Source organism: Pseudomonas orientalis, from assembly GCF_002934065.1.
Taxonomy (GTDB): domain Bacteria; phylum Pseudomonadota; class Gammaproteobacteria; order Pseudomonadales; family Pseudomonadaceae; genus Aquipseudomonas; species Aquipseudomonas orientalis_A.
In genome coordinates this window covers 4757264-4814325 of the sequence record NZ_CP018049.1, presented here as the reverse complement: position 1 = coordinate 4814325, position 57062 = coordinate 4757264, and the positions used below count along the sequence as shown (strand labels likewise).

At 61.6% G+C, this 57062-nt stretch carries 49 protein-coding genes and 2 tRNA genes (2 of these 51 running past the window's edge); 23 read left to right on the top strand and 28 right to left on the bottom strand.

Annotated features, from left to right (window positions below):
- Window positions 1-289, bottom strand: partial view of a CaiB/BaiF CoA transferase family protein gene (locus BOP93_RS21690; protein WP_104504608.1) — the 5' end (the start) only. Its footprint begins 911 nt before the window's first position; only the first 289 of its 1200 coding nucleotides appear in the window; the start codon lies at window positions 287-289; its stop codon lies off the left edge, out of view.
- Between the two features lie 136 nt (window positions 290-425).
- Between BOP93_RS21690 and BOP93_RS21685 the strand changes: the two genes are divergently transcribed.
- Window positions 426-968 (top strand): YaeQ family protein, encoded by a 543-nt coding sequence (locus BOP93_RS21685; protein WP_057723910.1) that lies wholly within the window; start codon window positions 426-428, stop codon window positions 966-968.
- A gap of 161 nt (window positions 969-1129) precedes the next feature.
- Window positions 1130-2839: a single-stranded-DNA-specific exonuclease RecJ gene (recJ, locus tag BOP93_RS21680; RefSeq protein WP_104504607.1), complete on the top strand. Its 1710-nt coding sequence runs from the start codon at window positions 1130-1132 to the stop codon at window positions 2837-2839.
- 137 nt (window positions 2840-2976) lie between these two features.
- On the opposite strand, the gene BOP93_RS21675 is transcribed toward recJ, so the two are convergent.
- From BOP93_RS21675 to BOP93_RS21660, 4 genes are all read right to left on the bottom strand, one after another.
- Window positions 2977-4257 carry a virulence factor family protein gene (locus BOP93_RS21675; protein ID WP_104504606.1) on the bottom strand — a complete coding sequence of 427 codons (1281 nt, stop codon included), beginning with the start codon at window positions 4255-4257 and terminating at the stop codon, window positions 2977-2979.
- Complete coding sequence (gene mprF / locus BOP93_RS21670) at window positions 4257-6899, bottom strand: bifunctional lysylphosphatidylglycerol flippase/synthetase MprF (protein ID WP_104504605.1); 2643 nt, start codon at window positions 6897-6899, stop codon at window positions 4257-4259. The genes BOP93_RS21675 and mprF overlap by 1 nt, the downstream gene beginning before the upstream one ends.
- Window positions 6900-7178: 279 nt before the next feature.
- A tRNA-Met gene (locus BOP93_RS21665) sits at window positions 7179-7255 on the bottom strand.
- Window positions 7256-7510: 255 nt separating this feature from the next.
- Window positions 7511-7587, bottom strand: a tRNA-Met gene (locus BOP93_RS21660).
- Between the two features lie 277 nt (window positions 7588-7864).
- On the opposite strand from BOP93_RS21660, the gene dinB reads away from it, so the two are divergent.
- Entirely contained in the window at window positions 7865-8923 is a 1059-nt protein-coding gene (dinB, locus tag BOP93_RS21655) for a DNA polymerase IV (RefSeq protein WP_104504604.1), read from the top strand.
- A 147-nt stretch (window positions 8924-9070) separates the two neighbouring features.
- Here the strand turns inward: dinB and BOP93_RS21650 are convergent, their stop codons facing one another.
- The 4 genes from BOP93_RS21650 to BOP93_RS21635 all read right to left on the bottom strand — a co-directional run bounded on the left by BOP93_RS21650 (window position 9071) and on the right by BOP93_RS21635 (window position 13856).
- Window positions 9071-10024: a hypothetical protein gene (locus BOP93_RS21650; RefSeq protein ID WP_104504603.1), complete on the bottom strand. Its 954-nt coding sequence runs from the start codon at window positions 10022-10024 to the stop codon at window positions 9071-9073.
- 20 nt (window positions 10025-10044) lie between these two features.
- Entirely contained in the window at window positions 10045-11760 is a 1716-nt protein-coding gene (locus BOP93_RS21645; protein ID WP_104504602.1) for a proline--tRNA ligase, read from the bottom strand.
- A 205-nt stretch (window positions 11761-11965) separates the two neighbouring features.
- A complete protein-coding gene (locus BOP93_RS21640; RefSeq protein WP_104504601.1) occupies window positions 11966-13498 on the bottom strand; it encodes an AmpG family muropeptide MFS transporter in 1533 nt (510 codons plus the stop codon).
- Between the two features lie 43 nt (window positions 13499-13541).
- The gene (locus BOP93_RS21635) at window positions 13542-13856 is read right to left on the bottom strand and encodes an MGMT family protein (RefSeq protein ID WP_430758803.1); all 315 of its coding nucleotides are present in this window, start codon (window positions 13854-13856) and stop codon (window positions 13542-13544) included.
- A gap of 192 nt (window positions 13857-14048) precedes the next feature.
- On the opposite strand from BOP93_RS21635, the gene BOP93_RS21630 reads away from it, so the two are divergent.
- The 10 genes from BOP93_RS21630 (at window position 14049) to BOP93_RS21585 (ending at window position 22828) form a co-directional block, all read left to right on the top strand.
- Window positions 14049-15056 (top strand): DUF481 domain-containing protein, encoded by a 1008-nt coding sequence (locus BOP93_RS21630; RefSeq protein WP_104504599.1) that lies wholly within the window; start codon window positions 14049-14051, stop codon window positions 15054-15056.
- Window positions 15057-15151: 95 nt separating this feature from the next.
- Entirely contained in the window at window positions 15152-15883 is a 732-nt protein-coding gene (locus BOP93_RS21625) for a HugZ family protein (protein WP_104504598.1), read from the top strand.
- A 66-nt stretch (window positions 15884-15949) separates the two neighbouring features.
- Window positions 15950-16426: an FxsA family protein gene (locus tag BOP93_RS21620; RefSeq protein ID WP_104504597.1), complete on the top strand. Its 477-nt coding sequence runs from the start codon at window positions 15950-15952 to the stop codon at window positions 16424-16426.
- Window positions 16427-16674: 248 nt separating this feature from the next.
- Window positions 16675-16971, top strand: a complete 297-nt coding sequence (locus BOP93_RS21615; protein WP_017846112.1) for a co-chaperone GroES — start codon at window positions 16675-16677, stop codon at window positions 16969-16971.
- Window positions 16972-17021: 50 nt separating this feature from the next.
- A complete protein-coding gene (gene groL, locus BOP93_RS21610) occupies window positions 17022-18668 on the top strand; it encodes a chaperonin GroEL (RefSeq protein WP_065887544.1) in 1647 nt (548 codons plus the stop codon).
- A gap of 389 nt (window positions 18669-19057) precedes the next feature.
- Window positions 19058-19741: a two-component system response regulator ColR gene (gene colR, locus BOP93_RS21605; protein ID WP_003208587.1), complete on the top strand. Its 684-nt coding sequence runs from the start codon at window positions 19058-19060 to the stop codon at window positions 19739-19741.
- Window positions 19731-21011, top strand: coding sequence for a sensor histidine kinase (locus tag BOP93_RS21600; protein ID WP_104504596.1), 1281 nt, complete (start codon window positions 19731-19733; stop codon window positions 21009-21011). The genes colR and BOP93_RS21600 overlap by 11 nt, the downstream gene beginning before the upstream one ends.
- A gap of 188 nt (window positions 21012-21199) precedes the next feature.
- Window positions 21200-21880 carry a class I SAM-dependent methyltransferase gene (locus BOP93_RS21595; RefSeq protein ID WP_104504595.1) on the top strand — a complete coding sequence of 227 codons (681 nt, stop codon included), beginning with the start codon at window positions 21200-21202 and terminating at the stop codon, window positions 21878-21880.
- A gap of 4 nt (window positions 21881-21884) precedes the next feature.
- A complete protein-coding gene (locus BOP93_RS21590) occupies window positions 21885-22604 on the top strand; it encodes a lipopolysaccharide kinase InaA family protein (RefSeq protein ID WP_065887551.1) in 720 nt (239 codons plus the stop codon).
- The gene (locus BOP93_RS21585) at window positions 22601-22828 is read left to right on the top strand and encodes a hypothetical protein (RefSeq protein WP_065887552.1); all 228 of its coding nucleotides are present in this window, start codon (window positions 22601-22603) and stop codon (window positions 22826-22828) included. The genes BOP93_RS21590 and BOP93_RS21585 overlap by 4 nt, the downstream gene beginning before the upstream one ends.
- Window positions 22829-22887: 59 nt before the next feature.
- Here BOP93_RS21585 and BOP93_RS21580 read toward each other — a convergent pair whose 3' ends face one another.
- The 3 genes from BOP93_RS21580 to BOP93_RS21570 are packed head-to-tail and all read right to left on the bottom strand — an operon-like array spanning window position 22888 to window position 26511.
- Window positions 22888-23985, bottom strand: coding sequence for a DUF1513 domain-containing protein (locus BOP93_RS21580; protein WP_104504594.1), 1098 nt, complete (start codon window positions 23983-23985; stop codon window positions 22888-22890).
- A gap of 2 nt (window positions 23986-23987) precedes the next feature.
- Window positions 23988-25052 (bottom strand): imelysin family protein, encoded by a 1065-nt coding sequence (locus BOP93_RS21575; RefSeq protein WP_104504593.1) that lies wholly within the window; start codon window positions 25050-25052, stop codon window positions 23988-23990.
- Between the two features lie 31 nt (window positions 25053-25083).
- Window positions 25084-26511: a di-heme oxidoredictase family protein gene (locus BOP93_RS21570; protein WP_104504592.1), complete on the bottom strand. Its 1428-nt coding sequence runs from the start codon at window positions 26509-26511 to the stop codon at window positions 25084-25086.
- Between the two features lie 139 nt (window positions 26512-26650).
- On the opposite strand from BOP93_RS21570, the gene BOP93_RS21565 reads away from it, so the two are divergent.
- Window positions 26651-27214 (top strand): NAD(P)H nitroreductase, encoded by a 564-nt coding sequence (locus BOP93_RS21565; RefSeq protein WP_065887556.1) that lies wholly within the window; start codon window positions 26651-26653, stop codon window positions 27212-27214.
- A 123-nt stretch (window positions 27215-27337) separates the two neighbouring features.
- On the opposite strand, the gene BOP93_RS21560 is transcribed toward BOP93_RS21565, so the two are convergent.
- The 7 genes from BOP93_RS21560 to gap all read right to left on the bottom strand — a co-directional run bounded on the left by BOP93_RS21560 (window position 27338) and on the right by gap (window position 36302).
- On the bottom strand, window positions 27338-29476 hold the full coding sequence (locus BOP93_RS21560; RefSeq protein ID WP_104504591.1) for a methyl-accepting chemotaxis protein: 2139 nt from the start codon (window positions 29474-29476) through the stop codon (window positions 27338-27340).
- A gap of 138 nt (window positions 29477-29614) precedes the next feature.
- Window positions 29615-30016, bottom strand: coding sequence for a YbaN family protein (locus tag BOP93_RS21555; protein WP_104504590.1), 402 nt, complete (start codon window positions 30014-30016; stop codon window positions 29615-29617).
- Window positions 30017-30111: 95 nt separating this feature from the next.
- Window positions 30112-30720 (bottom strand): biliverdin-producing heme oxygenase, encoded by a 609-nt coding sequence (locus BOP93_RS21550; protein ID WP_104504589.1) that lies wholly within the window; start codon window positions 30718-30720, stop codon window positions 30112-30114.
- Between the two features lie 136 nt (window positions 30721-30856).
- A complete protein-coding gene (locus tag BOP93_RS21545) occupies window positions 30857-33421 on the bottom strand; it encodes a TonB-dependent receptor (protein WP_104504588.1) in 2565 nt (854 codons plus the stop codon).
- A gap of 117 nt (window positions 33422-33538) precedes the next feature.
- Complete coding sequence (locus tag BOP93_RS21540; RefSeq protein WP_104504587.1) at window positions 33539-34507, bottom strand: FecR family protein; 969 nt, start codon at window positions 34505-34507, stop codon at window positions 33539-33541.
- A gap of 75 nt (window positions 34508-34582) precedes the next feature.
- Window positions 34583-35101: an RNA polymerase sigma factor gene (locus BOP93_RS21535; protein WP_065895106.1), complete on the bottom strand. Its 519-nt coding sequence runs from the start codon at window positions 35099-35101 to the stop codon at window positions 34583-34585.
- Window positions 35102-35300: 199 nt separating this feature from the next.
- The gene (gap, locus tag BOP93_RS21530) at window positions 35301-36302 is read right to left on the bottom strand and encodes a type I glyceraldehyde-3-phosphate dehydrogenase (RefSeq protein ID WP_057704386.1); all 1002 of its coding nucleotides are present in this window, start codon (window positions 36300-36302) and stop codon (window positions 35301-35303) included.
- Between the two features lie 221 nt (window positions 36303-36523).
- Here gap and edd point away from each other — a divergent pair, with 221 nt between their 5' ends.
- The 4 genes from edd to BOP93_RS21510 all read left to right on the top strand — a co-directional run bounded on the left by edd (window position 36524) and on the right by BOP93_RS21510 (window position 41622).
- A complete protein-coding gene (edd, locus tag BOP93_RS21525) occupies window positions 36524-38350 on the top strand; it encodes a phosphogluconate dehydratase (RefSeq protein WP_104504586.1) in 1827 nt (608 codons plus the stop codon).
- A complete protein-coding gene (locus BOP93_RS21520) occupies window positions 38347-39303 on the top strand; it encodes a glucokinase (protein ID WP_104504585.1) in 957 nt (318 codons plus the stop codon). Before edd ends, BOP93_RS21520 begins: the two co-directional genes overlap by 4 nt.
- A 125-nt stretch (window positions 39304-39428) precedes the next feature.
- Window positions 39429-40163, top strand: a complete 735-nt coding sequence (locus BOP93_RS21515; RefSeq protein WP_065887566.1) for a response regulator — start codon at window positions 39429-39431, stop codon at window positions 40161-40163.
- Window positions 40153-41622 carry an ATP-binding protein gene (locus tag BOP93_RS21510; protein WP_104504584.1) on the top strand — a complete coding sequence of 490 codons (1470 nt, stop codon included), beginning with the start codon at window positions 40153-40155 and terminating at the stop codon, window positions 41620-41622. The genes BOP93_RS21515 and BOP93_RS21510 overlap by 11 nt, the downstream gene beginning before the upstream one ends.
- Window positions 41623-41741: 119 nt before the next feature.
- Here the strand turns inward: BOP93_RS21510 and BOP93_RS21505 are convergent, their stop codons facing one another.
- Window positions 41742-42671, bottom strand: a complete 930-nt coding sequence (locus BOP93_RS21505) for an AraC family transcriptional regulator (RefSeq protein ID WP_065895103.1) — start codon at window positions 42669-42671, stop codon at window positions 41742-41744.
- Between the two features lie 326 nt (window positions 42672-42997).
- Between BOP93_RS21505 and BOP93_RS21500 the strand changes: the two genes are divergently transcribed.
- Window positions 42998-43339: a putative quinol monooxygenase gene (locus BOP93_RS21500; RefSeq protein ID WP_065887569.1), complete on the top strand. Its 342-nt coding sequence runs from the start codon at window positions 42998-43000 to the stop codon at window positions 43337-43339.
- A gap of 41 nt (window positions 43340-43380) precedes the next feature.
- Complete coding sequence (locus BOP93_RS21495) at window positions 43381-43614, top strand: hypothetical protein (protein WP_104504583.1); 234 nt, start codon at window positions 43381-43383, stop codon at window positions 43612-43614.
- 106 nt (window positions 43615-43720) lie between these two features.
- Here BOP93_RS21495 and BOP93_RS21490 read toward each other — a convergent pair whose 3' ends face one another.
- The 5 genes from BOP93_RS21490 to BOP93_RS21470 form a co-directional block, all read right to left on the bottom strand.
- Window positions 43721-44353, bottom strand: a complete 633-nt coding sequence (locus BOP93_RS21490) for a flavin reductase family protein (RefSeq protein ID WP_104504582.1) — start codon at window positions 44351-44353, stop codon at window positions 43721-43723.
- A 133-nt stretch (window positions 44354-44486) separates the two neighbouring features.
- The gene (locus BOP93_RS21485) at window positions 44487-45806 is read right to left on the bottom strand and encodes an MFS transporter (protein ID WP_057723872.1); all 1320 of its coding nucleotides are present in this window, start codon (window positions 45804-45806) and stop codon (window positions 44487-44489) included.
- A 272-nt stretch (window positions 45807-46078) separates the two neighbouring features.
- Entirely contained in the window at window positions 46079-47404 is a 1326-nt protein-coding gene (locus BOP93_RS21480) for a sigma-54-dependent transcriptional regulator (RefSeq protein ID WP_104504581.1), read from the bottom strand.
- Window positions 47398-49164 (bottom strand): ATP-binding protein, encoded by a 1767-nt coding sequence (locus BOP93_RS21475; protein ID WP_104504580.1) that lies wholly within the window; start codon window positions 49162-49164, stop codon window positions 47398-47400. Before BOP93_RS21475 ends, BOP93_RS21480 begins: the two co-directional genes overlap by 7 nt.
- Window positions 49165-49339: 175 nt before the next feature.
- Window positions 49340-50863: a fumarate hydratase gene (locus BOP93_RS21470; RefSeq protein ID WP_104504579.1), complete on the bottom strand. Its 1524-nt coding sequence runs from the start codon at window positions 50861-50863 to the stop codon at window positions 49340-49342.
- A 214-nt stretch (window positions 50864-51077) separates the two neighbouring features.
- Here BOP93_RS21470 and BOP93_RS21465 point away from each other — a divergent pair, with 214 nt between their 5' ends.
- Window positions 51078-52010, top strand: a complete 933-nt coding sequence (locus BOP93_RS21465; RefSeq protein WP_104504578.1) for an iron-sulfur-binding ferredoxin reductase — start codon at window positions 51078-51080, stop codon at window positions 52008-52010.
- A 538-nt stretch (window positions 52011-52548) separates the two neighbouring features.
- On the opposite strand, the gene pyk is transcribed toward BOP93_RS21465, so the two are convergent.
- The gene (gene pyk / locus BOP93_RS21460; protein WP_104504577.1) at window positions 52549-54000 is read right to left on the bottom strand and encodes a pyruvate kinase; all 1452 of its coding nucleotides are present in this window, start codon (window positions 53998-54000) and stop codon (window positions 52549-52551) included.
- Between the two features lie 175 nt (window positions 54001-54175).
- Here pyk and BOP93_RS21455 point away from each other — a divergent pair, with 175 nt between their 5' ends.
- Window positions 54176-54550, top strand: coding sequence for a tetratricopeptide repeat protein (locus BOP93_RS21455; RefSeq protein ID WP_104504576.1), 375 nt, complete (start codon window positions 54176-54178; stop codon window positions 54548-54550).
- 203 nt (window positions 54551-54753) lie between these two features.
- Window positions 54754-55113: a PilZ domain-containing protein gene (locus tag BOP93_RS21450; protein WP_104504575.1), complete on the top strand. Its 360-nt coding sequence runs from the start codon at window positions 54754-54756 to the stop codon at window positions 55111-55113.
- Window positions 55114-55151: 38 nt separating this feature from the next.
- Here BOP93_RS21450 and BOP93_RS21445 read toward each other — a convergent pair whose 3' ends face one another.
- Together BOP93_RS21445 and BOP93_RS21440 are read right to left on the bottom strand one after the other, a co-directional pair.
- Window positions 55152-56483, bottom strand: a complete 1332-nt coding sequence (locus tag BOP93_RS21445) for a DUF58 domain-containing protein (protein WP_104504574.1) — start codon at window positions 56481-56483, stop codon at window positions 55152-55154.
- Between the two features lie 7 nt (window positions 56484-56490).
- On the bottom strand, window positions 56491-57062 hold the 3' portion of the coding sequence (locus BOP93_RS21440) for an AAA family ATPase (protein ID WP_104504573.1). It continues 427 nt past the right edge of the window; 572 of the gene's 999 nt are visible here — the last part of the coding sequence; its start codon lies beyond the right edge, outside the window — the gene reads right to left on this strand; the stop codon is at window positions 56491-56493.

Sequence of the window (57062 nt, the reverse complement as noted above, 5' to 3'; positions counted from 1 at the left end):
CGATCAGGATGTCGGCGTCGGCCAGCAATTGCTTGAGGATCGCCAGGCCATCCGGGTGCTTGAGGTTGAGGGTCAGCGACTGCTTGTTGCGCGCCTGCACGAACCACCACAGCGAGGTGCCTTCATACAGTTTGCGCCATTTGCGCAGGGGATCGCCGCCGTCCGGGGATTCGACCTTGATCACTTCGGCGCCGAACTCGGCGCAGATACGTGAGGCAAACGGGCCGGCAATCAGGGTACCGAGTTCGATGACTTTCAGGCCGGCAAGCGGTTTGGCATTAAGCGACATGGGGATCCTTGAGCGTGCGGGACGGTGACGTACTGCTTTTTAACATAGGCGGGCAGCCTGGATGCAGCGCAGTATTCGTTGATTGGCCTCGCCATCGGTTAGACTGGCCGTCTTTCCCTGTCTCCAGAGCCCGTTCATGGCCCAGCCGTCCACGACCTACAAATTCGAACTCAACCTCACCGACCTTGACCGTTCGGTGTACGAGAGCGTCAAACAGACCATCGCCCGCCACCCTTCGGAAACCGAAGAACGTATGACCGTGCGCCTGCTGGCCTACGCCCTCTGGTACAACGAGCAGTTGGCGTTCGGCCGTGGCTTGTCGGATGTCGACGAGCCGGCCCTGTGGGAAAAGAGCCTGGATGATCGGGTGTTGCACTGGATCGAAGTCGGCCAGCCGGATGCAGACCGCCTGACCTGGTGCTCGCGTCGCACCGAACGCACCAGCTTGCTGGCATACGGCAGCCTGCGGGTGTGGGAAGGCAAGGTGGTGCCGGTGGCGAATAACCTCAAGAACGTGCACATCGCTGCCGTGCCGCAGGAGATTCTGGAGGTGCTGGCCAAGGACATGCCGCGCGTGATCAAGTGGGATGTGATGATCAGCGAAGGCACGATCTTCGTCACCGATGACCGTGGCCAGCATGAAGTGCAGTTGCAATGGCTGGTGGGCGGGCGTGATTGAAAAAAATGTGGGAGGGGGCTTGCCCCCGATAGCGATCTATCAGCCAGCTTATCTGTAGCTGATCCACCGCTATCGGGGGCAAGCCCCCTCCCACATTTGATCTTTGTTGAATTTTGAACTGTTGTTATCCGTTGAATCAGTAGAGAAGTCATCACCCCCGTATGCGTATCGATCCCCGTCCCTTGCCCGCCGTCCTGCCATTCCTCGGTGAATTGCCACCGCTGCTGACCCGTCTCTACGCCGCGCGCGGGGTGCAATCGGAAGCCGAGCTGGACAAGAGCCTGGCGCGGTTGATTCCCTATCAGCAGCTCAAGGGCATCGATGCCGCCGTCGATCTGCTGGTGACGGCGCTGGAGCAGCGCCAACGTATCCTGATCGTCGGTGACTTCGACGCCGACGGCGCCACCGCCAGCACCGTGGGTACACTGGGCCTGCGTCTGCTCGGTGCGGCCCATGTCGATTACCTGGTGCCCAACCGTTTCGAATACGGCTACGGCCTGACGCCGGAGATCGTTGCCGTGGCGCTGCAGCGCGAGCCGCAGTTGCTCATCACCGTGGACAACGGTATCTCCAGCATCGAAGGCGTGGCGGCGGCGAAGGCGGCGGGGCTGAAGGTGCTGGTGACCGATCACCACTTGCCGGGCGACGAACTGCCGGCGGCGGACGCGATCGTCAATCCGAACCAGCCAGGCTGTACGTTCCCCAGCAAGGCACTGGCCGGTGTGGGCGTGATCTTCTACGTACTGATGGCCCTGCGCGCGCGTTTGCGCAGCCTCGGCTGGTATGACAACAGCCCGCAGCCGAACATTGGTGAACTGCTCGACCTGGTGGCCCTGGGCAGCGTCGCCGACGTGGTGCCGCTGGACGCCAACAACCGCATCCTGGTGCATCAAGGGTTGGAGCGTATTCGCGCCGGTCGGGCGCGGCCGGGGATCAAGGCGATCCTCGAAGTGGCCAAGCGCGACCACGCCCGCATCACCTCCACCGACCTGGGCTTCATTCTCGGCCCACGGCTCAATGCGGCCGGGCGCCTGGACGATATGAGCCTGGGCATCGAATGCCTGCTGACTACCGATTTTGCCGCGGCGCGGGAAATGGCCGCACAACTGGACGGCATGAACCAGGACCGCAAATCCATCGAGCAGGGCATGCAGCGCGAGGCCCTGGCGCAACTCAAGGATTTGCCGGTGGAGTCGATGCCGTACGGCCTGTGCCTGTTCGACCCGGAGTGGCACCAGGGGGTGATCGGGATTCTGGCCTCGCGCATGAAAGAGCGCTATTTCCGTCCCACCATCGCCTTTGCCGATGCCGGTGACGGCCTGCTCAAGGGCTCAGGGCGTTCGGTACAAGGCTTTCATATCCGTGACGCGCTGGCGGTGGTTGCCAGCCAGCACCCCAACCTGATCGCCAAATACGGCGGTCACGCGATGGCGGCGGGCCTGACCCTGCCCGAAGCGAACTTCCCCTTGTTTGCCGAGGCTTTCGATGCCGAGGTGCGTCGGCAACTGCGCGAAGAAGACCTCACCGGACGCCTGCTCTCCGATGGCACCCTGGCGGTGGAAGAGTTTCATCTGGAACTGGCCCGCGCGCTGCGCCATGCCGGCCCGTGGGGGCAGCACTTTCCCGAGCCGTTGTTTCACGGTGTGTTTCAGCTGGTGGAGCAGCGGGTGGTTGGCGAACGGCACTTGAAGGTGGTGCTCAAGAGCGAATGCGGGTCGGTGAAGCTTGATGGCATTGCGTTTGGCGTGGACCGTGAAGTCTGGCCTAACCCGACCGTGCGCTGGGTGGAATTGGCCTACAAGCTGGACGTGAACGAGTTTCGCGGGAACGAGACGGTGCAGTTGATGATTGCGCATATCGAACCGCGTTAGATCTTAGCCACACCACAAATCAAATGTGGGAGGGGGCTTGCTCCCGATAGCGGTGGATCAGTCACAACATCATTGACTGACACCCTGCTATCGGGGGCAAGCCCCCTCCCACATTTGGTTTTGTGTACGGCCTGGGATTACTCGGCCTTGGCCTGGTGCTTGACGATGATATCCACCAACCGCTTGGCCAGCGCCGGATAGTTCTCGTCAAAGTGATGCCCGCCCGGCAGCTTCATCGCTTCGCCCACGGCGGTCTTGTCGGTGCAGCCACTCTCGTCGACTTCTTCCGCGCCATAGATGCACACCACTTTCTCTGGCGGCAGCTTGGCCATTTCCGGGCCGGTGGCGGCTTCTTTGCCGGCGTTGCCCAGCCAGCCTTCCACTTCAATCTCGAAGCTGCCGGTGCGGGCGAAGGCCAGCAGAATGATCGCGTCGACCCGTTGCTGTTCGTTTGCTGGCATCCGGTTGTAGATGGCCGGCAGGACGTCGGCGCCGAACGAGTAACCGGTCAGCACGAAGCGTTTGGTGCCCCATTTCTGCCGGTAATGCTGCATCAGTTCGGTAAGGTCCTTGGCGCTTTGTTCCGGAGTTTTGTGCTGCCAGTAGTAGCGCAGGGTGTCGATGCCGACCACCGGGTAGCCGATCTTCGCCATTTCGCCAGCCACGTCACGGTCCAGGTCACGCCAGCCGCCGTCACCGGAGAGGAACAGGGTCACGGTGTCCTTGGCCTGGCCGGCCGGCACTTCCACTACAGGAATCGCCAGGCCGCCGTTGTCCGAACCTACCAGCTGCTTACGCAGCTCGTTGTTCAGCACTTGCGGGTAATGAATGTCGTAGTCGCTGATGCTGGTGGTGGCGCGCGGTGTGTCACGTACGAAGCTGGCGCTTTCATCGTCGGGGTTGTCATTCCAGGCCACCAGCCAGTTGCCATGGGCGGCGGTTTTCGGCAGCGGGTCGTTGCAGCCTTCCTGTTTCAGGGCGAAGCCGACGGAAATGGCGTTGGCCTTGTCGTCGCTCTGTGTGGCCAGCCAGCGCCAGGCGAGCGCCGCGCCAGGGCCGATGCCGCTGACCAGGGTCGCCGGGCCTTTAAGCTGGGCCAGGGCGCTTTGCAGCGCTTGCTCCTGCAGCTTGCAGTCATTCTTGGGCAGGATCACCTGGACGAGCTGCGCCGAGCCACCCTGGCTGAGGGCGATCAGTTGGCTGTCGGTGAGGGTTTCGTCGGCCATCACGGCCACCGCCACGCGGGCCTTGGCGTTGCCGGCCGGGGTTACACGGGTCATCACCGAGCCGTCGGCCTGGGGCATTTGCTCCAGGGTCGGCTGTGGGGCAGGGCGGTTCCAGTACCAGTAGCCGCCGCCCAGGATCAGCGCGAGCAGCACTACAAAAGCCAATACATACCGCCAGGAGCGTCGAATCATCAGCGTTTCACCAATCCAGTCAAGCCGCCCGCGATCAGGGCGGCGGTATCGGCCAGTGCCACCAGCGGATCAAGTCCTGCGGGCACGGCCATGTAACGGGGTTCCCAGTCGGGCTGGAACTTGTCTTTGAAGCGGCGCAAACCTTGGAAGTTATACAGTTGCTCGCCACGGCGGAACACCATCGAGCCCAAGCGCTGGGTCAATGGCGCGCCACGCCGGGGCTGCAGACCCGACAACGGCACCATGCCGAGGCTGAAGCGGGCGTAGCCGTGACTCTTATAATGTTGAATCAGGCCGACCATCATGAACTCCATGGTCAGCTTCGGTGCGTCCGGGTGGGCGCGCATCAGGTCGAGACTGGCCAGGTCATGGTTGTACGTCTCGAGCAGGTTGGCGAAGGCCACCGGGCGCCCTTCGAAGCGAATGATCGCGATACGGAAGTGCTTGAGGTAGTCGTCGCTGAAGCGGCCCAGGGAGAAGCCCTTTTCGCGCACATTCTTACCGGTGAGCCAGGCGTCCGAGATAACTTTTAATTCATCCATTGGCGCGGTGCCCGGCTCGCAGATCTCCAGGGACAGGCCGTCGCGGGTGCCGCGGTTCCAGGTGTAGCGCAAATCCTTCATCTCTTTGCCCTTGGCTTCCAGGTCAAAGCGTTTCAGGTCGACGCGGGCTTCTTCGCCCAGCTTGATCGCGGTGAGTCCGATATCCATGTAGTACGGCAGGTTCTCGGCACGCACTTGATAGAACACCGGCCGTGCGTGGTGAATGTCACACAAGTCGCGGAACTGCCAGATCATCTCGGCGCGCGGTTGGGTCGGGCCGATCGGATCATACAAGGCCACCAGGCTGCGCCCGCGACGGGCATACATCAGGAAGGCTTCGTCATTGGGGTGGAACAGCAATGCCTTGTCGCCGGTCAGCGCCAGGCCGCCGTCGGGTTGGGAGGAGGCCATCAGGATTTTGGAGGCGCGTTCGAGTTCGTCCGGGGTCGGCAGATGGATGACCGGGCGCGCGGTACGCAACAGCCAGGTCAGCGACACGATCACCAGCAGGACGGCGGCGCCCAGCAAAGAACGCAGGCCGCGCGGGGCGTTGGCATCGAGGGTGAACTGCCACCAGAGCTGATGGCTATAGGGGACGTCCTGGTAGGCGAACAGCAGCAGCCAGATCGACGCGCCCAGCACACACACGCTGGCCACCAGGTACAGCGGCGAGAAGGGCAGTTCGGTCAAGCGACTGGCGCGGTAGAACGAGCGTCGGAAGATCGCCAGCAGCACGGCGGTCATGGTCATCAGACTGGCTTCTTCCCAGTCGAAGCCCTTGAGCAGCGAGAGCAGGGCGCCTACCAGCAGCAGCACCATGGTCAGCATCCAGGCCGCCGACAACCGTCGACGCAAGCCTTGGGCCAGCAACAGGCACAGCACGCCGATCAGGCTGGCGCCGAAGTGCGACGCGTCAATCAGGCGGTGGGGAATCAGGAAGCCGATGTTTTCCAGGCGTGAATCGATCTCCGGCGTGGCGCCGGAAAACAGCAGGACCACGCCGGACAAAAAAACCAGTACGGCCAGCACTGGTGCCGCCAGGCCGGAGGCGACGCGCAGGCTTTGCTGGGTCTGGAACAGGCGCTGGGCCTCGTTGACCAGCAGGAAGACACACGCGATCAACAGCGGCAATACCACGTAGATCATCCGGTACAGCAGCAGGGCGGCAGCCAGTGGCGCGGCGCCGAGCTTGTCGGCGAAGGCTGCCAGCAGGATGGCTTCGAACACCCCCACGCCACCCGGTACATGGCTGAGTACGCCGGCGGCCAGGGCCAGCAGGTACACCAACAGGAACGGGCCGAAGGGCGGCGCTTCCGGCAGCAGCAGATAAAGGACGGTGGCTGCGGCGGCGACATCCAGTGCGGTGATGATCAACTGCAGGAACGTCAAGCGTCGGCCCGGCAGGCGCAGGGTGCGACGTCCGGCCTTGACCAACAGGTTATCCGGGTAGGGTTGTTCCGGCAGGCGACGGCGATAGATGCCGATGCACAGCATGGCCGACAACAGCAGCACGGCACCGGCAACACCACCGAGCAGGCTCTGCGACAAATGCAGGTAGGTCGATGCCGCCGGCAGGTTGCTCAGCGTGGCCAATGCGGCCAGGGGGGGCAGCGCGCAGCCCAGCGCCAGGCTGGCGAACACGGTCATGTGGGCGACTTCCGAAGCCCCGATGCCGTGGCGCGCATATAAACGGTAGCGCACCGAGCCGCCCGAGAGCATCGACAAGCCAATGGCGTTGCCGATGGCAAAGGCGGTGAAGCCCCCCAGTGCCAGTGTCTTGGCGGGCAGTTTCACGCCGGCATAGCGTGCGCCGGAGAATTCATAGCCCAACAGAATGATGAACCCGGCCACCGCCGCCGCAAACGCGCCGAGCAAGGCAGGCCTGGGCACGTCCAGGATCGAGTCGTGGAGGGCGTAGAGATCGAGCTCCAACAACAGATGTCGACAGGCGATCAGGGCAATGGCAAACAGCAGCAAGGTCACGGCCAGGCCGATGGGCTGACGGTATTTGCTCAACAGATCCAACCAACGCAAACGGGTGGGAGGAATCGGTTGTTCCGCTGTGACAGTGTCTTGTGGTTCAGACGAGTTGGCGCGCATCAATCACCTCGTGGATTGTGCGCGACAGGATGGGGGTATCCAGCCAAGTTACCAATCCCTATGGACAAAATAATTACAAATATTAACGCGGATCACCGAGTGCGGCGACTGCGGCCATTGGTCGTAGAGGGTAGCGCTTGAGCATTGAGCATAGCGTGCAATGAGATGGACTCTGCAAACCGTGTACGGTTTCATGAAAGATGCCATACCATTGTTTCAGAAGAACTTTTTCATCGCATACAAAAAAGGCCACTCTTTCGAGCAGCCTTTTTTGATGTTTGGTTGCGGGAGCCGGATTTGAACCGACGACCTTCGGGTTATGAGCCCGACGAGCTACCAGACTGCTCCATCCCGCGTCTGTGGGCGGCATTCTACAGTCCAGCGCCGAGGTGTCAACCGTTAATGCGGCAATGGCTCAAATAAGTGGGTTTTATTCAAAATCAAGGCCTTGGCACCGCCCATTGTAGGAGCGAGCTTGCTCGCGAAGAACGTCAACGATAACGCAGTGCTTCAGTAGCCAGCGGTGTCTTGAGTCTTTCGCGAGCAAGGGGAGGGGTAAAAACAGGCGCGCACAAAAAAGGCCACTCTTTCGAGTAGCCTTTTTTGACGTTTGGTTGCGGGAGCCGGATTTGAACCGACGACCTTCGGGTTATGAGCCCGACGAGCTACCAGACTGCTCCATCCCGCGTCTGTGTGTCGGCATTGTACAGAGGAACGCGAGTGTGTCAACCCTAAAATCGAACAAAAGCGCTTGTGGTTCAATCGGTTAGCTCTCAAATGCAGGTGTCGAAAGGGCGCGGAGCCAGTCAGGCCAAGCTTTCAGCTCTATTGGAAGGCTTAATTCGATTGAGAAAATAAATTCATCTGGGATATTTCCTACCGCTTAGACGGAAGATTCAAACTACTGGTGCTATATACAGGGGTGAATGCGATACTGGCCACCCGTAGGTTCACACCCCGTTTATATGACGCAGCGCAAAATCATCCACGTCGACTGTGATTGCTTCTACGCCGCCATCGAGATGCGCGACGACCCGAGCCTGGCGCAAAAGCCCCTGGCTGTCGGTGGCTCGGCGGACCGGCGCGGGGTGATCGCTACGTGCAATTACGAAGCGCGGGCTTACGGGGTGCGCTCGGCGATGTCATCGCGTCACGCATTGAAGCTGTGCCCGGACCTGACGATCGTCAAGCCGCGTATGGATGCCTATAAAGAAGCGTCGAAGGAAATCCAGACGATCTTTCGCGACTACACCGACCTGATCGAGCCGTTGTCGCTGGATGAAGCCTACCTCGACGTCTCCGACAGCCCGCACTTTGGCGGCAGTGCCACGCGCATCGCCCAGGACATTCGCCGGCGTGTGTCCAATCAGTTGCACATCACCGTGTCTGCCGGCGTTGCGCCCAACAAGTTTCTGGCCAAGATCGCCAGCGACTGGAAGAAACCCAACGGCCTGTTTGTGATTACCCCGGACCAGGTCGAAGAGTTCGTCTCGCAGTTGCGGGTGAGTAAATTGCATGGGGTGGGTAAGGTCACCGCCGACAAGCTGGCGCGCCTGGGCATTGAAGATTGTCTGCAATTGCGCGCGTGGAGCAAGCTGGCGCTGGTGCGCGAATTCGGCAGTTTCGGTGAGCGTCTCTGGAGTCTTGCTCGTGGGATCGATGACCGCGTGGTGCAGAACGACAGCCGGCGACAATCCATCAGTGTGGAAAATACCTACGATGTGGACTTGCCGGATCTTTCAAGCTGCCTGGCCAAGCTGCCGGAGCTGTTGGAAACCCTGGCGGGGCGCATGGCGCGTATCGATAGCAGCTACCGGGCAGGCAAGCCGTTCGTGAAGGTCAAGTTTCATGACTTTACCCAGACCACCCTGGAGCAGGCCGGGGCAGGGCGGGATCTGGAGAGTTATGAGCAGCTGATGACCCAGGCATTTAACCGTGGGGGTAAGCCGGTGCGGTTGTTGGGGATTGGGGTGAGGTTGCTGGATTTGAGCAGCGGTAACGAACAGCTCGAGTTTTCCTGGTAGAAACCAGGATAAAAAAATGTGAGAGATTCAAATGTGGGAGGGGGCTTGCCCCCGATTGCAGTGTGTCAGTCAGTACATCTGACACTGACACTCCGCTATCGGGGGCAAGCCCCCTCCCACATTTGGATCTTTGAACGGTCTGAAAACTCAGCGCGCGCCGGGATCTGCGACGAGTCGCCCCGCATCCTTGGCCAGTGCCTGCAAAAACTCCTGCTGCAGTTCCGGATCGTTGCGCGTCAGTTCAATCAGGCTTTGTTCCAGTTCGCTGGCTTCTTCTTCCAGTCCCAGCTCCGAGAGGCGCTTGACCCGGTGCACCCACTGGTTGACTTCGTCGTCTTCCAGATCGTCATAGATCAGGCCATGGGCTTCCAGCATTTTGCCGCGCAGGGTGTTGCTGACCGCCAGCGTCGAATCCGAGTGCACATCGTCCTGGCCGTCTTCCACGCTGATCTTCAAGGTGGTGATGCGGTTCAGGTCCTGCTCGGCAAACGGACTGTCCAACAGGTTCAGGCGCAGCACGCCGTCGCGGTCGGTGGTCAGTTCATGGGTCTGTTTGCCGGCGGTGACCTGTACCGGGCGTTCGCTCCAGGGCAGGCTCGAATATTCCAGGCGCTTGTCACGCTGCACTTCATCGATAGCCGCGAGGTTCTGCTGCGCACGACCGTGGGATTGCACGTTCATGAACGGGTTGATGCCGTCCACGCCGTAGCTCAGCCAATCGCGCGTCATGCTCGCAGGCAGGTTGCCGAGGGCGAAGATATTCGCCACATTGGCGCCCGCGCCGGCCACCAACGCAACGGCACCCAGTGGCATCTCATAGAGTTTGCGCCAGGGCTGGTAAGGCGTGTAGCGGTCGTAACGCCGTGTGACTTCGAATTCGGTGACCTCGAACGTCTTCTGTTCGTGAATCCGAACCCGGCGTTGCGGCAGCTCCAGCACTTTGGGTTCGCCGACATCGATCTGCAGGCTGTGGTCGAGCAACTTTCGCTCGACCCGCTCCTCGTGCTCACTGCGTTGCGACATCTGGTTGGCGCAGCCGCTGACCAGCAGGGCGCCGCACAAGGCGGCGCCCCCCAGGGCTCTGGTGTTTCGCTTGAACATGACTTCTCTTGATCTGGTTTTCAGCGACGAATACGCGCCTGAAGGAAAGACAGCACGTCAGCCACCGGCAACGGTTGGGCCTCGGCTTCGGTCCGGCTCTTGTATTCCAGATTGCCATCGGCCAGGCCGCGGTCACTGACCACGATCCGGTGCGGGATGCCAATCAGCTCCATGTCGGCGAACTTGATGCCCGGGCTGGTTTTCTTGTCCCGGTCATCGAGCAGCACTTCAAAACCGGCGGCCGTCAGTTCGGCATACAGTTTGTCGGTGGCTTCGCGTACTTGCTCGGTTTCATAGCGCAACGGCACCAGCGCCACCTGGAACGGCGCCAGGGCGTCGCTCCAGATGATGCCTTTCTCGTCGTTGTTCTGCTCGATGGCAGCGGCGACCACACGGGAAACGCCAATGCCGTAGCAGCCCATGTCCAGGGTGATCGGCTTGCCGTTCTCGCCCAGCACTTCGCACTTCATCGCCTTGCTGTACTTGTTGCCCAGCTGGAAGATGTGCCCGACTTCGATGCCGCGCTTGATCTCCAGGGTGCCCTTGCCATCCGGGCTTGGGTCGCCGGCCACGACGTTACGCAGGTCGGCCACGGTCGGCACCGGCAGGTCGCGCTCCCAGTTCACACCGAAGTAGTGCTTGTCGTCGATGTTGGCGCCGATACCGAAGTCGCTCATCAGCTCGACCGAACGGTCGATGATGATCGGCAGCGGCAGGTTCAGCGGGCCGAGGGAGCCTGCGCCGGCGCCAATGGCGTCGCGCAGTTCGGCATCGCTGGCCATGACCAGCGGGCTGGCCACGCCAGGTTGCTGGGCCGCCTTGATTTCGTTGAGCTCGTGGTCGCCACGGATCACCAGGGCGATCAGCTTGCCTTCTTCTTCGGCGTGCACGATCAGGGTCTTGATGGTCTTTTCAATCGGCAGATTGAATTTCTCCACCAGGGCCGCGATGGTCTTGGTGTCCGGGGTATCGACCAGGCGCAGTTCTTCAGCCGGGGCTGGGCGCGAGGTTTCGCGCGGTACGGCTTCGGCTTTTTCGACGTTCGCCGCGTAGTCCGAACCATTGCTGAACGCAATGTCGTCTTCGCCGGATTCGGCCAGCACGTGGAACTCGTGGGAGCCGGCACCGCCGATGGAGCCGTTGTCCGCTTCAACCGGGCGGAATTTCAGGCCCAGTCGCGTGAAGATATTGCAGTAGGCCTGGTGCATGCGGTCGTAGGTCGCCTGCAACGACGCCTGGTCGGCGTGGAACGAATAGGCGTCCTTCATGATGAATTCACGGCCGCGCATCAAACCGAAGCGTGGGCGGATTTCATCACGGAATTTGGTCTGGATCTGATACAGGTTCAGCGGCAGTTGTTTATAGCTGCTCAACTCGTTGCGCATCAGGTCGGTGATGACTTCTTCGTGGGTCGGGCCGGCGCAGAAATCGCGGCCGTGACGGTCCTTGAAGCGCAGCAGCTCGGGGCCGTACTCTTCCCAACGTCCGGATTCCTGCCACAGTTCAGCCGGTTGGGTGCTCGGCATCAACACTTCCAGAGAGCCGGCGGCGTTCATTTCTTCACGAACGATGGCTTCGACCTTGCGCATCACCTTCAAGCCCATGGGCAGCCAGGTGTACAGGCCCGAGGCCAGTTTGCGGATCATGCCGGCGCGCAGCATCAGCTGATGGCTGATCACAACCGCGTCGGAAGGCGTTTCTTTCTGTGTGGCGAGCAAATATTGACTGGTACGCATGGTAGGCCGTTGTCGGTTGCTTGGACTTGAAATGACTTGGGATTGTACGGGCGGTTGCCGCTGGAGTACAGGCGTGACATTGCAGGGGATCTGACTGACTGTAGGAGATCCAAATGTGGGAGGGGGCTTGCCCCCGATAGCAATGTGTCAGCTACAAGATACTCGGCTGTTCCACCGCAATCGGGGGCAAGCCCCCTCCCACATTTCAGTCTTCTGCAGGGGGGGTCAACCGGGCGCGCCGGTTTTCCTGGAACCAGTGCAGCGCAATCAGGAACAGCGTCGGCACCCCCATCATGCAGGTGATCATAAAGAAGTTGTGATAACCGAACTTCTCCACCATCACCCCCGAATACCCGCCGATCAGGCGCGGCAGCAACAGCATGATCGAGCTGAGCAGGGCGTATTGGGTGGCGGAGAACTTGAGGTTGGTCAGGCTCGACAGGTAGGCGACAAACGCCGAGGTGGCCAGGCCCGAGCTGAAGTTATCCAGGGAAATGGTGACGATCAGCATCTGCAGGTCGGGGCCCATGTCGGCGAGCATCACGAACAACAGATTGGTGCCGGCCGAGGCCACGCCGCCGATGAACAGGATCGGCAGGATCCCGAACCGCACGATCAACAGGCCACCCATGCCGGCGCCGACCAGGGTCATGATCAGGCCGAAGATCTTGCTGACCCCGGCGATCTGGTCCTTGGTAAAACCCTGGTCGATATAGAACACGTTGGCCATCACGCCCATGACGGTGTCGGACATGCGATAAGTGGCGATCAGTCCCAGCAGCAGCAACGCCTGCCAGCGGTAGCGCAGGATAAAGTCGTTGACCGGTGTCAGCACCGGTGCCAGGCCGCGCCGGCCCATGGCCGAGAGGCATAGCGCGGTAAGCAGGATATAAAGGATTGCGCGCAGGAACGCGCGGTCTTCCATCAGCAATTCCCACAGGCTCACGCCCTGGAACAGCACGCTGGCGAAGTCAGTGTTGTACAGCTGGGTAAACATCGCCGGCACCGACACCAGCAGCACGATCAGCACGAACACCGACACCAGCTGATGCGCGAAGCTGTAGCGCCCGGCCTGCAACTGGGTGCGCAGCGGCACGTTGGGTTCGCGCATGAACAGCGTGGTGAGCAGCGCCGGGACCATCAGCACGCCGAACAGCACATAGGTGCCGGTCCAGGCCGAATGTTTATAGTTGAAACCGGTGGAACCGAAGCCCTCGGCAAAGAACAGCGCACCGGCCGTGGCGAGCAGGGCGGCGATGCGATAACCGGACATATAACTGGCAGCCAGCGCCGCCTGGCGGCTGTCGTCGGCGATTTCCAGGCGATAGGCATCGACGGCGATGTCCTGGGTGGCCGACGCGAAGGCCACGACGACGGCAATGGCGATCAGCCAGGACAAGTGTTTTTGCGGGTCACAAAAGCCCATGCCGATCAATCCGAGGATCACCAGCGACTGGGCGAGCACCAGCCAGGAACGTCGGCGCCCGAGTTTTCCGAGCAATGGCAGGCGCCATTGGTCGAGCAGCGGCGACCAGACCCATTTGAAGGCGTAGGCCAGCCCGATCAGGCTTGCATAACCGATGGTCTCGCGGGCAACGCCGGCTTCGCGCAGCCACACGGACAGCGTCGAGAACACCAACATATAAGGCAGGCCGGCAGCGAAACCGAGCAACAACAGCACTAACGTCGAGGGACTGGCATAGGCGGCGAGCGCGGCGCGCCAGGTTTTACGGGGCATGGGCTGGAGTCTGCCTCAGATTTGCGGAAACAAAGCGCGCACTCTAACCGCTGTGCTCTACCGGGCGCCAGCCATGACGCTGAATATCAACACGATTGTTCAGGATAGTGACGCCTTCGCTGCGTAAACGCGCACGTTGCTCGTCACCGGACGCACTGCCCGGCGGCAGGCTTATCCGACCACCGGCACCCAGCACCCGGTGCCAGGGCAATCGAGTGTCTGCGGGAAGCTGGCTCAAGATACGCCCCACCCAGCGCGCGGCGCGCCCCAGGCCTGCCAGGTGCGCCAACTCGCCGTAACTGATCACGCAGCCCTGCGGCACTTGCGCCAACGTCAGGTAAAGCGCGGTGCGGCGCATGTCGGCGGGGCTTTGCGGGGTGTCGGCGGGTTCAGTCACTGTGAGGCTATCCGTTGAGAACGTCGGTGTTTTGTGAGAAACGTCTGTAAACTTGGGGTTGATCATTGAACTCAATATAAATAGTTGAGTCAGTTCAGGCTATCTAACACGATAGCGTCTTCTTTTCGCCAACCTCGAGCCCCGTATCTGCTTATGTTGTCCAGAACCCTGCTGTGCCTTGCTGTCCTCAGTGCTTCCACGCCCTTGCTCGCCGATACCGTCTGGTTGAAGAACGGTGACCGCCTGACCGGCAAGATCAAAGTCTTCGACGGCGGCAAGCTGCTGATCCAGACCAGCTACGGCGGGGCGATCCCGGTGGACTGGAAACAGGTGAAAACCCTGGAGAGCGATCAGGAGTTGCTGGTCAAACAGGACGCCTATAACGGGGAAAAGGCCAAGTCACTCAAGCCTGCCGAGGATGGCAAAGTCGTACTGGCCAATGGCGAAGCGCCCAAGACCGTGGAGTTGGCCAGCATCCAGCAGATCCTCAAGCCCAAGCCTGTGATCGAGGATCTGGTGTGGAAGGGCAACATCGACCTGGCACTGGACTACAAGCGCGCCGACAAAGACACCAACGACTACGACATCGACTTCAAGACCTCGGCCCGTCACGGGCAGTGGCGCCACACGGGCAAGGGCGAATACAACCGCGAGTTCCAGGACGACGTCACCACCACCGACAACTGGGCCCTGGAATATGACCTGGACCGCTTTTTCACCGAACACTGGTTCTGGCAGGGCCGCCTGACCTACAAACGTGACAAGGTCGAAGACCTGGCACGCCAGCGCACCGTCGGTACGGGCCCTGGCTATCAGTTCTGGGACGATGAACTGGGCGCGTTCTCCCTCGGCTCGCTGGTCAACCGCACCGACTACGAATACGCCGATGGCGGCAAGGACAACTTCTATTCCCTGGCCATGAAGTGGAACTACAACCGCTACCTGGTGGGCAAGACCGTTGAGTTCTTCACCAACGGCGAGCTGGGCAAGCCGCTGGACGGTCCGGCCGAGTACTCCCTGGATGCCGAGATGGGCCTGCGCTACAAAGTCACCGAATGGGCGTCGCTCAATCTCAAGGCTGAGCGCGATGTCATCAGCGGCGACTCCGACAGCAGCTTGAGCAAGACCCGCTACACCGCAGGTTTTGGTGTGGCCTGGTAAAGCGACACGCTGGCAACCTGCGCGTATATTGATTACCTTGTGTTGAGATCCATTCCCATATGCCGTGGGCGGCGGAACAACCCAGGAGTCATACATTGAGCGTGCACGTTGCCAGGAACGCCCGAGAGCTGTTGCTCAAGGAATACCGTGGGGCCTTGGCCACACTGTCCAAAGCCATGCCCGGTTTTCCCTTCGGTTCGGTCGTGCCCTACTGCCTCGACGCGCACGGCCAGCCGCTGATCCTGATCAGCCGCATCGCCCAGCACACGCACAATTTGCAGAAAGACCCCAAATGTTCGTTGCTGGTCGGTGAGCGCGAAGCCGACGATGTGCAGGCCGTCGGGCGCCTGACCTATTTGGCTGAAGCCGAGAAGCTGGAAGACGCCTCCAGCATCGAAGCCGCCGCCGAGCGCTACTACCGCTACTTCCCTGACTCGGCCAATTACCACCAGGCCCACGATTTCGATTTCTGGGTGCTCAAGCCGGTGCGCCACCGTTATATCGGTGGGTTTGGCGCGATCCACTGGGTCGATCAACTGACCCTGGCCAATCCGTTCGCGGGCAAGGCTGAGCGCAGCATGATCGAACACATGAACAGCGATCACGCCAAGGCCATCGCCCACTACGTCGACCTCGCCGGTTTACCGACGACCGAGCCTGCGCAACTGGCCGGCATCGACAGCGAAGGCATGCACCTGCGCATTGGCCAGTCCCTGCACTGGTTGCCGTTTGCCGAGTCTTGCAACACGCCGACACAAGTACGCGAAGCCCTGGTTTCATTGGCTCACGCGCAGACCTGGCCGAAAAAATCAGACATTAGCGCTTGAATTCACGAAAAGGCGACGTCATCTAGGGTGAACTAGCAAGGCATTCTTGCGTTGAGGAACCTTTTGATGCGCCCTTTTTTGTTGCTTTTCCTATTGTTCCCGGTGCTGGAGCTGTTCGTATTCGTTCAAGTCAGCGGTGCGATCGGATTTTTCCCGGCACTGTTACTGATCATCCTCGGCTCGATGCTCGGCGTTCTGGTGCTGCGCGTCGCCGGCCTGGCGACCGCCCTGCGCGCCCGTGAAAGCCTGAACCGCGGTGAGCTGCCCGCCCAGACCATGCTCGAAGGCCTGATGATGGCGCTGGCCGGTGGCCTGTTGATCCTGCCGGGCTTTATCAGCGACATGGTCGGTCTGGTGATGCTGCTGCCGGTTACGCGCAAACTGCTGGCCGGCAAGATGCGCCAGCGTGCCGAAGAAGCGGCCGTGCGCCAGCGCGCGTTTGCCGACGACCTGCAACCCCGTGGCGGCCCGGCCCCGCGCCAGCCTCTGGGGCGAGAAGGTGATGTGATCGAAGGCGAATTCGAACACCGCGACAGTAAATAACCGCTTCACCGGCACGGCATCTTCGGGTGCCGTGTTGCATTCTTCCCTGAGCAAAACACAAAAAAAATCATTCGCTGCCCCTTGTAATAAGCCTGGCCGCCCTTATGTAACGGTCACCGCAAGGTTTCTGGTGGTGACACTAGACAGACTTCCGCGGTTCGCCCTGCGAGCCGCGACCGGCACCGCCGGAATTTAACCCGCCGGAATTGATACCGGCCGATGAAACATACAATTAGGAGAGATCGACAATGAGCAAGCTTCGTCCTCTGCACGACCGCGTCGTCATCCGTCGCAGCGAAGAAGAAAAGAAAACCGCCGGTGGGATCGTCCTGCCAGGTTCGGCTGCTGAAAAAGCCAACCACGGCGTGATCGTCGCTGCTGGCCCAGGCAAGACCCTGGAAAACGGTGAAGTACGTGCGCTGGCCGTGAAAGTGGGTGACAAGGTTGTTTTCGGCCCTTACTCCGGCAGCAACACTGTGAAAGTCGACGGCGAAGACCTGCTGGTAATGGCTGAGAACGAAATTCTCGCTGTACTGGAAGGCTGATTTCCCCGCTCATTTTCCCGTTACTACAAAGTATTTAAGGAATATCGATCATGGCTGCTAAAGAAGTTAAATTCGGCGATTCCGCCCGCAAGAAAATGCTCACCGGTGTCAACGTCCTGGCTGATGCAGTAAAAGCGACCCTGGGCCCAAAAGGCCGTAACGTGATCATCGAGAAGAGCTTCGGCGCTCCGACCATCACCAAGGACGGCGTTTCCGTAGCCAAGGAAATCGAGCTCGAAGACCGTTTCGAAAACATGGGCGCGCAGCTGGTCAAAGACGTTGCCTCCCGTGCCAACGATGACGCGGGCGACGGCACCACCACCGCGACCGTGCTGGCCCAGGCCATCGTCAACGAAGGCTACAAAGCCGTCGCTGCCGGCATGAACCCGATGGACCTCAAGCGCGGCATCGACAAGGCGACCATCGCCATTGTTGCCGAGCTGAAAAACCTGTCCAAGCCATGCGCTGACACCAAGGCTATCGCTCAGGTAGGCACCATCTCCGCCAACTCCGACAGCTCCATCGGCGACATCATTGCCGAAGCCATGGAAAAAGTCGGTAAAGAAGGCGTGATCACCGTTGAAGAAGGCTCGGGCCTGGAAAACGAACTGTCGGTTGTAGAAGGCATGCAGTTCGACCGTGGCTACCTGTCCCCGTACTTCGTCAACAAGCCGGACACCATGGTTGCCGAGCTGGACAGCCCGCTGATCCTGCTGGTCGACAAAAAGATCTCCAACATCCGCGAAATGCTGCCAGTGCTGGAAGCCGTTGCCAAAGCCGGCCGCCCACTGCTGATCGTTTCCGAAGACGTTGAAGGCGAAGCCCTGGCGACCCTGGTTGTGAACAACATGCGTGGCATCGTCAAAGTCGCAGCCGTCAAGGCTCCGGGCTTCGGCGACCGTCGCAAGGCCATGCTGCAGGACATCGCCGTATTGACCGGCGGTACCGTCATCTCCGAAGAGATCGGCCTGAGCCTGGAAAGCGCCACCCTGGAAAACCTGGGTAGCGCCAAGCGCGTGACCATCTCCAAGGAAAACACCATCATCGTTGACGGTGCTGGCGTTGAAGGCGACATCGAATCGCGTATCGCCCAGATCCGTGCCCAGGTTGCCGAAACTTCCTCGGACTACGACCGTGAAAAACTGCAAGAGCGTCTGGCCAAGCTGTCCGGCGGCGTTGCAGTGATCAAGGTTGGCGCCGGTTCCGAAGTTGAAATGAAAGAGAAGAAGGCCCGCGTTGAAGACGCCCTGCACGCAACCCGTGCAGCCGTTGAAGAAGGCGTGGTACCTGGCGGTGGCGTTGCGCTGATCCGTGCTCTGGAAGCCCTGACCAACCTGACCGGCGACAACGCTGACCAGAACGTCGGTATCGCTGTACTGCGCCGTGCCGTTGAAGCACCGCTGCGCCAGATCGCTGCCAACTCCGGCGACGAGCCAAGCGTTGTGGTCAACGAAGTCAAGAACGGCAAGGGTAACTACGGTTACAACGCTGCGACTGGCGTCTACGGCGACATGATCGAAATGGGCATCCTGGATCCAACCAAGGTGACTCGTTCCGCGCTGCAGGCAGCCGCTTCCATCGGTGGCCTGATCCTGACCACCGAAGCGGCCATTGCCGACAAGCCAAAGGCTGAAGGCGCAGGTGGTGGCGGTATGCCGGACATGGGCGGCATGGGTGGCATGGGCGGCATGATGTAAGCCAGCCTTACCCCTGTACTGAAAAACCCCGCCTGCAGTGATGCAGGCGGGGTTTTTTGTTGTTCGGCCTGACCGATGATGCGGATGTACTCGTTCAAAAATGTGGGAGGGGGCTTGCCCCCGATGGCGGTGTGTCAGTAGAACATTTATCAACTGACCCACCCTCATCGGGCGCAAGCCCCCTCCCACATTTTGAATCTTCATTGCAATGGGCGATGATTTTCCCTGCACGGCTGTGGCCAGTTTGTGAAGTCATAGTGAAAATCTCGTTCAATATAAATAACGGTTGAAAAGCTATATCGATGACCTGTGCAGGTCTATCCCTGAACGGCACTTGGCCTTAAGCTGCGCGAGCCAACACGGCTGTTACCGCGTACGGAGCACTGCCCATGCGAATTTTATTGGTTGAAGACAACCGCGATATTCTGGCCAACCTGGCCGATTACCTGGGGCTCAAAGGCTACACAGTGGATTGTGCGCAGGACGGCCTGTCGGGCTTGCACCTGGCCGCCACCGAGCATTACGACTTGATCGTGCTCGACATCATGCTCCCTGGCATCGATGGCTACACCCTGTGCAAACGCCTGCGCGAAGATGCGCGCCGCGACACGCCGGTGATCATGCTGACCGCCCGTGACCAGTTGGACGACCGGCTGCAGGGCTTCAAGTCAGGCGCCGATGACTACCTGCTCAAGCCGTTCGCCCTGTCGGAGCTGGCCGCCCGCATCGAAGCGGTGCTGCGCCGTGCCCAGGGTGGCGGGCGTCGTGCGCTGCAAGTGGGCGACCTCAATTATGACCTGGATACACTGGAGGTGACCCGAGAGGGGCGCCTGCTCAAACTCAACCCGGTCGGCCTGAAGTTGCTGGCGGTGTTGATGCAGAAAAGCCCCCACGTGTTGCGTCGGGAAATCCTCGAAGAAGCCCTGTGGGGCGATGATTGCCCGGACAGCGACAGCCTGCGCAGCCACGTTCACCAATTGCGCCAGGTGATCGACAAACCTTTCGCCAAGCCGTTGCTGCAAACGGTACACGGTGTGGGTTATCGATTGGCCGAGGGCCGTGATGGAGTTTAAGCAAAGCCTTGCCCAGCGGATCATCATCGCCTTTGCCTTGATGAGTGCGTTGGTCGCGGGGGCCTTCGCCATGGGCATTGTCGCGACCGTGCACCTGGTGGAGGAGAAGTTGATTTCAGCGGGCCTGGGCGGCGACCTGCAACGTCTGCTGTTGATGGACAGCATGGAAGACTGGCGACATCGGCCCGAGCCTGACCAATTGTTCTATTTCAGCGGCGGCCCCGGCGATTTCGAGTTGCCCAAGGATTTGCGGCATCTGGACCCGGGCTTTCATGAAGTATTTCGCGAGTCGCTGTCCTACCACGCCATGGTCGAAGTGATCGACGGCCGACGCTATGTGCTGCTGCAGGACCAAAGCGATTTCGAAGAGCGCGAGCGGGTGCTGTTTGCCGTGGTGCTGGTGGGCTTTGTGCTCAGCCTGGCACTGGCGGTGTTCCTGGGTTGGGTGCTGGCGCGCAAGGTGATGGCGCCGGTGGTGCGTCTGGCCCGCCAGGTGCGCCATCGCGACCAGTTGCTGGGGCTTGCGCCACCGTTGGCACCGGACTACGCGGCCGACGAAGTGGGCGAACTGGCCGTGGCGTTCGACGCCACCCTGGGCCGCTTGCGCCAGGCGCTGTCTCGCGAACAGTTGTTCACCAGCGATGTGAGCCATGAATTGCGTACACCCTTGATGGTGTTGGCCAGTTCCTGCGAATTGCTGCTGGAGAATCCGGCCATCGATCAACGCGGGCGCAACCAGGTCCAGCGCATTGCCCGGGCCTGTGAAGAGATGCGCGAACTGGTGCAGACCTTCCTGATGCTGGCTCGCGCCAAGCATGACGATGCCGCCATGTCTGCCCAGGTCAACCTGACCCAGGTTGCCGAGGACCTGCTCGGTATCTGGCGCGGGCCCATCGAGCAAAAGGGCCTTGAGTTGATCTACTGCCCGGGCGCCCCGCTGGATACGCGCTACAACACGACGTTCCTGCATGCGGTGATGGGCAACCTGTTGCGCAATGCACTGCACTACACCGAGCACGGGTTTATTCGCCTCACACTGGAGCCCAGCGGCTTCGTAGTGGAGGACACCGGTGTGGGCATCCCGGAAGACAAACGTGAAGCGATGTTCGAACCGTTCGTGCGTGGCAGCGAGAAGCGTGGCGAGGGTCTGGGGCTGGGCTTGTCGCTGGTGCAGCGTATCTGTGAGAGCCAGGGTTGGAGCGTGACCCTGAGCACCATGGAGCCCAATGGCTGCCGTTTTCATGTCGACCTTGGCCAAGTCAAAACCTGACCGATCAGTCTGTCATTTTGCTGCTGCACGACGTCTGCTTTTCGGCGAAGATGGCCCGATGCTACTGAATGTTTCTGTAAAGTCTTGAAATGTATGGGATTGGACAGGACAAGTTTTTCACAATGAGTTGACCTGTTGATCACAGTTCGCCGCTTAGGGTTGTAGGCATCAGTTACCGGAGACGCAAGATGCCTTCCCCGATCAAGTTGGAATTTTCAGAAAAGTACGATGATCAACACGCGCAGCAATATTTGCTCAAGCATCAGGACAATCTGGCTCGCCGGTTGTCCCACAAGCGCGATGAGCAACTGGCGCGTGGTGCGCTGGCCATGGCCGGTGAGCCGGGCCTGGTGTTGGACCTGCCGTGTGGTGCCGGGCGCTTTTGGCCATTGCTGGCCGAGAAACCCAATCGTGTGATCATCGGGGCCGACAATTCGGCGTCGATGTTGAAGGTCGCTACGGTGGCCCAACCGGCGGAAGTCGTCAAACGGGTACGCCCTTTGCAGACATCCGCCTTTGATATCGATTTGCCAGATAACTCGGTCGACAGTATTTTCTGCATGCGCCTGATGCACCACATCGGTGACCCGGCGCACAGGATGACAATACTTCGGGAGTTTCAGCGGGTTAGCCGTGACAGCGTGATTATCTCGCTGTGGGTCGATGGTAATTTCAAGGCCTGGAAACGCAGGCGCGCCGAGGTACGGCGTCGTAAGAAAGGTGAGCAGGAAGGTTACCAAAACCGGTTTGTGTTACCGGCTGCTACTGTCGAGGCAGAATTCGAGCAGGCCGGTTTCCGGGTTCAGGAATCCCTGGACTTCATGCCGCTCTACGCCATGTGGCGAGTCTATGTATTGCGCAAGAGGTAACAGGATGGCAGTTGAGTGCGTAGTCGGCAGTCATATAGCTCCCGAAGAACGATTTGATTTTTTCTGGCGTCAGCAGGGCGAGTGGGTGGAAGAACCCAATCGTCGGCGTGGCGGTGAAAGTGGCGTACAGCGGGTGATCAGTCCCAATGGGCGATTGCTCTATTGCAAACGCCAGACGGGCCATATCTACCGCAGTTGGTTGCATCCGTTTGGACGTCCGACCGTACTGCGCGAGCGTGATGCCCTCAAGGGCCTGCGCCTGCTGGATGTACGCGTGCCGGAGTTGGTGTTCTGCGAGGCGCGACGCGACCCGCAGCATCAATGGAAAGCGTTGCTGGTCACCGCGTCGCTGGACGGTTTCGACGAGATCGAAAACTGGTACGCCGCCGGTGGCCGTGAGCAATACGGCGAGGCGGTCCACGAGCGCTTGCTCGAGGAATTGGCCGGTACCCTGGCCCGCATGCACAAAGGCCGCTGGCAGCACGGTTGCCTGTATATCAAGCACATCTTCGTTCGGGTAACCGGCGAGGGCGATGGGGTGAACGTTGAAGTGGCGCTGCTGGATTTTGAAAAATGCCGCCAGCGTTTGACCGCTTATCGGGCCGCCTCCCATGACATGCTGCAATTGCGCCGCCATTCGTCGTGGAACGATACCGACTGGAAAAAACTCAGCTATTTTTACGAGACGGCGTTTGGCAGCGCTATCAAGGGTTTAACCAGATGAAGCTAGAAATAGCACGAGGTTTGTTCCTGGTCGGGGCGTTGGCGGTTACGGCCCTTGCCCTGGCTGCATGGGAACAGCCTCGCACACAGGTACTCAGTGCGACGCAGGGCGGTGGGCAATGCCTGCTGCCACGTGTGGCCAAGGTCAGTGTGGCGGCCAAACCCGATCATGAGTTGCTGTTATTCATGTTCGGGATGTCTCAAGCGATGAGGCCGCAGAGTTGAAACGATTAAAACCCCCACAAAAGGGCTTCGCGATGCGAGGCCCTTTTTTATGGCGTTTTTCAGATCAAGTGCAGGTGGTTATCCCAAAGCCCCGCCGGTAATTGCAGGGGTTGCGCGACCAATTGCTTCTGACGGCAATCATAGAATCGACAACGCCCCTGACCTGACGTGACCACGAACCCGTCCGCCACCGCACCCACGCCGGCACAGTCCGGTAAAGGCCCATCCAGGCGCAACTCGCCACTGTCCATGTCCCAGATAAAGAACCGATTACCACGTGGCGCCGTCAGCGCTACCAGGCGCAGCTCGCTGTGCACCGCAACGCTGGCGGTGTAGTGCCCCATCGCCTGCAACTGCGCATCGGCTACTGGAAAGGCCACGAACGGTTGGCCCGGACGCTTGATTGCGAGCAATTCGGAGCGCTCCTGGGACGGTCCCATGAACTGCTGCCCGGTAAGGATGGTGCCATCGCTGGCGATCCCCATATGGCGCACGCTGTTCATCTGCTGGCCCAGGGTTTCCTTGCTGATCAGCCTGCCGTCACGGTGCATCAGCACCAGGCTCGGCTCCATGGCGTTGAGGTTCATCTCCACGCGGCTTTCGGCTTCGGTGCGGATGCCGCCGTTGGCCACCACCAGGGTTTCGCCATCGGGCATCCATGACACTTGGTGCGGGCCGATGCCGTGGGTGGAGATCTCGCCGCTGTGCGCCAGCCGCTCGCCTTCGAACTTATACACACCCAACAGGCCACGGCCAGGGTCGGAGGTGTCGTTCTCGGTGGCATACAGCCAGTCGCCGCTCTTGTGGATCACCGCGTGGCCATAGAAGTGGCGATTGGCGTTCGAGGTAATGGTTTGCAGCAGCGCGCCGTTACGCAGGTCGATCAGGTAGCTCTCGGTGCCCGGGCGGCGGGCGACAAACAACGCAATTGGCAGCGTCGGGTGGTTGATGATGTCGTGACAGCGCTGGCCGACCTGGGTGGCGAACACCTGCTTGCCGTCCAGGCGATAACCGACGGCGTAGTGCTTGCCGTGCGCATCGTCGCGCGCCGACAGCAGCAGCGGGCTCTTATCCTTGTGCTTGAACAGCGTCCAGCCGCCCAAGGTGAGGGCGCTGAGCAGCACGCTGCCCACCGCCAAAGCCTGTCGCCTGAGCATCATCAGTCACCGTCGTTGGCGTTGAAGCCCAGCTGGATGCCGAGCGCCTTGGCCAGCTCGCCTTCGTGCAGGCGATGGACCACGTTGAGGCTGTCGTAGAGATCGTTGAGTTGCTGGCGCCCGGCGTCGTCGTTCAACAGTTCGTTGAGGGTGCGCTGGTTGCTGGCGAACAGTTTGAGTGACGCGGCATAGGCGGCGTCGATTTTGTCGGCCAAGGCTTTCTGGTCCTCTGGCAACAGGCCGCGCAGGCCCTTGTTGTCAACGCCTACCCAGACGGTCCGGGCTGCCGTGAGGCTGGCTTCCAGGCTTTGCAGGGACGACTGGCTGCGCCATGCGTCGGCCTGGAACGGTTGTGGGATGCCCTTGGTCTGGCGGCCCATCGGCGTGCCGAGTTTTTTCTTCAGGGTATCCAGGGCGGTGACCTGCACGCGCAGCAGATCCGCGATGGCTTCGTGGGAATCGGCGTAGCGCTGGTTCGGGAACTTGGTCATTTGCGCGAGCATGCCGTCGGTGCTGTTCCAACTGGCCAGGATCTCTTCGGCCAGGGCTTTCTGGCGTTCGCCGATGGCCATCAGCAGCGGGCAATAGCGGGCTTTCTGGGCCGGGTCGGCGACGTCGGGCTTGGCGTCGTAGAGGATATATTCGTAGGCGGACAGGCCTTGCACCACCACACTGGATTTGGCGAGCGCGTCTGCATCAATTTGCGGCTGGGCGCTGACCAGTTGCTCGACCTGGCGACCCACCAGGTTCTTCTTGTCGGGCCAGAACTGAATCTGCCAGGCGCGGTTGCCCTCGGCCAGCGGGCCGATCAGCAGTGGTTGCAACTCGGCCCAGGCTTTTTGCGCGTGAAGGAAGTCGGCACGGGCGGTGTCCAGGCTCTCTTTATCCTGGCAATAGGCGAGGGCGCTGACGGCCAACTGACGGTCGGCCTCGACCCAGCGGCTGTAGGTCGGCAGGATGACTTGCTTGGCGATCGCCGCCGAGGTCACCGCTTGCGGATCCTGGGGCGAGCAGGCGCCGAGGGCAAGGGCGGCCAGGCTGGTGAACAACAACTTGGGACGGAACATGTCGAGCTCCCTTCTGTAATTGGGGCAAAGCTTATAGAGAATTCAGGAACGCCAGCAACGCGGCGCGCTGCTCGGCGTTGAACGACAACACATGCTGCTGCGCCGCTTGCGCCTCGCCGCCGTGCCAGAGCACGGCTTCGAGCAGGTTGCGGGCGCGGCCGTCATGCAGAAACTGGGTGTGACCACTCACGGTTTGCGTCAGGCCGATGCCCCACAACGGCGGGGTACGCCAGTCGCGGCCGCCGGCCTTGAATTCGGTACGGTTGTCGGCAAGGCCTTCGCCCATGTCGTGCAGCAGCAAGTCGCTGTAGGGGCGGATCACTTGATTGGCCAGTTCGGGTTCGGAGGCAGAGGCGGCCGTGGTGAACGTCGGCTTGTGACAGCCCTGGCAGCCGGCCTGGTAGAACAGGTTCTTGCCGGCCAGCACCTGCGGCGCGTTGACGTCGCGGCGCACCGGCACGGCGAGGTTACGCGTATAGAACAGCACCAGGCGCAGGATGTTGTCGCTCACTTCCGGCTCGCCCTCGGGGCCGTTGCCGTTGGGCGCCCGTTTGCAGGCCGCCTGGGCGTCGGTGCAGTCATCGAAAGGTCTCAAGGAGGTGGTGAGGCCCATATCACCGGAAAACGCGTGAACATTTTGTTGATTGAGGTTGGGTTGCCCGGCTTTCCAGCCGAATCGACCTAAGACGGTTTTTTGCTCGGCGTCATCCCATACCTGATTCGCCCGACCGACGATGGCTTCACGGTCGGCGGTTTTCGGGTCGGTGTTGCGCAGGATATCGGCGTCGCTGATGGCTTCGAGCAAACCCAGGCCGATCATCGGCGGCGCGATGCGCGCAGAAAAGCGCGTGTCGGGGTGCATCGGGCCATAGCCAAGCTGGGTGATCTGCAGCTCGGGCTTGCGCAGCTCGACCACCGTACCGTCCTTGAACCTGACATTGACCGGCGTGTAATCGACGCGCACCTTGCCTTCCGGCGCCACGCCCGGCACAGCCATGTCCTGCAGTTGGCCGCCGTACACCGGCTCGGGCACCACGCCGATGTGCTCGATGAGTTTGGCGTAGGCAGGCGCATCCGGAATTGACAGGCGCACCAGCATCGAGACCGCATTGGGCGCATCGGCCAGCGGTGGGTGGCCCCGGCCGTCCTTGATGTGACAGTTCTGGCAGGCGTTGGTATTGAACAGCGGGCCCAGGCCGTCACGTGCAGTGGTGGTCGAGGGCGCGATCACCCAGGGGCTGCGAAAGAAACTGTTGCCGACGCTGAAGTCCAGACGGCGGGTAGGCGCCAGGTTGGCCGAGGGCAGGGAGAACGCGTTCTGGTCGCGCTTGTTCACGGTCGCCGCGCCGCCGGCCCGCGCTTCACCCGGCTCAGCCTGGGTAAACCTGGGGGCGTCGTCGCAGGCAGTCAGGCCCAGGGCCATCAATGCTGCGCACAGGCGTAGTAGCGAACGGAACATCGAGTTTCCTGAACGAAGGCGAAAAATCCGGTGGCAAAGTCTAACAGGGCAGGGCAGTTTGAATAAGAGCAATTATCGTTTGGTGGCAGCCCGATGCATTCCGCTAGAATGACCGTACATTTTTTTCTGGAGGTGGCCAATGCAGGCTCTCGACGCTTTGCTCAACCGTGTTTCCGTGCCGCGCTTGCTGGAACCGGCACCGACCCAGGAGCAGCGCGATGTGCTGTTCGCCGCCGCCATGCGCGCGCCCGACCACGGACAGTTACGCCCGTGGCGTTTCCTCACCGTGGAAGGCCCGGCCCGTGAGCGCATGGGCACGTTGCTGGCCGAAGCCGCGCGCTTGCAGGATGCCGACGCCCCGCAAGCCGCCATCGACAAGGCCCAGAACGGCCCGTTGCGGGCGCCGCTGGTGGTGGTGGTGATTGCGCGCCTGCAGGAGCATTTCAAAGTGCCGAAGTCCGAACAATTGCTGGCAGCCGCCTGTGCGGCTCACGGCATTCTGCTGGCGGCGTATGCCCAGGGGATTGGCGCGGTGTGGCGCACCGGTGAGTTGTCCTATTCGGCCCATGTGGCCAAAGGGCTGGGGCTGAGCGCAGATGAAGAAGTGATCGGCTTCCTGTACCTGGGCACGCCGCAAAACCCGCCGCGCACGGCGCCGAAGGAGGATGTGGCGGCGTTCGTCCAGGCCTGGACCGGTCTTTAAGCGGTACGCGGTCAACATGTAGGAGGGGGCTTGCCCCCGATGCGGTGTGTCAGCCACCCATTTATTGACTGATACACCGCTATCGGGGGCAAGCCCCCTCCCACATTGGACCTGCTCTGTTTCTTACACCCTGAACTGATCCATCAACTTCATCTGCTGGCTGGCCAGGGCGTTGAGCTGGCTGCTGATGGCCGCCGACTCGGTGGCCTGGCCGGTGAGGGTTTCGGTCACGGTGCGGATCGCCGAGACGTTGCGATTGACCTCTTCGGCCACCGCGCTCTGCTCCTCGGCGGCGCTGGCGATTTGCAGGTTCATGTCGCTGATCACCGTCACAGCATCGCTGATCTTGCCCAGGGCCTTTACCGCTTCGTGGATCTGCCCGGCATTGCTTTGCGCTTGTTGCTGGCTCGAGTGCATGGTCGCCACCACGCCACGGGTGCCGTTCTGGATCCGTTCGATCACCAGGCGAATTTCCTCTACCGAGTCCTGGGTACGTTTGGCCAGGTTGCGCACTTCGTCGGCCACCACCGCAAAACCACGTCCGCTTTCCCCGGCGCGTGCCGCTTCGATCGCCGCGTTCAAGGCCAGCAGGTTGGTCTGTTCGGCAATGCTGCGGATCACTTCCAGGACTGAACCGATCTGTTCGCTATTGACGGCCAACGCCTCGACTTCGCCGACGGCCTTGCTGACTTCCTCGGCAAGCGAAGTGATATCGCGGGTGCTTTGTTCGATGATCGACATGCCTTCGCGTGCCGACTGATCCGCGCCGCGTGCCGCGCTGGCGGCATTGGAGGCGCTGTTGGCGACGTCATGGGCGGTGGCGCTCATTTCATTGGACGCGGTGGCCACCTGGTCGATCTCGCGAAATTGCACCTGCATGCCTTCGCTGGTCTGGCGCGCAATGGCCGAGGACTGGTCGGCCGTGCCGCGCGCTTCGGTGATGCTTTGCTTGATCTGCGCGATGGTCGGTTGCAGCTTGTCGAGGAAGCGGTTGAACCAGTTCACCAACTCACCCAGTTCGTCTTTTTTGCTATAGGCCAGGCGCTGGGTGAGGTCGCCGTCGCCGCTGGCGATGTCCTTGAGCATGGCGGCCACGCTGTTGATCGGCCGGGTCACGCCCGTGGCGGTCAGCCACACCAGCAGCAGGCCCAGCAGGGCAGCGGCGGCGGCGACCAGCAAGGCCTTGAGGGTGCCGGCCGCCTGGGCGTCGTCAAGCACAGCTTGCAGTTTCACGTTATCGGCCAGCATCACCGCTTTGGGCAGCTTGATCACCACCCCCCAGGATTTGGCGTCGGCAATCGGCTTGACGGGGTATACGACACGAATGGTCTCGTCCTGCTCGCGGATCATCGGGCGATCGTTGGCAAGCAGTTGCACGATCTCTTTGCCCTCGGCGCCAAGGGTGTCTATCAGGTTCTTGCCCACTTTGGCCGGCTCACCGCTGTAGGCGGCGATCAGCCCCGTGCTGGAGAGGACCTCCACGTGTGCTGCGCCGTCGAACACGGTTTTCTGCGCGGCATCGGTGACGGCCTGCAGGGTATTGAGGGCAATATCGACGCCGACAACGCCAATCACTTTGCCGTCGACGATCAACGGCAGGGAGATAGTGGTCATCAGCACGGGTTTACCGGCCACCGTGTCTTCGTACGGGTCCAGCAGGCATGTGGTGCGCGTGTCCCGGGGGCAGGTGTACCAAATGTTGTAGGGCGTACCGCTGAGGTTGAGGGTGGTCTTGGTCAGGTCTTCCTCGACCATGACCGTGTTCAGGCCTTCGCCGGCGGCGCGGCTCCAGTAGCTGGAGAAGCGGCCTTTTTCGTTGGAAACGCGGGCCTTGTCGTCAATGAATTCGCTGTCCTTGCCATCCAGTGCGTTGGGTTCGAACGACAGCCAGATGCCCAGCACCTTGGTGTTGCGCTCGAAAGCGGTTTTGACGCTCTGGTTGAGTTCTTCGCGCAGGACGCCGGCTTCCAGGGAACGCTTGGTCCCGAGGGTGCGCAGGTCTTTGATCTGGTCGGCGAGGGCGGTGACCGCCAGCAGGTTTTCGTTGAAGGTTTTCTGCAACTGTACGGCCTGTTCGGCCGCCTTGGCTTGCAGCAACTGTTCCACGCCGGCAGTCAGCATGCGTGAGCTTGAATCACTCACCAGTTGATCGTTCTGGTTGGTGTTGTAAATGTTGATGCCGACCACCAGTGCGATGACCCCCAGCAGGCAGAGGCCGGACAGCAGCACGATTTTCAGGCGGATGGAGAAGGTGTCGAACATAGGTTCACTCACGAATGGACTTGTTGAGATGCACGCAAAAGTGCCAAGTCCGTTCGGCGTCATGCCTGAAACATCGGCGTAACAAATCAATTCATGAGTGGCAGACGATGAGCGGTAGGAAAACGCCTGTACGCAGCGTTATACGGGCGGTGCAAGCTGCTCGGGGCGGGACCAGATCCACAGGTTGCCCAGGCCCATGCCGGCGATGGCCAGGTAGATCGGCCAGCCATGGTCGAGCATTACCAGCATCAGCACGGCGCACAGCACCATGCTCACGGTGGCGCTGACTTTGGCCCGGCGCGCGATGATCTTGCCATTGCGCCAGTTGAACAGGATCGGCCCGAACAGACGGTGGTTTTCCAGCCAGGCGCTCAGGCGCGGTGAGCTTTTGGTCGCGGCCCAGGCGGCCAGCAGGATGAATTCGGTGGTGGGCAAACCCGGTACGACAATCGCCACCAGGCCGATCCCCAGGCTGACGTAGGCCAGCAGGCCGTAGAGGATCTGTGCGATCCTGGAGGTGGATTGGGTTTTGCCGGTCATAGGTAGGGTTATCACAGAAAAACAATGTGAAATGCGTTCCAACTGTGGGAGGGGGCAAGCCCCCTCCCACAGTTGATTGCATTTCAATCAGTAGGTCAGGCCAGTTCAGGGGCCGTAGCGTACGCCTGTTCCAGCAATACGGTGAAGCGTACAAACGCATCGATTGCGCCTTTTTCCACCGCGGCTTCTTCTTCGGCGCTGAACTGCAGGCCGTCGAGGATGCGAGTGAAGCGTTTCCAGCCCTCGGCGCGACCGCCCGCCGGTTCGCCCAGGTGGCGGGCACCGAAGGTTTCGCTCAGGCCCAGGCCCACGGCCCGTTTGATCAGGAAGGCGGCGCCCAGTTTGGAGCCCTCGGAGACGAACAGCCAGCCCAGGGCTTGGGCCTTGTCCGGGTTGCTCACGGCACCGGCGATCGGCGCGGGTACGTCGGTGTCGAGGTCGCCCAGGTCGAGTCTGGCGGCTTCTGCGCGGCAGCGCTCGGCCAGGTCCGGGATGATCCGGTTCAGTTCGGCATCGTTGTACAGCGCGACCAGCTCCGATTGGAACAGGTACTGCGCCACCACGAAGCGGGCGAAGTTGGCCTGGGTCTCAAACGGGGCGTGCGCCTTGACCAGTGCGTCGAGCCTGGTGTGCGGCTCATGGGTGATCTGGTTCAGGCGCTGGGAGCGCAGGGCTGGACGTTCTGCGGTAGGAGATGCGGTCATGAAAAAATCCTTGAGGGGGGTAGCGCCTTGTGGCTCTAAAGAGAGCGGTTATCAACTAGACGAACAGGGAGACGCGGCACAGTAAAAAATCCTCACCTCGCCGCACGATCATCGCGGCGAGGTGCGGCAGGTTTCCTCAGATGTCCCAGATCAGGTTGATCGCAAAGTTGCGTCCCGGCTGGGTCAGCCGATCAAGGTTGGCCGGGCCGGTCACTGCGGCTTCGCCGACGCTGTCGTAGCTGCGCACGTCATCCCAGTTCCAGTACTTCTTGTCGGTGAGGTTGTAGATGCCGCCGTTGACGGTCACGTCGTTGGTGACCTTGTAGTAGGCGGTCAGGTCAAGAATGCCGAAGCCCGGCGTCTTGAACGGGCCGCTGGTGTCGCCGTCGGGGGCGTGGAAGGTGCTGCTGTCGACGCGGTTCTGTTTCTTGACCAGGGTCCAGCTCACCAGGCCACCGTAGTTGTCCTGATCGTAGCCCAGGCCGAATACGCCCTTGAGCGGGTTGACGCTGTTGAGCGGCTCGCCGTTGTCGTCGTTGCGGCCATGGGCATAGGAAATCGCGCCTTGGGCGTACAGGCCCTGCGGCGCGCCGAATGCGTCCAGGTTCAGGCGGCCCTTGGCTTCGGCGCCTTTGATGGTGGCGCGTTTGATATTCACCGCCTGGAACTGCTCGACGGTACCGCCGACCACTGCGTTGTCTTCGTCGATGAAGTCGCGGTATTTGTTATAGAACACCGCGATTTCGAACGAACCTTCGTCGAACTTGCCGCGAAGCCCGGTTTCGATGCCTTTGCTGGTTTCCGGCTTGAGGTCGGGGTTGGGCTCCACGGTGTAGCCAAGGTTGAGGTTTTCGAAGCGGCCGTACAGCGCTTTGGCGGACGGCGTGCGGAAACCTTCGGCGTATTGGCCGAACCAGGTGTATTGATCGGTCAGGGCATAGGTCAGGCCGAACTTGGGCGTGACGCGGTGCCAGGTTTTGTCCTTGCCGTCGACCGCATACTCGCCGGTGGGGTTCACAGTGCTGAGGAATTCCTCGGTCAGCTTGGGCTTGAGCCGGGTGTAGTCGTAGCGCACGGCGGGCAGGAAGGTCCAGTTGTCCCAGGAGATCTGGTCCTGGGCGAACAGCGAATAGGTGTTGATGGTCGGGTCGGGGAAGTCGCTGGATTTTTTCACACTGTCGCTGGCCGACGGGCTGGGCGCGCCGATGGCGGTGCAGCCGCTGCCTACCGCGAGACAAGTGGCGCTGCCTTCACGCGAGCCTGTGACTTTCTGCTGCTTGAGGGTGGTGCCGTAGGTCACCTGATGATCGGTGTCACCGAGGCTGAAGGCCTTGTCCAGCTGTGCATCGAAGACCCACTGCTTTTCTTCGTACAGCGTGTCGCGGGTGCGCAAGACACGGCGGCCGGACTGATAGATTTCAGCGGTCGTCTGGTCGGTCTTGGCGATCTGGTAATTGAGGCTGGTCTTGATGCGGTCGGCGATCGGCGACTCGAGGGCGAAGCTGTTCTCCAGGCCGAAGCGTTCGCGGGTAATGGTGTCGTTGCCGCGACGGTCACGGTACAGGTTGAAACCACGGCCACCAATGAACGGGCCGCCTACCGCATTCTTGAGGTTGACGTCGCGATCATCCTTGTATTTTTCGTAGGTCAGGCCCAGGCGGTTGTCGTCGCCATAATTCCAGCCCAGTTTGGCCAGCACGTTGGTGGTGCGCGCGTCTTCCGGGTTGGCGCCGGTGCGGGCGAGGCCGGTGGCGTTGTTGCCATCATAGGATTCGGTTTCGTGGCCGTTGCGCTGGCTCAGGTGCAGCAAGCCATCGACATCCTGCACGCGGCCGGCGACGGTGGCGGAGGTCAGCCAGCTTTCGTCGGCGGAGCTGTAGCCGGTTTTCAGGCGCGCGCCGACGTCCTGGCCGGGCTTGATGATGTCATCCGGGTCGAGGGTGAAATAACTCACTGCGCCACCGATGGCGCTGCTGCCGTACAGGGCCGACGCCGGGCCGCGCAGGATCTCCACGCGCTTGACGATTTCCGGGTCGACGTAGTTGCGCCGGGTCTTGGCGTAGGGACCGTTGAAGAAGCTGTCCGGCACTTCCACGCCATCGACCTGGGTCAGAATGCGGTCGCCGTCGATACCGCGAATGTTATAGCCCGCGTTGCCCGAGCGGGTGCCGGCGCCGCCCACGGACACGCCCGGTTCGTAGCGCACCAGCTCACGGCTGTTGTTGACGTTCTGGCGGTCCAGTTCCTGGCGGTCGTGCACGCTGACCATGCTCGGTACGCTGTCGACAGCCTGCTCGGTACGGGTGGCGCTGATGGTCACTTGCTGCAGGGTGAGGGCGCTGCCGGCGGCGCGTTTCTCCAGGACGATGTTATTGTTGCCCAGTTTGCGGTAGCTCAGGTTGGTCCCCACCAACAGCCGCTCCAGCGCTTTCTCCGGCGACAACGCACCGCGCACGCCCGGGGACGACACACCCTGGCCCAACTCGGCCGGCAGGCCGACTTGCCAGCCGGTCACGCCGGTAAACGCGTTCAGCGCCGCCACCAGCGGCTGCTGTTCGATGCTGAAGTGGTAGTTGCCGTGGCTGCGCGGCGCAGGTTCGGCGGCAGTGGCGGCCATTGCCGGCACGCCGGCCAGCAGGATGGCGGCGGTCAGCAAGGACAGAACGGGGGAACAAGACCGGCGGTTGAAACGAGAGGACATCGAGAGCGCTCCGCAAATACGAATCTTATAGTTGCGAACCGAAACCAAATAGGAATCAGTTGCATTGGCTATAACGAGACGTATCGCCGGTTAACATCGAGTAAAAATATTTCTCATTCAGTTCAAAATCACCAGAGCCGGGTATTCCGACAGCTTGGCCGAGGTGATGTGGGCCAGGGAACGCACCACGTCCAACGGTTGGTCGAGGCGATAGTTTCCGGTGACGGCGACGCTGGCGAGCTTGTCGTTGGTGTTGACGATCCAGCCCGGGTAATAGCGGCGTAACTCCGCCAGCACTTCGCTCATCGGGCAGTTTTCGAACACCAGTCGGCCCTGGACCCAGGCCAGGTCCTTGCCGGCGTCCAGCTTGGCCGGCTGACTAAAGCCCTTGGGGCCGACGCGAATGCTTTGGCCGGCACTCAGGCGCACCCGGGCGTCGTCGAAGGTATTGCTCAGGTCGACATCACCGCGTTGCACTTGCACCTGGGCTTCGCCGTCCAGATAGCGCACGGCAAAGGCGGTGTCGCGCACGCTGGCGCGCACCGGGCCGGCGTCGATTTCCAGCGGCAGGCCACGGGCGGGGGCGATGTCGAAGAACGCTTCGCCCTGGTAGAGGCGGGCGATGCGCTGGTGATCCTGGATACGGCTGGAAAACGCCGAATTGGTGTTCAGCAGTACGTTGGAGCCGTCATCCAGTTGCAGGCGCTGGCGCTCACCGACCACGGTGAGGTGGTCGGCCTGCAGGCGTACCGGCAGGTTGCTGAAGCTGAACAGGCCGAGCAGCAGCACGGCAGCGGTGGCCAGGGGTTTCCAATGGGGTTTGACCCGGCGCCAGACGCTCGGTCTGCGCGGCGCGGCCAACGCCACGGCGGCGCTGTGCACCGGCGCGCCACCCCAGGCGGACTGGGCCTTGCTGAACGCATGGGCATGCGCCGCGTCCTGCGCCAGCCAGGCCTGGAAGGCGGCTTGCTGGCCGGGTTGCGGGCACTGCAAGGCGATCAGCCAATCGAGCGCTTGGTCCATGGCCGTGTCTTGCAGCACCTCATGAGCCAGCTCTTGGAGGCGCAGTTTATTCGGGTCCGTCACGGTGTTCCTCGGGTCTTCGCCACGTTTTATTCATTATTTCCTACAGCCTGGATCGATACCTCTGTCGGATGGAGCTTAAGGCTGATCCAACCGTTCGGCCACACCTACACAGATGGCCATGATCAATTTCAGTTCCTTTTGCACCGTGCTCAAGGACACCTGCAACTGATCGGCAATCTCCTGGTAGCTGCAACCGTGCAGGCGGCTGAGGATGAAGATGCGTTGCTGGCGTGCGCTCAACTGGCCCAGGCTGACGCTCAGGTGCTCAAGCAATTGCTCGGCCTGGGTGGCGTCTTCGGGCGTGCTGATGGGGGCGGCGACGCTTTGCAGGATATCCAGCGGGACATCTTCCTGCAGGGTGCGGGCCTGGATCCTGCGCGAACGCAGATGGTCCAGCGCCAGGTTGCGCGCGGTCTGGTAGACGAAGGGTTCAAGATGGTCGATCGGCCGTTCACTCAAGGCCCGAGTCACGCGCAGGTAGGTTTCCTGCAACAGGTCCTCGGCGGTGCTGTGGTTATTCACCATGCGCTGCAGCGTGCGCAGCAGGATCACCCGTTGGGCGAGAAAGACGTGGTTGAAGCGAGATTGGCTCACGGTGATACCAGACTGACATGCAGTGAATGATAATGCTTATCATCAACTGAAATGGCAAGTGGCGATTTCTGCGGCCCCGCGCAAAGCAAATGTGGGAGGGGGCTTGCCCCCGATGACGGCGTATCAGCCAGCTTACCTGTAGCTGACCCACCGCTATCGGAAGCAAGCCCCCTCCCACACAAGCGAGATCCCAGAGGGATTACTCGGCGTTACACAGCGCCAGGCAGTTATCCAGCATCCGGTTCGAGAAGCCCCATTCGTTGTCATACCAGGCCAGCACCTTGAGCAGCTTGCCGCTGACCTTGGTGTGGTTGGCATCGAAGATCGACGACAGCGGGTTATGGTTGAAGTCACTGGAAACCAGCGGCAGTGTGTTGTAGCCGAGGATCTTCGAGTGCTGGCTGGCCTGTTTCAACAGCGCGTTGACTTCGTCGGCCGTGGCTTCTTTTTTCAGCTGTACGGTGAGGTCCACCAGCGACACGTTGATCACTGGCACGCGCACGGCCATGCCGGTCAGCTTGCCCGCCAGTTCCGGCAATACCAGGCCGACGGCTTCGGCGGCGCCGGTCTTGCTCGGGATCATGTTCTGGGTGGCCGAACGCGCGCGGTACGGATCGGTGTGGTAGACGTCGGTCAGGTTCTGGTCGTTGGTGTAGGCGTGAATGGTGGTCATCAGGCCGCTTTCGATGCCCAGTTCGCGGTGCAGCACCTGGGCGACCGGCGCCAGGCAGTTGGTGGTGCACGAAGCATTGGAGATGATCTGGTGCGACTGACGCAGAATGTCATGGTTCACGCCGTAGACCACGGTCGCGTCCGCGCCTTTGGCCGGGGCGGAGATGATCACCTTGCGCGCGCCGGCGCTGATATGGGCGGCAGCCTTGTCACGGTCGGTGAACAGACCGGTGCATTCGAACACCACGTCGATCTTGTGCGCGGCCCACGGCAGGTCGGCCGGGTTGCGAATGGCACTCACGGCAATCCGGTCGCCGTTGACGGTCAGGCTTTCCTGATCGTGAGCGACCTCTGCGTCGAATGTGCCATGTACGGTGTCGTATTTGAGCAGGTGGGCATTGATCGAACTGTCGCCCAGGTCGTTGATGGCGACGATCTGCAAATCCTGGCGGTAGCCTTGGGTATACAGTGCGCGCAGGACATTACGGCCGATACGGCCAAAACCATTGATTGCGATACGTAGAGTCATTGGAAGGTGCCTATCGTCGATTTGTTGTAAGAATTACAAGATTATTCGCATAAAAATAGAAAACAAGCCTTTTTAGTGGCAATATTTTGTTCAATCTACAACGAGTGACCTGAATCAACTGGTCCGATGATCCAAACGACCCCCTGCCATCCCATGAGCCGTGGGCGTTTGATCAGCATAGACTCTCAGGTCGCCACATCCGTTAGCCTGGAGTTCTATACATGCATCCCCGCGTTCTTGAGGTCACCGAACGGCTTATCGCCCGCAGCCGCGCCACCCGCCAGGCCTACCTTGCGCTCATTCGTGGCGCCGCCAGCGACGGTCCGATGCGCGGCAAGCTGCAGTGCGCCAATTTTGCCCATGGCGTGGCCGGTTGCGGCACCGAGGACAAAAACAGCCTGCGCATGATGAATGCCGCCAACGTGGCAATTGTTTCTTCATATAACGACATGCTCTCGGCGCATCAGCCGTACGAACATTTCCCTGAACAGATCAAAAAAGCCCTGCGCGAAGTCGGCTCGGTCGGCCAGTTCGCCGGCGGCACCCCGGCCATGTGCGACGGCGTGACCCAGGGCGAGCCGGGCATGGAACTGAGCCTGCTCAGCCGTGAAGTCATCGCCATGTCCACGGCGGTAGCGCTGTCCCATAACATGTTCGACGCCGCGCTGATGCTGGGCATCTGCGACAAGATCGTCCCCGGCCTGATGATGGGCGCGCTGCGCTACGGTCACCTGCCGATGATCTTTGTGCCCGGCGGGCCGATGCCGTCAGGTATCTCCAACAAGCAGAAGGCCGATGTGCGCCAGCGCTACGCCGAAGGCAAGGCCAGCCGTGAAGAGCTGCTGGAGTCGGAGATGAAGTCCTACCACAGCCCCGGCACCTGCACCTTCTACGGCACCGCCAACACCAACCAACTGTTGATGGAAGTCATGGGCCTGCACCTGCCGGGTGCCTCGTTCGTCAACCCGTACACGCCGCTGCGTGATGCATTGACCCGCGAGGCCGCGCACCAGGTCACGCGCCTGACCAAGGCCAACGGCAACTTCACGCCGATCGGCGAGATTGTCGACGAAAAATCCATCGTCAACTCCATCGTCGCCCTCAACGCCACGGGCGGGTCCACCAACCACACCCTGCACATGCCGGCCATCGCCATGTCGGCGGGCATCATCCTGACCTGGCAGGACATGGCCGACCTCTCCGAGGTGGTGCCGACCCTGTCTCACGTCTACCCGAACGGCAAGGCCGACATCAACCACTTCCAGGCGGCGGGCGGCATGTCGTTCCTGATCCGTGAACTGCTCGAAGCCGGCCTGCTCCACGAAGACGTCAACACCGTGGCGGGCAAGGGCTTGAGCCGTTACACCCAGGAGCCGTTCCTGGTCGACGGCGAACTGATCTGGCGCGACGGCCCCATCGAAAGCCTCGACGAAACCATCCTGCGTCCCGTGGCCCGTGCATTTTCGCCCGAAGGCGGCTTGCGTGTGATGGAAGGCAACCTGGGCCGTGGCGTGATGAAAGTGTCTGCGGTCGCACCGGAGCATCAGGTGGTCGAAGCCCCGGCGGTGGTGTTCCAGGATCAACAGGACCTGGCCGATGCCTTCAAGGCGGGCCTGCTGGAAAAAGACTTCGTTGCGGTGATGCGCTTCCAGGGCCCGCGTTCCAACGGCATGCCCGAATTGCACAAGATGACCCCGTTCCTCGGCGTGTTGCAGGACCGTGGTTTCAAAGTGGCGTTGGTAACAGACGGGCGCATGTCCGGCGCCTCGGGTAAGATTCCCGCCGCGATCCACGTCAACCCCGAAGCCCAGAGCGGCGGGCCGCTGGCGCGGGTCCAGGATGGCGATATCATTCGCGTCGATGGCGTCACCGGCACCCTGGAGCTTAAGGTGGACGCCGACGTATTTGCAGCGCGTACGCCTGCCACTGGCCTGTTGGGCAATAACGTGGGCGCCGGTCGCGAGTTGTTTGCATTCATGCGCTTGGCCGCAAGCTCCGCAGAGCAGGGCGCCAGCGCCTTTACCTCTGCCTTGGAGACGCTTAAGTGAAGTTAGCGCTGGTCGGTGATATCGGGGGTACCAACGCCCGTTTTGCGTTGTGGCGGGATCAGGCATTGCATTCGATTCGTGTGCATGCCACGGCGGACTACGCCAGCCCTGAAGACGCGATCAGGTTCTATCTGGCCGAAGAAGGCTTGAATATCGGCGATATCGGCGCAGTTTGCCTGTCGGTGGCCGGGCCGGTGAGCGGCGATGAATTCAAGTTCACCAACAATCACTGGCGCCTGAGCAAGACCGCGTTTTGCCAGGCGTTGCAGGTGGATGAATTGCTGTTGGTCAATGACTTCTCGGCCATGGCCCTGGGCATGACCCGCCTGCAGCCCGACGAATTCCGCGTGGTGTGCGAAGGCACCCCGGAGCCGTTGCGTCCGGCGGTGGTGATCGGCCCGGGCACCGGCCTGGGCGTCGGCACCCTGCTGGACCTGGGCGCAGGACGGTTTGCGGCATTGCCGGGGGAGGGCGGCCATGTCGACCTGCCCTTGAGCAGCCCGCGCGAAACCCAGTTGTGGCAGCACATCCACAGCGAGATCGGCCATGTCAGCGCCGAAACCGCCTTGAGCGGCGGCGGTTTGCCGCGCCTGTACCGGGCGATCTGTGCGGTGGACGGCCACACACCGGTGCTGGACACGCCCGAGGCCATCACGGCGGCGGGCCTGGCCGGCGATCCGGTGGCGATGGAAGTCCTGGACCAGTTCAGCATCTGGCTGGGCCGGGTGGCGGGCAACAACGTGCTGACCACCGGCGGGCGTGGTGGCGTGTACATCGTGGGCGGGGTGATACCGAGGTTTGCCGACTTCTTTATCAACAGCGGTTTTGCCAGGAGCTTTGCCGACAAGGGCTGCATGAGCCACTACTTCAAAGGCATTCCGGTATGGTTGGTGACGGCACCGTATTCCGGGTTGACCGGGGCGGGTGTGGCGCTTGAGCAGGCATTTGCTTAGGCTGTGAGGGCCTTATCGGGGGCAAGCCCCCTCCCACATTTGAAGGTATTCACAAATCGATAGGTGGGAGGGGGCTTGCCCCCGATGAGGCCCTCAAGAACACCCACAACAACAAGGAGGACCCCGTGAGCGTAATCAGTAAATCGATTCTCCTCGTCGATGACGACCAGGAAATCCGCGAATTGCTGCAGACCTACCTCAGTCGCGCCGGCTTCCAGGTCCGTGGCGTGGCCGATGGCGCGGGGTTTCGCCAGGCGATGAGCGAGGCGCCGTGCGACCTGGTGATCCTCGATGTGATGTTGCCGGATGAAGACGGTTTCAGCCTCTGCCGCTGGGTTCGTCAGCACCCGCGCCAGGCGCAGGTGCCGATCATCATGCTCACCGCCAGTTCCGACGAAGCCGATCGCGTGATCGGCCTGGAGCTGGGCGCCGATGACTATATCGGCAAGCCGTTCAGCCCCCGCGAGTTGCAGGCGCGGATCAAGGCGCTGCTGCGTCGCTGCCAGTTCGGCCAGGAGCGCAGCAGTGGCGGCGAGGTGCTGGTGTTCGACGAATGGCGCCTGGATACGGTCAGCCATCGCCTGTTTCACGTGGACGGCGAAGAGGTGATCCTCTCCGGTGCCGACTTTGCCTTGCTCAAGCTGTTTCTCGACCACCCGCAACAGATCCTCGACCGCGACACCATCGGCAACGCCACCCGTGGCCGCGACCTGATGCCGTTGGACCGTATCGTCGACATGGCCGTCAGCCGCCTGCGCCAACGCCTGCGCGATACCGAGAAACCTCCGCGGCTGATCCGCACCGTGCGCGGCAGCGGCTATCAACTGGCAGCCAGCGTGGTTGCCGGCAATGCCCACTGAACACCTGAGCGAACGCCGCCGCCGTTTTCCCGTGCCCCGCTCGCTGCTGGGGCGCATGTTGCTGCTGACCTTGCTCGCCGTGTTGTTCGCCCAGGCGCTGTCCAGCGTGATCTGGGTCTCGCAGCTGCGTGCCACGCAGTTGGAAGGCCTGGTCACCAGCGCCCGTAGCCTGGCGCATTCGATGACCGCCAGCGTGAGTTACTTCCGTTCATTGCCGGTGGCCTATCGCCCGCTGGTGCTCGACCAGTTGCGCAGCATGGGCGGCACGCGTTTTGTGGTGACCCTCAATGATCGTCCGCTGGACATGCAGGTATTGCCCGAAACCCCGCGCAAGCAGGCGGTGCTGGTGGCTGTGGACGACGTGTTGCGCCAGACCCTCGGCGCCGATGTGCACATCTCGGTGGAGTTCGTCAGCGCCGAAGACCTGCGCATCTTCAATGCCGGCCTCAAGCTCGACGAACTGCCGCGCTCCTGGGCCCACTACGCGCTGACCCTGGAGCCGGTCAACCCGCCGGTGCTGGTCACCCAGATCCAGCTGGCGCAGGGTGAATGGCTGTACATCGCCTCGCTGTTGCCCGAACCCTACACCAGCCTGGAAGAGCAGGGCCTGCCGGCCCAGCAGGTGTGGTTTATTGTGTTGACCAGCGGTTTCCTGCTGCTGTTTATCGGCCTGCTGGTGCATTGGCAAAGCCGACCGCTCAAGCGCCTGGCGCGGGCGGCGCGGGATATGTCCCTGGGCGCGGACGTGGAGCCGGTGGCTGAAGGCGGCGGCAGTGAAGTGGTGGAAGTGGGGCGTGCGTTCAATGCCATGCGTGAGCGCATCAGCCGCTACCTGACCGAGCGCAGCCAGTTGTTCAGCGCCATCTCCCACGACCTGCGCACACCCATCACGCGCCTGCGCCTGCGCGTGGAACTGCTCGACGATGAGAACCTGCAGACCAAGTTCGGGCGTGACCTGGATGAGCTGGAATTGCTGGTCAAGGGCGCGCTGCAGTGCGTGAAAGACACCGATATCCACGAGAACATCCAGCCGGTGGACCTCAACCACGTACTTGAATGTCTGGTGGAGCCATACCTCGCGCCCAACGGCAACGGGCGCGTGACCCAGCACGGGCAGGCCCTGACCACCTACCCGGGCAAGCCGCTGGCGCTCAAGCGCTGCATCGGCAACCTGATCGACAATGCGCTGAAATACGGACAAAACGCCCATTTGCACATCGAGGACGATGGCGCCGAGTTCATCCTGCACGTGGACGACGAAGGCCCCGGCGTGCCGGAACAGCGCCTGGAGCAAGTGTTCGAGCCCCACTTTCGCCTGGCCGGGCAGCAGCAGGGCTATGGGCTGGGGTTGGGCATTGCGCGCAACATTGCCCACAGCCATGGGGGCGAAGTGAGTTTGCAGAACCTGCGCGAAGGCGGCCTGCGCGTCACCCTGCAGCTGCCCCGCGGCCTTGACTGAACATACGCAGGACCAAATGTGGGAGGGGGCTTGCCCCCGATGGCGGTGGGTCAGCCACACATTGGCTGACCCACCGCCATCGGGGGCAAGCCCCCTCCCACATTTTGATCTTCATCAGGTCAGATGCTTTGGCGCAGCCTGGCCAGGTCTCTAAGTGGCGGCGCACCAAACAACCGGCTGTACTCCCGGCTGAACTGCGACGGGCTCTCATACCCTACCCGATACCCCGCCGCCGAGGCCTCCAGCCCTTCGGCAATCATCAGTCGCCGAGCTTCCTGCAGGCGCAGTTGTTTCTGGTATTGCAGCGGGCTCATGGCGGTGATCGCCTTGAAACGGTGGTGCAGGGTCGAGACACTCAGGTTCACTTCCCGGGCCAGGTCATCGATGCGCAGCGGCTGTTCGTAGTTGCCGTTCAACCACTTGATCGCCTGGCTCACCCGATGGCTCTGGCTGTTGGCGACGGCAATTTCGTACAGGCGATAGCCTTGGGGGCCACGCAGCAAGCGGTAGAGAATTTCGCGGTTGATCAGCGGTGCGAGCATCGCGATATCTTTGGGTGTGTCCAGCAGGCGCGTCAGGCGCAGCACGGCGTCGAGCAGTTGATTGTCGATGCGATCGACGTACATGCCACGGGAGGTAGGCCGCGACGGCACGCCCATCGGGCCGGCTTCGGCAATCAATGCGGTGAGTTGGGCCGGGTCGATATTGATGCGCACCGACAGGTTGGGGTCTTCCGGCGTGGCCTCGATAATCCGCCCGGCCACCGGCATGGCCACCGAGAACACCAGATAGTTGAGCGGGTCATAGGCGAAGATTTCGTCGGCCAGGCGCACTTCCTTGCTGCCACTGGCCAGGATGCACAATGCCGGCTCCACCAGCACCGGCATGAAGTCGCGCGGCGTGTTGTGGCGGTTCAGGTACAGCGAGGTGATCGCCGTGCCGTAGGAACCGTCTTCCCAGGTATGGCGGTGCACGATGCTGGCCAGTTCGGCACGCTGCTTTTCCATCTCGGCATCGAGGGGAGTGGGCTTGAGGTCGGGCGACGGCATGGGACGTCCTCTACACGCGAATTTGATGGGCTCAGCTTAGCGGTGGGTTTTTAAAAGTGTTACGTCGATTCTGCACAATCCTTGCCTGATCCTGCGGCCTGTCGTGAATCAGGCAAGCAAAGCGGCTGTCATCTCCCTGAAACAAGCCGTTAGGGCGTGGAATAAAACGCCAGCTCAAACGTCCTGCCTACGCTTTTCGCAGGATTGTGCAATAAGCCGGCAGGAATCGACTAACCGCGCCGACACCGGCGCCGCTATCTTTGATCCTGTGGCAACACGCCCTCACAGTGCTTGCCGAGCATCACTTCTCAACGGGAGAGTCGAACATGTCCACCCCCATTCCCGCGAGCCATATGGCCTTTATCCGTGCCCGTAACGGGTGCAGCACCGAGCTGGGTGCACGCTTGAGCAGTTTGATCGAACCGGGCCGACAGGCTCAGGGTTGCCTGCAATTTTCGTTGCAGCATTCCCAGGTCGACCCCGATGTGTGGTTGGTCACGGGTTTATGGAGCAGCGAGCAGGCGATGAGCGCCTACTTCAATTCCCCGGCCCTGATGATCTTCACCGAGTTGTTGAACGACATGGTCGTGCGCAGCATGGACTTCCAGACCTTCACCGACGCATCCGCCGTCAACGCCTACGGCGAGTACCTGCAACTGGCCGGTTAGGGGTTAGAATGGCCGACTTTTCATTGGCCAGGACCTGCAACATGGCACGTAAACAGTTTGCCCACCACGAAGCCGTTTCCGCCGTCGTACCGGGGGAGAGTGGCTACAGCGCCGCCGTTGCCGTCAAGGCACTCGATGGCATGGGCGCTCCGCGATTTCACAAGATCCTGGAAGGTCAGACCTTCAAGACTGCGTCCGATGCCGATGATGCGGCGGCGGCGCGCCTTGAGTATCTGGTCGATGTGGACGCGGAAGGCCAGCTGATTTGGGACTGAATGTGGGAGGGGGCTTGCCCCCGATAGCGGTTTGTCAGCCAGCAAATTTGCAACTGATACATAGTCATCGGGGGCAAGCCCCCTCCCACATTTGATTGCATTTCAGTCAGGGTTTTGTGGCGCCTGGTCGGTACATCTTGAACAGCGCCTCCGGCCCCAGCTGGAAGTAATCCGCCGGGCCACCCCCGCGCAGAATCGGCTCGGCGGCGGCCGTGTCGTAGATTCCATCCTTGAGCAGCCACTTGGCAATATGCACCGCGACCACTTCGCCCAGCACCAGCCAGCTGGGGACCAATTGCTGGTCAGCGCGTTGCAGCTGGATGATCTGCGTCACCTTGCATTCGAACGACACCGGGCTCTCGCCCACCCGCGGTACGCCGACGACTTTCGAAGCCACCGGCGTCAGGCCGGCCAGTTCGAATTCATTCACGTCCGGCGAAACAGCCGCGCAACTCTGGTTCATCTGCTCGGCCAGCGGGCGGGTCGCCAGGTTCCACACAAACTCGCCGGTCTGCTCGATATTGTTCAGGCTGTCTTTACGCCCGACGCTGGAAAACCCGATGATCGGCGGGACGTAGTTGAACGCGTTGAAGAAACTGTAAGGCGCCAGGTTCAGGCGACCTTCGCGGTCGTGTGACGAGATCCAGCCGATCGGGCGCGGGCCGACGATGGCATTGAACGGATCATGGGGCAGGCCGTGGCCGTTGGCGGGTTCGTAGAAGTGGATATCGTCGGACATAGCCTGTCTGCTCTCAATTCTGGAGCCCACATCATATCCAATGTGGGAGGGGGCTTGCCCCCGATATCGGTGGTTCAGTCACTGTATAGATGACCGATACACCGCCATCGGGGGCAAGCCCCCTCCCACATTTTTAGTCCGTGGTGATCCTGGAATGCTTGCGGGTGTCCTTCATGGTCACATACACCAGCAACGACACCGCAATACACGCGGTCACGTACCAGTAGTAGCCGGTCTCCATGCCGATGCTCTTGAACCACAGGGCGATGTATTCAGCGGTACCGCCGAAGATTGACACGGTCAGGGCATACGGCAGGCCCACGCCGAGGGCGCGGATTTCGGTCGGGAACAGCTCGGCCTTGACCACCGCATTGATCGAGGTATAGCCGCTGACGATGATCAGCGCGGCCATGATCAGGAAGAACGCGCCCCACCAGGTCTGGATGGTGTGCAGGGTGGTGAGGATAGGCACGGTGAACAGCGTACCGAGGACGCCGAAGGCGATCAGGATCGGGCGCCGGCCGATCTTGTCCGACAGCCCGCCCACCAGGGGTTGCAGGCACATGAACAGGAACAGCGTCGCCGCCGAAATGGTGGTGGAATCGGAGATGCTCATGCCGACGGTGTTCACCAGGTATTTCTGCATGTAGGTGGTGTAGGTGTAGAACGCCAGGGTGCCGCCCATGGTCAGGCCGACTACGGTGAGCAGTTCCTTGGGGTGGCGCATCAAGGTGCGCATCGCGCTTTCCTTGGCTTTTTCCTTCTTGGTGAACGACTCGGTCTCTTCCATGCCGCGACGCAGATACAGCGCCACCACTGCACACAGGGCGCCGATGGCGAACGGGATACGCCAGCCCCAGGCATACAGCTGTTCGGTGGTCAGGGTTTGCTGCAGCACGATCAGCACGCCCAGCGCGATGAGCTGGCCGGAGATCAGGGTGACGTACTGGAAGCTGGAATAGAAACCACGACGTTCCTTGGTCGCCATCTCGCTGAGGTACGTGGCGGAGGTGCCGTATTCGCCACCCACCGACAGCCCCTGCAGCAAGCGGGCGAATACCAGCAGGATGGGCGCACCGATACCGATGAGCTCATAACTGGGGCTCAGGGCAATCAGCAGTGAGCCGAAGCACATCAGGTAGACCGAGGCCATCAAGGCTTTCTTACGCCCGACTTTGTCGGCGTACAGGCCCATCAGCCAACCGCCGATAGGGCGCATCAGAAAGCCCACGGCGAAGATCGCGGCGGTGTTGAGCAATTGGGCGGTGGTGTCGCCTTTGGGGAAGAAGGTCTTGGCGAAGTACAGCGAGAAGGCGGCATAGACGTACCAGTCATACCACTCGACCATGTTGCCGACGGAGCCGCTGAAGATCGATTTGATCCGGCTGGAGGTCGTGCGTTCTTTCGCCGGCGCAGCCGCCGACCCCAGAGGCAAGGTATTGGAGTTATCCATTGAAGGATCCTTCATCTAGTTGTTTTTATGAAGCGTGCTTGAGCACTGCCTGGCTTGGGCTATAGCAGAAGCTGTGCCAGGTGGATGAAGGCCCGGGATAGAAGGGTTTCAAGATTTTTTTGAGCGGAAAGTTGCTGATGGTTTTGGGGTAATGAGCGGAAATCCGCTTATGGCTGCGGGCCTCATCGGGGGCAAGCCCCCTCCCACACTTGAATTTGTTCACAAATCAAAATGTGGGAGGGGGCTTGCCCCCGATACCGATCGGAAGGCCGCTAGAGAAACATCTCCCTTGCCAACCCATGCCGCTGCATCTTTTCATTGAAGGTGCGGCGCGGCAGTTGCAGCTCGGCGAGCACCGCCTTGATATCGCCTTTATGCCGGGCCAGCGCAGCTTTCAGGCAATGCGCCTCGAAGGCTTCCTGTTGCGCCGCCAACGATTGCCCGGCCTCGACACCTTCAGGTTCTGGCTCTCCAAGCCCCAGTACCTGGCGCTCGGCGACGTTCGCCAGCTCACGCACGTTGCCCGGCCAGTCATGACTGAGCAGGCGCCCCAATTGCAGCCCGCTCAAGGGCTCGACCTGGCGGCCCAAGCGCTCGGCAGCGCTTTGCGCAAAATGCTCATACAGCAGCGGAATATCTTCGCGCCGCTCGCGCAGCGCCGGCAGGCGCAGTTGCGCGACGTTCAGGCGATACGCCAGGTCTTCGCGAAACCGCCCGGCACGGGCCTCTTCCAGCAGGTCCGGCTTGGTGGCGGCAATGATGCGCAAATCCACCTGGATGCTTTGATTGGAGCCCAACCGCTCCAGCTTCTGCTCCTGCAGCACCCGCAACAATTTCACCTGTTGGGCCAGGGGCATGCTTTCGATTTCATCGAGGAACAGCGTGCCGCCGTGGGCATACTCCAGCTTGCCGATACGCTTGCCCTGGGCGCCGGTGAACGCGCCGCTTTCATGGCCGAACAACTCGGCCTCGAACAGTTGCTCGGGAATGGCCGCGCAATTGAGCGCGACAAACGGCTTCTTCGCCCGTGGGCCGAAATCATGCAGGCAGCGGGCGACCAGTTCCTTGCCGCTGCCGGTCTCGCCACGGATCAACACATTGACCGGCAGCGTGGCCAGGTCCAGCACCTGACGGCGCAGGTTCTGCAGACTGCGGGACACACCCAGCAGGCTGGATTCGAGCTGGGCGCGATGGTCGGCCTGCTGATGCAGGCGGCGGTTTTCCAGGACCAGGCCACGTTTGTCGAGCGCTCGACGCAGGCTATTGAGCAGGGTATCCGGGCTGAAGGGTTTTTCCAGGAAGTCGTAGGCACCATCGCGCATGGCGTCGACGGCCATGGGGACATCGCCATGGCCGGTGAGCAGGATGACCGGCAGGTCGGCATCGCGGCGCTGGACTTCGGCCAGCAACTCCAGGCCGCTGAGACCGGGCATGCGCACATCGCTCAGGATCACGCCGGGGAAGTCCCTGGGCAACTGCGCCAGGCATTCTTCGGCACGGCTGAACAACTGCACCTCGAAACCCGACAGGCTCAACCATTGTTCGACGGCCGTACGAATGCTGGCTTCGTCATCGACCACAATCACCGCATTCAACATAGATCGGGCGTCTCCAGCGCGACAGGCAAGGTCAAGGTAAACACTGCGCCGTCGCCCCGGTTGCCGGCGATCAGGCGTCCGCCCAGTTCGTGCACGATAGCGTAGGACACCGCCAACCCCAAGCCGAGCCCGTCGCCCACTGGTTTGGTGGTGAAGAAGGGGTCGAAGACGTTGTTCAAGTGTTCTTCGGCAATCCCGCCACCGCTGTCGCTGACGCTTAACTGCCAGAGCTGTTGGTCGGCATGCAAACGGATTTCCAGGCGTTTGCGCGGCCTGTCGACCATGGCATCCAGGGCGTTGCGCAGCAGGTTGATCAATACTTGTTCGAGGCGAATCGCGTCGCCGCGTACCCAGGCAGGGCGGGTCAGGTCCAGCGCCAGGCCGATATGTTCATCGCGCAGGCGCGCGTCGAGCAGGTGCAGGGACTGGTCGACCACGGTGGCCAGGTCCAGGCGTTCGCGCAGGCCGCTGGGGCTTTTGCGGGCGAAGGTCTTGAGGTGGCCCGTCAGCGCCGCCATGCGCGTGAGCATGTCATCCAGCGGTGTGAGTGCCTTGTAGGCATCGTCCACGCGGCCGTGGTCGAGCAACAGCCGCAGCGTCGCCAATTGCATGCGTTGCGCGGTCAGCGGTTGGTTGATTTCGTGGGCAAGAGCAGCGGACATCTGCCCCAGCGCCGCCAGTTTGGCCGACTGCACCAGGCCATCCTGGGCGGTGCGCAGGGCCTGGGTGCGCTCCTCGACCAATTGCTCAAGCTCTTCGCGGCTGCGTTGACGCAGGCGCGCCAGGCGCCAACGCTGGCTCAGGAACAGCACAAGAAACACCAGGGCCAGCCACGAACCGGCGGCGGCAAGGCCGGCGTTGCGCTGGTCTTCCAGCGGGAACTGGGGTTTGCGCAGCAGGTGCAGGGTCCAGCCTTCGGACTTGAGCGGCAGCGACTCCCAGATGTAGTTGGCGCTGCCGTCGGGGCCGTTGACGCGCATCAAGTGGCTGTTGTCGTCGAAGCGTTGCAGGGTGCGGGTCTCCAGCGGCTGCAGTTGCTTCTTGTCGTATTGACGGGTGGCCTTGAGTTCAGCCAGGTCGCTCTCTGACAACGGCCGCAGGTTGCGATAGCGCCAGCCCGGCTGGTTGGCGATAAACACAATGCCGCGTGCATCGCTGACCAGCAGCAAGTCATTGCCCTGGGCCCATTCGCGCTCCAGCTCGGGAAACTCCAGCTTGACCACCATGGCGCCAAGGAACTGCTCGTGCTCATCGACCACCGCGCTGGAAAGGAAGTAGCCCGGGATCCCGGTGGTCACCCCCACGGCATAAAAGCGCCCGGTGCCCTGGCTCAGGGTCTGGCTGAAATAAGGCCGAAATGCGTAGTTGTGTCCCACATAACTGCTGGGCAGTTTCCAGTTGCTGGCGGCGATGGCCAGGCCGGTGCGGTCCATCAATTCCAGGGTGGACGACTGCGCGGCGCTGTTGATGCGCTCCAGTTTGCGGTTGAGCAGGTCCTGGGTGCCGGCATCCAGCGGGCCCTTCAAGGCGTTGATCATCTCCGAGTCCAGGGCCAGCACGGCGGGCAGGGCGCGGTAGCGTTCGATCAGGGTGTGCAGCGAGTTGGCATACAGCGCGAGCTGCTGGTTGGCGCGAGCGGCATCGTCCACCAGGGCCTGGCGTTCGGCATGGCGCGTGGCCAGGGCGGCAGCCAGCACGGCACCGGCGATGATCAGCAGGGAATAGAACGTCAGGCGCAGGGGGCGAGGGATCGCGATCATACGATGATGAACAGGCCGGTAAGGGGCGAGCACCATACCATGAGCCATTGGGTAGTGCAGTGAGGGGGCTTGTGTGGGAGGGAGCAAGCCCCCTCCCACATTTGACTGCACTCATCAAAAAAAAAGGCGACTGGGCCTTGGGGCCGCAGTCGCCTTTATCCTTGGAGGGAGGTGCTTACTGCACTTCCACCGCCAGGCTCTCACTGATCTTCTTCTGCCAGATGGCAGGGCCGGTGATGTGTACCGACTCGCCGTTGCTGTCCACCGCAACGGTAACCGGCATGTCCTTCACGTCGAACTCGTAGATCGCTTCCATGCCCAGTTCGGCGAAAGCGACGACGCGCGATTGCTTGATGGCTTGGGCCACCAGGTAAGCGGCACCGCCTACGGCCATCAGGTAGACGGCCTTGTGGTCCTTGATCGCTTCGATAGCGGTCGGGCCGCGCTCGGATTTGCCGATCATGCCCAACAGGCCGGTCTGTTCGAGGATCTGACGGGTGAACTTGTCCATTCGCGTCGCGGTGGTCGGGCCTGCCGGGCCAACCACTTCTTCGCGCACCGGATCAACCGGGCCGACGTAGTAGATGAAGCGACCCTTGAGGTCCACCGGCAGGGTCTCGCCCTTGTTCAGCATCTCGACCATGCGCTTGTGCGCGGCGTCGCGGCCGGTGAGCATCTTGCCGTTGAGCAACACGGTTTCGCCCGGCTTCCAGCTCTGCACTTCTTCCGGAGTCAGGGTATCGAGGTTGACGCGACGGGCCGATGGGCCGGCTTCCCAGACGATCTCCGGGTAGGCGTCCAACGATGGCGCTTCCAGCGATGCCGGGCCCGAACCGTCGAGCACGAAATGCGCATGGCGGGTGGCGGCGCAGTTGGGGATCATGCACACCGGCAGGGAAGCGGCGTGAGTCGGGTAGTCCATGATCTTCACGTCGAGCACGGTGGTCAGGCCACCCAGGCCCTGGGCGCCGATGCCCAGTTGGTTGACCTTCTCGAACAGCTCCAGGCGCATCTCTTCGATACGGTTCTGCGGGCCGCGCTTCTTCAGTTCATGGATGTCGATGGATTCCATCAACACTTCCTTGGCCATCACCGCGGCTTTCTCGGCCGTGCCGCCGATGCCGATGCCGAGCATGCCCGGTGGGCACCAGCCGGCGCCCATGGTCGGAACGGTCTTGAGCACCCAGTCGACGATCGAGTCGGACGGGTTGAGCATCGCCATTTTCGACTTGTTTTCGGAACCACCGCCCTTGGCGGCCACGTCCACTTCCACGGTGTTACCCGGGACGATGGAGTAGTGGATCACCGCCGGGGTGTTGTCCTTGGTGTTTTTGCGCGCACCTGCCGGGTCGGCGAGGATGGATGCGCGCAGGACGTTTTCCGGCAGGTTGTAGGCGCGACGCACGCCTTCGTTGATCATGTCGTCCAGGCCCATGGTGGCGCCATCCCAACGTACGTCCATGCCCACGCGCACGAACACGGTGACGATGCCGGTGTCCTGGCAGATCGGGCGATGGCCGGTGGCGCACATGCGCGAGTTGATCAGGATCTGGGCGATGGAGTCACGGGCCGCCGGCGATTCTTCGCGCAGGTAGGCCTCGTGCATCGCCTGGATGAAATCAACCGGGTGGTAGTAGGAAATGAATTGCAGGGCGTCGGCAACGCTCTGAATCAGGTCGTCTTGCTTGATCACGGTCATGAGTCGCGCTCCTCTATAAGGGAACATTCAATAAAGGTGGCTTCAGTGTTGCATCGGTCGGCTGAAGCCACCTTCCACAGGCACGCCATTGGTGCAGGCGCGACGCTAAAAAGGCGCGGCAGTATAACCCGTGGCGGTGGCCGATACACCCGACTATGGTCAAACTGTCGCAGGCATGATTCCCTGTGCGCGTCCCTTCTGATAGAGCCTTTATATGCCTGAACTGCACGTCGGCGAACGCCACTGGTCGGTCGCCACCGGCAGCAACCTGCTGGATGCCCTGAACCAGGCAGGTGTGGCCGTGCCCTACAGTTGCCGCGCCGGCAGTTGCCATGCCTGCCTGGTACGTTGCCAGGGCGAGGTTCAGGACCGCCAACCTGACGCGTTGAGCCCGCAGCAGCGCCAGCATGGTTGGCGCCTGGCGTGCCAGTGCCAGGTGGTTGGCGATCTGCAGGTCGAAGCCTTTGATCCTGTGCGCGATGGTGTGGCGGCGCAGGTGGTGGGTGCCGATTGGCTGACGGCATCGGTGCTGCGTCTGCGCCTGCAACCCGAGCGCGGCCTGCGGTACAGGGCCGGGCAGCACCTGGTGTTGTGGGCGGGGCAGGTGGCGCGGCCGTATTCCCTGGCGAGTTTGCCGCAGGAGGATCCGTACCTGGAGTTTCATCTGGATTGCCGCTTACCCGGTGAATTCAGCGATGCGGCGCGACAGTTGAACCTGGGTGATTGTCTGCGCCTGGGCGAGTTGCGCGGCGGGGCGCTGCATTACGATCCGGACTGGCAGGCGCGACCGCTGTGGCTGCTCGCCTCCGGTACCGGGCTGGGGCCCTTGTGGGGGGTGCTGCGTGAGGCGTTGCGCCAGGATCACCAAGGTGCCATTCGCGTGGTTCATCTGGCGCATGATGCTGATGGGCATTATCTGGCCGAACCCCTGATGGCGCTGGCCGCGCAGCATCAGAATCTTACAGTGGAGTTGTGGACCGCACATGAGTTGGCCCAGGCATTGGGGCAACTGCGGCTCATATCGCGGCAAACGCTGGCCTTAGTCTGCGGGCATCCTGACAGCGTCGAAGCCTTTTCCAAACGCTTGTTCCTGGCGGGGCTGCCGCGTAATCAACTGCTGGCCGATGTATTCCTGCCCCGTGGTTGAACGCTGGCTGTCGAGCACAGGCGTTGCGGGTGTACGCGGTTAACTGTGGGAGGGGGCTTGCCCCCGATGGCGGCCTCTGGGCCGACCAGGATTCTGGATCAGACCGAGTACATATCCGTTTCTGCGGTAACGGCCACTTAGGGTTCCGCCCTGACGGCGGCTCACTTTTGAAAAGCGCAAAAGTAAGCAAAACGCTCTTGCCCCACCACTCGGCACCTCGCTTAGGCTCGGTGTGCCCGTAATCCGCCATGGATTTGGGGGGCCGCCGCCACGCGCCATCCATGGCGCGGGGCGGCTAAACCGGCATCCCTGCCGGTTTACCCCCCAAATCCATGGCGAATTCCGGCCAGCGTGGTTTGACGGGGCGCCTAAGATCAAAAGCAGATCAAGATCAAGGTCAAGAGCGGCTCGCTTCGCATCGTGGTTAGCGTGGGGGCTGCGAACAGCGGTTGTGTAGATAGCTCGCCGCGATGATCCCTTAAATGCAAAAAGCCCCGCCATTCTCATGGCGGGGCTTTTATTTTTTTCAGCGTGTCACTCAGTACTGCGGGTCGCCCACATGCAGGATCTTCATGCCATTGGTGCCACCGGTGGTGTGGTAGCTGTCACCTTTGGTCAGGATGACCCAGTCGCCTTTCTCTACGACGCCGCGTTTGACCAGCTCGTCGATGGCTTTCTGGCTGACTTCGTTGGGTGCCAGCGAGGCCGGATCGAAGGGAATGGTGTACACGCCGCGGAACATCGCCGCGCGGGCCTGGGCTTCGCGGTGAGGGGTGAACGCGTAGATCGGCACCGAGGAACGGATGCGCGACATGATCAACGGGGTATAGCCACTTTCGGTCAGGGCGATGATTGCCTTGACGCCCGGGAAGTGGTTGGCGGTGTACATGGCCGCCAGGGCGATGCTCTGGTCGCAGCTTTCGAAAACCTTGCCGATGCGGTGGCTGGAGGTCTTGCTGGTGGGGTGCTTTTCAGCGCCGACGCAGATGCGCGCCATGGCCTGGACGGCCTCCAACGGGTATGGGCCGGCAGCGCTTTCAGCCGAGAGCATCACGGCGTCGGTGTAGTCGAGCACGGCGTTGGCCACGTCGGACACTTCGGCGCGGGTCGGCATCGGGTTCTGGATCATCGACTCCATCATCTGGGTCGCAACGATCACCGCTTTGTTGTGGCGGCGCGCGTGCAGGATGATCTTCTTCTGGATACCGATTAGCTCGGCATCGCCGATTTCCACGCCCAGGTCGCCACGGGCAACCATCACGGCGTCGGACGCCTTGATCAGGCCGTCGAGGGTTTCGTCATCGGCCACGGCTTCGGCGCGTTCGATCTTCGCCACCAGCCAAGCGGTACCACCGGCTTCGTCGCGCAGTTTACGGGCGTATTCCATGTCGGCGGCGTCGCGCGGGAAGGACACGGCGAGGTAGTCCACTTCCATCTCGGCGGCGAGCTTGATGTCGGCCTTGTCTTTTTCAGTCAGGGCCGGTGCGGTCAGGCCACCGCCGCGACGGTTGATGCCTTTGTGGTCGGACAACGGGCCGCCGATGATCACGGTGCAATGCAGTTCGGTCGGGGTCGCGGTGTCGACGCGCATGACCACGCGGCCGTCATCGAGCAGCAGTTCGTCGCCGACGCCGCAGTCCTTGACCAGGTCCGGGTAGTCGATGCCGACCACGTCCTGGGTGCCTTCAGTCAGCGGATGGCTGGTGGAGAAGGTGAATTTGTCACCGATCTTCAGCTCGATCCGCTTGTTGGCGAATTTGGCGATACGGATCTTCGGGCCTTGCAGGTCACCCAGCAGTGCCACGAAGCGGCCGTGTTTGGCGGCCAGGTCACGCACCAGCTTGGCGCGAGCCTTGTGCTCGTCCGGGGTGCCGTGGGAGAAGTTCAGACGGGCAACGTCCAAACCAGCCAGAATCAGCTGTTCGAGGACTTCCGGCGAGTTGCTGGCCGGGCCAAGGGTGGCGACGATTTTGGTACGACGGACGGACATGCACAGACTCCTGAGTTCAAGCGCTGGGGAAGGCTACTATGCTCTTTCGTTGTAGTCATTGTTCGTTTGCACTACTTATCGACGATCGGCTTGTTTTTGCGGCGGTTGAAAAGGCGAACACCCTTGAAGATTTTCGGCAAGGGGTCGATACACTGCACAAGACAGGAGAACCCCCATGCGAATTTTGCTCGTTGCTGCCCTGGCCGTCAGTGTTGTCGGCTGCACCCGCTGGTCAATGGACCACCATTTGAACAACGCTTACCGTGCCTATGGGGTGGGTGATTGCGCGCGGGTTACCCTGGAGTTGTCCCAGGTCGACCGCGAAAGCCGTACCCGTCGCTATGTGCAACCCGAGGTTTCGATGCTGCGCGGGCAGTGCCTGGAACGGCAGAAACTGTTCGTCGATGCCGCCCAAACCTACCAGTTCATCATCAGTCAGTACCCTTCCAGCGAGTACGCTTACCGCGCCCGTGCGAGGCTCGATACCTTGCGCCAGTTGGGGCACTACTCTGGCGCAAGCGTGGCGCAACCGCGGCCGACTTCTTTGTAATGATATTTGTCGTTTGATAACTGGCCTGTTGCCAGTCTTGAGCTATTCTTTGAATGCATATTTGTACAACTTTCTATTCGAAAGAATGCAACCCGGGTTCGGTAGCTGTCTCGTGACGACGACCGTTTGTCACACCGATATCCAGGGAGGGCGGGCGATGGGCTCGTTCCGAATCACTGGCTTTATGGGATGGCGACTTCACCATGTTTATCGAACGACGGATCGAACGGCATCAACTGCCTTATTTCTTGCAGGTGTTCAATCGGCTTACGGACAAGCCAATCGGTTTTCTGGGCGACGTTTCCGAGGATGGGCTGATGTTGATCAGCCAGTTACCGATGATGATCAACGCTGATTTTGAGTTGCGCGTGAAGATTCCGGCCCCTGACGGCGAGTTCCACGCGGTTGACATCACCGCGACCTGTCTGTGGAGCCGTGAAGACGTCAACCCGCAGCATTACGACTCAGGTTTCCGCGTGCTTCAGGCATGTGAAGGTTATGCACAACTGATCAGCGCCTTGTTGCAGTACTTCAGTTTTGATCCTCTCCAGGCATCCGCCTGAACAGCAGATGCAGTCGGCAATGGCGGCTGCGCATGCGTTCAGAACACGCCGGCTTTTTTCCAGCGCAGGTAACGCGTCACCAGCGCGGCACCCAATGCCGACGGCAAGCTATCCAGCACGGGCAGCCCATGGGCATCCAGGCGGTCATGCAGCTGGTTGCGCCTGTTGAGGTAGTCAATCGCGCCGCTGTAGGCCAATGCTTCGGGCAGGGTTTGCACCGGGGCCTGGCGCAATTGATCGAGTACTTCTTCTCGCAAACTCGCGATCAGCACGCGGTGGTGCCGAGCGATGCGCTTGATCGCACTCACCAGTGCCTCATCGTCTTCATCGCGCAGGTTAGTGACCACGATCACCAATGCGCGGCGTTTTTGCCGAGCCAGCAATTGGCTGGCGGCGGCCTCGTAGTCAGCTGTCTTGCGTGTGCTGTGCAAGTCGTAGACGGCATTGAGCAAGACGTTCAACTGGCCGCTGCCCTTGGCCGGCGCCAGGTAACGCGGCTGGTCGCCGGCAAAGGTACACAGCCCGACTGCATCGCCTTGGCGCAAGGCGACGTAACCCAGTAACAGGCAGGCATCCAGGGCGTGATCAAAGTGGGACAACTCGTCGTCCTGGCTGCGCATGCGCCGGCCGCAATCGAGCATGAATACAATCTGTTGGTCACGCTCATCCTCATATTCCCGGGCAATCGGCGTGCGTTGTCGTGCCGTGGCTTTCCAGTCGATCTGACGCAGGCTGTCGCCGTCGCGAAATTCGCGTAATTGATGAAACTCCAGGCCCGGTCCACGCCGCTGATGCTGGCGCACACCCAGTTGGCTCAGCCAGTTATCCACCCCCTGCAACTGCGCACCGGACAAGCGCGCGAAGTCCGGGTACACGCGAGTGGCGTCCGGGACGTCGAGCCAGCGCCGCGCCGACCACAACCCCAACGGGCTGGGCAGGTGGATTTCGCAGCGGCTGAAGCTGAAATGTCCACGTCGCACGGGGCGCACACGATAGCCCAACTCACCACGCTCGCCCGGGCGCAGCAAAATGGATTGCGGCAGGTTATCCACAACCAGCCCGTCGGGCACGTGATCGAACACCTGCACGGTCAGCGGTTGTGGATAGTCGTGTTCCAGTGACAGGCGCACTTCTCCCCAGCGCCCCAATGCCAGGCTGCCGGGCAACGCCCTGCGCACACGCACCGAAGGGCGGCGGCGTAACCGTATGGCATCGAGCATCGCCAGTACCAGCAGGGCCAATAGCAGGCCCCAGGCGATTGCGTGCAAGGTATCGGGCACCTTGACCTGCAAGGCCATCGACGCGCCCAGCAGGATACTGAGGGCCAACAGGACACCCAGCCAGGTCAGGAACAGACGGGTCGGTTTCATGCTGGCGTTACTGCCTGGGGGCCGCAATCTGGTCGAGCAACTGCTTGATCACCTGGTCCACCTCCAGGCCATCGATGTCCAGTTCGGGCGCGAGCCGTACGCGGTGACGCAGCACCGCCAGGGCGCATCCCTTGACGTCATCCGGGGTCACGAAGTCGCCGCCGCGCAACAGCGCACGGGCACGAGCGCCGCGAATCAGGGCGATAGAGGCCCGTGGGCCTGCGCCGATGGTCAAGCCCGGCCAACTGCGCGTGGCCCGCGCCAGGCGTACGGCATAGTCGAGCACCTGTTCATCCAGGGGCATGCCGCTGGCAATCTGTTGCATCTGCACCACGTCTTCGGCTTGCAGCACGGTACGCAACGGTTGCACATCGAGCATGTCGGCCCTGGACGAGCGGGTCACTTCGCGCACCATGTCCACTTCCTGTTGGGCGTCGGGATAGTCCATGCGCACCTTGAGCATGAAGCGGTCCAACTCGGCTTCGGGCAACGGGTAGGTGCCTTCCTGTTCGATCGGGTTCTGGGTGGCAAGCACCATGAACGGCGCGCCGATGGGCAATGCCTCGCCCTCCAGGGTGA

What these genes read in the sequence shown, in the direction of transcription:
- BOP93_RS21475 (WP_104504580.1), bottom strand. Translation starts at nt 49,164, where the DNA reads ATGATCGCGATCCCTCGCCCCCTGCGCCTGACGTTCTATTCCCTGCTG.
- BOP93_RS21640 (WP_104504601.1), bottom strand. Translation starts at nt 13,498, where the DNA reads ATGCCCCGTAAAACCTGGCGCGCCGCGCTCGCCGCCTATGCCAGTCCC.
- BOP93_RS21455 (WP_104504576.1), top strand. Translation starts at nt 54,176, where the DNA reads ATGCGAATTTTGCTCGTTGCTGCCCTGGCCGTCAGTGTTGTCGGCTGC.
- BOP93_RS21635 (WP_430758803.1), bottom strand. Translation starts at nt 13,856, where the DNA reads ATGCGCCGCACCGCGCTTTACCTGACGTTGGCGCAAGTGCCGCAGGGC.
- recJ (WP_104504607.1), top strand. Translation starts at nt 1,130, where the DNA reads ATGCGTATCGATCCCCGTCCCTTGCCCGCCGTCCTGCCATTCCTCGGT.
- BOP93_RS21445 (WP_104504574.1), bottom strand. Translation starts at nt 56,483, where the DNA reads ATGAAACCGACCCGTCTGTTCCTGACCTGGCTGGGTGTCCTGTTGGCC.
- BOP93_RS21545 (WP_104504588.1), bottom strand. Translation starts at nt 33,421, where the DNA reads ATGTCCTCTCGTTTCAACCGCCGGTCTTGTTCCCCCGTTCTGTCCTTG.
- BOP93_RS21575 (WP_104504593.1), bottom strand. Translation starts at nt 25,052, where the DNA reads ATGTTCCGTCCCAAGTTGTTGTTCACCAGCCTGGCCGCCCTTGCCCTC.
- BOP93_RS21495 (WP_104504583.1), top strand. Translation starts at nt 43,381, where the DNA reads ATGGCACGTAAACAGTTTGCCCACCACGAAGCCGTTTCCGCCGTCGTA.
- BOP93_RS21685 (WP_057723910.1), top strand. Translation starts at nt 426, where the DNA reads ATGGCCCAGCCGTCCACGACCTACAAATTCGAACTCAACCTCACCGAC.
- BOP93_RS21645 (WP_104504602.1), bottom strand. Translation starts at nt 11,760, where the DNA reads ATGCGTACCAGTCAATATTTGCTCGCCACACAGAAAGAAACGCCTTCC.
- BOP93_RS21500 (WP_065887569.1), top strand. Translation starts at nt 42,998, where the DNA reads ATGTCCACCCCCATTCCCGCGAGCCATATGGCCTTTATCCGTGCCCGT.
- groL (WP_065887544.1), top strand. Translation starts at nt 17,022, where the DNA reads ATGGCTGCTAAAGAAGTTAAATTCGGCGATTCCGCCCGCAAGAAAATG.
- BOP93_RS21630 (WP_104504599.1), top strand. Translation starts at nt 14,049, where the DNA reads ATGTTGTCCAGAACCCTGCTGTGCCTTGCTGTCCTCAGTGCTTCCACG.
- BOP93_RS21565 (WP_065887556.1), top strand. Translation starts at nt 26,651, where the DNA reads ATGCAGGCTCTCGACGCTTTGCTCAACCGTGTTTCCGTGCCGCGCTTG.
- BOP93_RS21570 (WP_104504592.1), bottom strand. Translation starts at nt 26,511, where the DNA reads ATGTTCCGTTCGCTACTACGCCTGTGCGCAGCATTGATGGCCCTGGGC.
- BOP93_RS21580 (WP_104504594.1), bottom strand. Translation starts at nt 23,985, where the DNA reads ATGCTCAGGCGACAGGCTTTGGCGGTGGGCAGCGTGCTGCTCAGCGCC.
- dinB (WP_104504604.1), top strand. Translation starts at nt 7,865, where the DNA reads ATGACGCAGCGCAAAATCATCCACGTCGACTGTGATTGCTTCTACGCC.
- BOP93_RS21585 (WP_065887552.1), top strand. Translation starts at nt 22,601, where the DNA reads ATGAAGCTAGAAATAGCACGAGGTTTGTTCCTGGTCGGGGCGTTGGCG.
- BOP93_RS21450 (WP_104504575.1), top strand. Translation starts at nt 54,754, where the DNA reads ATGTTTATCGAACGACGGATCGAACGGCATCAACTGCCTTATTTCTTG.
- BOP93_RS21555 (WP_104504590.1), bottom strand. Translation starts at nt 30,016, where the DNA reads ATGACCGGCAAAACCCAATCCACCTCCAGGATCGCACAGATCCTCTAC.
- BOP93_RS21470 (WP_104504579.1), bottom strand. Translation starts at nt 50,863, where the DNA reads ATGACCGTGATCAAGCAAGACGACCTGATTCAGAGCGTTGCCGACGCC.
- BOP93_RS21480 (WP_104504581.1), bottom strand. Translation starts at nt 47,404, where the DNA reads ATGTTGAATGCGGTGATTGTGGTCGATGACGAAGCCAGCATTCGTACG.
- BOP93_RS21595 (WP_104504595.1), top strand. Translation starts at nt 21,200, where the DNA reads ATGCCTTCCCCGATCAAGTTGGAATTTTCAGAAAAGTACGATGATCAA.
- mprF (WP_104504605.1), bottom strand. Translation starts at nt 6,899, where the DNA reads ATGCGCGCCAACTCGTCTGAACCACAAGACACTGTCACAGCGGAACAA.
- BOP93_RS21615 (WP_017846112.1), top strand. Translation starts at nt 16,675, where the DNA reads ATGAGCAAGCTTCGTCCTCTGCACGACCGCGTCGTCATCCGTCGCAGC.
- BOP93_RS21590 (WP_065887551.1), top strand. Translation starts at nt 21,885, where the DNA reads ATGGCAGTTGAGTGCGTAGTCGGCAGTCATATAGCTCCCGAAGAACGA.
- pyk (WP_104504577.1), bottom strand. Translation starts at nt 54,000, where the DNA reads ATGTCCGTCCGTCGTACCAAAATCGTCGCCACCCTTGGCCCGGCCAGC.
- BOP93_RS21620 (WP_104504597.1), top strand. Translation starts at nt 15,950, where the DNA reads ATGCGCCCTTTTTTGTTGCTTTTCCTATTGTTCCCGGTGCTGGAGCTG.
- BOP93_RS21505 (WP_065895103.1), bottom strand. Translation starts at nt 42,671, where the DNA reads ATGCCGTCGCCCGACCTCAAGCCCACTCCCCTCGATGCCGAGATGGAA.
- gap (WP_057704386.1), bottom strand. Translation starts at nt 36,302, where the DNA reads ATGACTCTACGTATCGCAATCAATGGTTTTGGCCGTATCGGCCGTAAT.
- BOP93_RS21675 (WP_104504606.1), bottom strand. Translation starts at nt 4,257, where the DNA reads ATGATTCGACGCTCCTGGCGGTATGTATTGGCTTTTGTAGTGCTGCTC.
- BOP93_RS21560 (WP_104504591.1), bottom strand. Translation starts at nt 29,476, where the DNA reads ATGTTCGACACCTTCTCCATCCGCCTGAAAATCGTGCTGCTGTCCGGC.
- BOP93_RS21465 (WP_104504578.1), top strand. Translation starts at nt 51,078, where the DNA reads ATGCCTGAACTGCACGTCGGCGAACGCCACTGGTCGGTCGCCACCGGC.
- BOP93_RS21550 (WP_104504589.1), bottom strand. Translation starts at nt 30,720, where the DNA reads ATGACCGCATCTCCTACCGCAGAACGTCCAGCCCTGCGCTCCCAGCGC.
- colR (WP_003208587.1), top strand. Translation starts at nt 19,058, where the DNA reads ATGCGAATTTTATTGGTTGAAGACAACCGCGATATTCTGGCCAACCTG.
- BOP93_RS21600 (WP_104504596.1), top strand. Translation starts at nt 19,731, where the DNA reads ATGGAGTTTAAGCAAAGCCTTGCCCAGCGGATCATCATCGCCTTTGCC.
- BOP93_RS21490 (WP_104504582.1), bottom strand. Translation starts at nt 44,353, where the DNA reads ATGTCCGACGATATCCACTTCTACGAACCCGCCAACGGCCACGGCCTG.
- edd (WP_104504586.1), top strand. Translation starts at nt 36,524, where the DNA reads ATGCATCCCCGCGTTCTTGAGGTCACCGAACGGCTTATCGCCCGCAGC.
- BOP93_RS21485 (WP_057723872.1), bottom strand. Translation starts at nt 45,806, where the DNA reads ATGGATAACTCCAATACCTTGCCTCTGGGGTCGGCGGCTGCGCCGGCG.
- BOP93_RS21650 (WP_104504603.1), bottom strand. Translation starts at nt 10,024, where the DNA reads ATGTTCAAGCGAAACACCAGAGCCCTGGGGGGCGCCGCCTTGTGCGGC.
- BOP93_RS21510 (WP_104504584.1), top strand. Translation starts at nt 40,153, where the DNA reads ATGCCCACTGAACACCTGAGCGAACGCCGCCGCCGTTTTCCCGTGCCC.